The organism is Yinghuangia soli (assembly GCF_021502675.1).
In the GTDB taxonomy this organism is placed as follows: Bacteria; Actinomycetota; Actinomycetes; order Streptomycetales; family Streptomycetaceae; genus Yinghuangia; species Yinghuangia soli.
Genome location: NZ_JAKFHA010000006.1, coordinates 184,466 through 226,519 on the forward strand (window position 1 = coordinate 184,466; position 42,054 = coordinate 226,519).

General features: G+C 71.7%; 40 protein-coding genes. 20 read left to right on the forward strand and 20 right to left on the reverse strand.

The window, feature by feature from the left end:
* Nucleotides 1–171: 171 nt before the first annotated feature.
* Nucleotides 172–1,215 carry a cupin domain-containing protein gene (locus LZ495_RS13875; protein ID WP_235052459.1) on the forward strand — a complete coding sequence of 348 codons (1,044 nt, stop codon included), beginning with the start codon at nt 172–174 and terminating at the stop codon, nt 1,213–1,215.
* 172 nt (nt 1,216–1,387) lie between these two features.
* Here the strand turns inward: LZ495_RS13875 and LZ495_RS13880 are convergent, their stop codons facing one another.
* Nucleotides 1,388–1,873 (reverse strand): flavin reductase family protein, encoded by a 486-nt coding sequence (locus LZ495_RS13880; RefSeq protein ID WP_235052460.1) that lies wholly within the window; start codon nt 1,871–1,873, stop codon nt 1,388–1,390.
* A 236-nt stretch (nt 1,874–2,109) separates the two neighbouring features.
* On the opposite strand from LZ495_RS13880, the gene LZ495_RS13885 reads away from it, so the two are divergent.
* From LZ495_RS13885 to LZ495_RS13905, 5 genes are all read left to right on the forward strand, one after another.
* A complete protein-coding gene (locus LZ495_RS13885; RefSeq protein ID WP_235052461.1) occupies nt 2,110–2,691 on the forward strand; it encodes a TerD family protein in 582 nt (193 codons plus the stop codon).
* Nucleotides 2,692–3,029: 338 nt separating this feature from the next.
* Nucleotides 3,030–5,549 carry an FGLLP motif-containing membrane protein gene (locus LZ495_RS13890; protein WP_235052462.1) on the forward strand — a complete coding sequence of 840 codons (2,520 nt, stop codon included), beginning with the start codon at nt 3,030–3,032 and terminating at the stop codon, nt 5,547–5,549.
* Between the two features lie 150 nt (nt 5,550–5,699).
* Complete coding sequence (locus LZ495_RS13895; protein WP_235052463.1) at nt 5,700–6,254, forward strand: hypothetical protein; 555 nt, start codon at nt 5,700–5,702, stop codon at nt 6,252–6,254.
* 7 nt (nt 6,255–6,261) lie between these two features.
* The gene (locus LZ495_RS13900; RefSeq protein ID WP_235052464.1) at nt 6,262–6,744 is read left to right on the forward strand and encodes a hypothetical protein; all 483 of its coding nucleotides are present in this window, start codon (nt 6,262–6,264) and stop codon (nt 6,742–6,744) included.
* A gap of 227 nt (nt 6,745–6,971) precedes the next feature.
* The gene (locus tag LZ495_RS13905) at nt 6,972–7,319 is read left to right on the forward strand and encodes a hypothetical protein (protein WP_235052465.1); all 348 of its coding nucleotides are present in this window, start codon (nt 6,972–6,974) and stop codon (nt 7,317–7,319) included.
* Between the two features lie 58 nt (nt 7,320–7,377).
* On the opposite strand, the gene pcaD is transcribed toward LZ495_RS13905, so the two are convergent.
* Complete coding sequence (gene pcaD, locus LZ495_RS13910) at nt 7,378–8,148, reverse strand: 3-oxoadipate enol-lactonase (protein ID WP_235052466.1); 771 nt, start codon at nt 8,146–8,148, stop codon at nt 7,378–7,380.
* A gap of 147 nt (nt 8,149–8,295) precedes the next feature.
* Here pcaD and LZ495_RS13915 point away from each other — a divergent pair, with 147 nt between their 5' ends.
* Nucleotides 8,296–8,799: an SRPBCC family protein gene (locus LZ495_RS13915; RefSeq protein WP_235052467.1), complete on the forward strand. Its 504-nt coding sequence runs from the start codon at nt 8,296–8,298 to the stop codon at nt 8,797–8,799.
* A gap of 97 nt (nt 8,800–8,896) precedes the next feature.
* Nucleotides 8,897–9,412, forward strand: a complete 516-nt coding sequence (locus LZ495_RS13920; protein ID WP_235052468.1) for a YidB family protein — start codon at nt 8,897–8,899, stop codon at nt 9,410–9,412.
* 107 nt (nt 9,413–9,519) lie between these two features.
* Here the strand turns inward: LZ495_RS13920 and LZ495_RS13925 are convergent, their stop codons facing one another.
* Nucleotides 9,520–10,866: a cytochrome P450 gene (locus LZ495_RS13925; RefSeq protein WP_235052469.1), complete on the reverse strand. Its 1,347-nt coding sequence runs from the start codon at nt 10,864–10,866 to the stop codon at nt 9,520–9,522.
* 505 nt (nt 10,867–11,371) lie between these two features.
* Nucleotides 11,372–12,133, reverse strand: a complete 762-nt coding sequence (locus LZ495_RS13930) for an SDR family NAD(P)-dependent oxidoreductase (RefSeq protein WP_235052470.1) — start codon at nt 12,131–12,133, stop codon at nt 11,372–11,374.
* Between the two features lie 213 nt (nt 12,134–12,346).
* Here LZ495_RS13930 and LZ495_RS13935 point away from each other — a divergent pair, with 213 nt between their 5' ends.
* Nucleotides 12,347–12,880, forward strand: a complete 534-nt coding sequence (locus LZ495_RS13935) for a MarR family winged helix-turn-helix transcriptional regulator (protein ID WP_235052471.1) — start codon at nt 12,347–12,349, stop codon at nt 12,878–12,880.
* A 76-nt stretch (nt 12,881–12,956) separates the two neighbouring features.
* Here the strand turns inward: LZ495_RS13935 and LZ495_RS13940 are convergent, their stop codons facing one another.
* On the reverse strand, nt 12,957–13,274 hold the full coding sequence (locus LZ495_RS13940) for an HPr family phosphocarrier protein (RefSeq protein ID WP_235052472.1): 318 nt from the start codon (nt 13,272–13,274) through the stop codon (nt 12,957–12,959).
* On the reverse strand, nt 13,258–13,650 hold the full coding sequence (dhaM, locus tag LZ495_RS13945) for a dihydroxyacetone kinase phosphoryl donor subunit DhaM (protein ID WP_235052473.1): 393 nt from the start codon (nt 13,648–13,650) through the stop codon (nt 13,258–13,260). Before dhaM ends, LZ495_RS13940 begins: the two co-directional genes overlap by 17 nt.
* 79 nt (nt 13,651–13,729) lie before the next feature.
* Here dhaM and dhaK point away from each other — a divergent pair, with 79 nt between their 5' ends.
* From dhaK to LZ495_RS13960, 3 genes are all read left to right on the forward strand, one after another.
* Entirely contained in the window at nt 13,730–14,722 is a 993-nt protein-coding gene (gene dhaK / locus LZ495_RS13950; RefSeq protein WP_235052474.1) for a dihydroxyacetone kinase subunit DhaK, read from the forward strand.
* Nucleotides 14,723–14,787: 65 nt separating this feature from the next.
* Nucleotides 14,788–15,396 (forward strand): dihydroxyacetone kinase subunit DhaL, encoded by a 609-nt coding sequence (dhaL, locus tag LZ495_RS13955; protein ID WP_235052621.1) that lies wholly within the window; start codon nt 14,788–14,790, stop codon nt 15,394–15,396.
* Complete coding sequence (locus tag LZ495_RS13960) at nt 15,393–17,258, forward strand: putative PEP-binding protein (RefSeq protein ID WP_235052475.1); 1,866 nt, start codon at nt 15,393–15,395, stop codon at nt 17,256–17,258. The genes dhaL and LZ495_RS13960 overlap by 4 nt, the downstream gene beginning before the upstream one ends.
* A gap of 33 nt (nt 17,259–17,291) precedes the next feature.
* On the opposite strand, the gene LZ495_RS13965 is transcribed toward LZ495_RS13960, so the two are convergent.
* Nucleotides 17,292–18,335 carry a zinc-binding dehydrogenase gene (locus tag LZ495_RS13965; RefSeq protein WP_235052476.1) on the reverse strand — a complete coding sequence of 348 codons (1,044 nt, stop codon included), beginning with the start codon at nt 18,333–18,335 and terminating at the stop codon, nt 17,292–17,294.
* Nucleotides 18,336–18,517: 182 nt separating this feature from the next.
* Here LZ495_RS13965 and LZ495_RS13970 point away from each other — a divergent pair, with 182 nt between their 5' ends.
* The gene (locus LZ495_RS13970) at nt 18,518–19,252 is read left to right on the forward strand and encodes an acyltransferase (protein WP_235052477.1); all 735 of its coding nucleotides are present in this window, start codon (nt 18,518–18,520) and stop codon (nt 19,250–19,252) included.
* A 157-nt stretch (nt 19,253–19,409) separates the two neighbouring features.
* On the opposite strand, the gene surE is transcribed toward LZ495_RS13970, so the two are convergent.
* From surE to LZ495_RS13995, 5 genes are all read right to left on the reverse strand, one after another.
* On the reverse strand, nt 19,410–20,360 hold the full coding sequence (surE, locus tag LZ495_RS13975) for a 5'/3'-nucleotidase SurE (protein ID WP_235052478.1): 951 nt from the start codon (nt 20,358–20,360) through the stop codon (nt 19,410–19,412).
* 332 nt (nt 20,361–20,692) lie between these two features.
* Nucleotides 20,693–21,793, reverse strand: coding sequence for an ADP-ribosylglycohydrolase family protein (locus tag LZ495_RS13980; RefSeq protein WP_235052479.1), 1,101 nt, complete (start codon nt 21,791–21,793; stop codon nt 20,693–20,695).
* 205 nt (nt 21,794–21,998) lie between these two features.
* On the reverse strand, nt 21,999–24,581 hold the full coding sequence (locus tag LZ495_RS13985; RefSeq protein WP_235052480.1) for a bifunctional FO biosynthesis protein CofGH: 2,583 nt from the start codon (nt 24,579–24,581) through the stop codon (nt 21,999–22,001).
* A gap of 223 nt (nt 24,582–24,804) precedes the next feature.
* On the reverse strand, nt 24,805–26,553 hold the full coding sequence (locus LZ495_RS13990) for an N-acyl-D-amino-acid deacylase family protein (RefSeq protein ID WP_235052481.1): 1,749 nt from the start codon (nt 26,551–26,553) through the stop codon (nt 24,805–24,807).
* 228 nt (nt 26,554–26,781) lie between these two features.
* Nucleotides 26,782–27,732 (reverse strand): TIGR03619 family F420-dependent LLM class oxidoreductase, encoded by a 951-nt coding sequence (locus LZ495_RS13995; protein ID WP_235052482.1) that lies wholly within the window; start codon nt 27,730–27,732, stop codon nt 26,782–26,784.
* 107 nt (nt 27,733–27,839) lie between these two features.
* On the opposite strand from LZ495_RS13995, the gene LZ495_RS14000 reads away from it, so the two are divergent.
* Nucleotides 27,840–28,673 carry an enoyl-CoA hydratase/isomerase family protein gene (locus tag LZ495_RS14000; protein WP_235052483.1) on the forward strand — a complete coding sequence of 278 codons (834 nt, stop codon included), beginning with the start codon at nt 27,840–27,842 and terminating at the stop codon, nt 28,671–28,673.
* A gap of 102 nt (nt 28,674–28,775) precedes the next feature.
* On the opposite strand, the gene LZ495_RS14005 is transcribed toward LZ495_RS14000, so the two are convergent.
* Nucleotides 28,776–29,987 (reverse strand): hypothetical protein, encoded by a 1,212-nt coding sequence (locus LZ495_RS14005; protein WP_235052484.1) that lies wholly within the window; start codon nt 29,985–29,987, stop codon nt 28,776–28,778.
* Nucleotides 29,984–30,553: a DUF4365 domain-containing protein gene (locus LZ495_RS14010; RefSeq protein ID WP_235052485.1), complete on the reverse strand. Its 570-nt coding sequence runs from the start codon at nt 30,551–30,553 to the stop codon at nt 29,984–29,986. Before LZ495_RS14010 ends, LZ495_RS14005 begins: the two co-directional genes overlap by 4 nt.
* A 221-nt stretch (nt 30,554–30,774) precedes the next feature.
* Here LZ495_RS14010 and LZ495_RS14015 point away from each other — a divergent pair, with 221 nt between their 5' ends.
* On the forward strand, nt 30,775–31,599 hold the full coding sequence (locus LZ495_RS14015; RefSeq protein ID WP_235052486.1) for a hypothetical protein: 825 nt from the start codon (nt 30,775–30,777) through the stop codon (nt 31,597–31,599).
* A gap of 11 nt (nt 31,600–31,610) precedes the next feature.
* On the opposite strand, the gene LZ495_RS14020 is transcribed toward LZ495_RS14015, so the two are convergent.
* The 6 genes from LZ495_RS14020 to LZ495_RS14045 all read right to left on the reverse strand — a co-directional run bounded on the left by LZ495_RS14020 (nt 31,611) and on the right by LZ495_RS14045 (nt 37,462).
* The gene (locus LZ495_RS14020; protein WP_235052487.1) at nt 31,611–32,102 is read right to left on the reverse strand and encodes a hypothetical protein; all 492 of its coding nucleotides are present in this window, start codon (nt 32,100–32,102) and stop codon (nt 31,611–31,613) included.
* A 95-nt stretch (nt 32,103–32,197) separates the two neighbouring features.
* A complete protein-coding gene (locus tag LZ495_RS14025; RefSeq protein WP_235052488.1) occupies nt 32,198–33,322 on the reverse strand; it encodes a DUF6973 domain-containing protein in 1,125 nt (374 codons plus the stop codon).
* 2 nt (nt 33,323–33,324) lie between these two features.
* The gene (locus LZ495_RS14030; protein ID WP_235052489.1) at nt 33,325–33,630 is read right to left on the reverse strand and encodes a hypothetical protein; all 306 of its coding nucleotides are present in this window, start codon (nt 33,628–33,630) and stop codon (nt 33,325–33,327) included.
* A gap of 147 nt (nt 33,631–33,777) precedes the next feature.
* Entirely contained in the window at nt 33,778–34,779 is a 1,002-nt protein-coding gene (locus tag LZ495_RS14035) for a D-alanyl-D-alanine carboxypeptidase family protein (protein WP_235052490.1), read from the reverse strand.
* A gap of 174 nt (nt 34,780–34,953) precedes the next feature.
* Entirely contained in the window at nt 34,954–35,487 is a 534-nt protein-coding gene (locus LZ495_RS14040; RefSeq protein WP_235052491.1) for an excalibur calcium-binding domain-containing protein, read from the reverse strand.
* Between the two features lie 346 nt (nt 35,488–35,833).
* Nucleotides 35,834–37,462 (reverse strand): FadD3 family acyl-CoA ligase, encoded by a 1,629-nt coding sequence (locus tag LZ495_RS14045; protein WP_235052492.1) that lies wholly within the window; start codon nt 37,460–37,462, stop codon nt 35,834–35,836.
* A 161-nt stretch (nt 37,463–37,623) separates the two neighbouring features.
* Between LZ495_RS14045 and LZ495_RS14050 the strand changes: the two genes are divergently transcribed.
* From LZ495_RS14050 to LZ495_RS14070, 5 genes are all read left to right on the forward strand, one after another.
* Nucleotides 37,624–38,400 carry an enoyl-CoA hydratase/isomerase family protein gene (locus LZ495_RS14050; protein WP_235052493.1) on the forward strand — a complete coding sequence of 259 codons (777 nt, stop codon included), beginning with the start codon at nt 37,624–37,626 and terminating at the stop codon, nt 38,398–38,400.
* Nucleotides 38,401–38,526: 126 nt separating this feature from the next.
* The gene (locus LZ495_RS14055; RefSeq protein ID WP_235052494.1) at nt 38,527–38,742 is read left to right on the forward strand and encodes a type II toxin-antitoxin system VapB family antitoxin; all 216 of its coding nucleotides are present in this window, start codon (nt 38,527–38,529) and stop codon (nt 38,740–38,742) included.
* A gap of 288 nt (nt 38,743–39,030) precedes the next feature.
* Nucleotides 39,031–39,270 carry a lactococcin 972 family bacteriocin gene (locus LZ495_RS44825; RefSeq protein WP_235052495.1) on the forward strand — a complete coding sequence of 80 codons (240 nt, stop codon included), beginning with the start codon at nt 39,031–39,033 and terminating at the stop codon, nt 39,268–39,270.
* Nucleotides 39,271–39,329: 59 nt separating this feature from the next.
* Entirely contained in the window at nt 39,330–39,932 is a 603-nt protein-coding gene (locus tag LZ495_RS45455; protein WP_235052496.1) for a DUF6518 family protein, read from the forward strand.
* Between the two features lie 72 nt (nt 39,933–40,004).
* Nucleotides 40,005–41,906, forward strand: a complete 1,902-nt coding sequence (locus tag LZ495_RS14070) for an FtsX-like permease family protein (protein WP_235052497.1) — start codon at nt 40,005–40,007, stop codon at nt 41,904–41,906.
* Nucleotides 41,907–42,054 lie beyond the last annotated feature (148 nt).

Sequence of the window (42,054 nt, forward strand, 5' to 3'; positions counted from 1 at the left end):
GGGGGGGGGGGGGGGGGGGGGGGCGCGGGGCGGGGGGGGGGGGGGGCCCCCCCCCCCCCGGGCCCCCCCCCCGCGGCGCGCGCACGCAGCGTGATGCGCGTCGTACCGATGTGCGGGCTTTGGTGGCAGCATCGGACGGGCAGGCGAGCACCGTGCCCGGAAGGGGAGGCCATGACGGCCACAGATCTGACGTCCACTCAAAAAGCCTCGGCCCCTGATCTGTTCGATCCGACCGTGGCCGCGCCGCCGGTGGTCGACGTGGCCGAGTACGGCTTCGAGGGGCGGCTGGACGCGCTCGCCGAGGACTGGTCCGCGGACGCCCGCTACTGGGAGTACACCAAGGCCGCCAACCCGATCGGGTCCGGCTTCACCACGCCCGTCCCGGCCGTGCAGTTCCCCGCCGCACTGCACGCCGGCGGCGAGACGCGCGTGGTCCCGCTCGACCTCGCCGGACCGATGCGCATCGAGGGCGGCCCGGCGACCAGCCCGGCGCTGCTGGCGAACTTCGTCCGCATCAACCGCGGCGACCGCCTCGCCCTGCGGACCAACGCCACCTCGCAGCTGTACTACGTGATGTACGGACGCGGCACCTCGGTCGTCGACGGCCGCGTCGCCCGCTGGGAGAAGGGCGACTTCCTCGTCCTGCCCGCGGTCGGCGAGGCGGTCCACCACGCGGACGCGGACACCGTCATGTACTGGGTGCACGACGAACCCCTGCTGCGCTACCTCGGCGTGGCCCCGACCGGCCCGCGCTTCAAGCCGACCAAATTCGCCCGCGAGCGCGCGGTCGCCGAACTCGACGCGATCGCCAACGCCCCCGGCGCGAACAGCAAGAACCGCGTCAGCGTGCTGCTCAACAACGCCGAGCAGGACCAGACCCTGACCGTCACGCACGTGCTGTGGGCGATGTTCGGGCTGCTCCCGGTCGGCCAGATCCAACGCCCGCACCGGCACCAGTCCGTCGCGCTCGACCTGATTCTCGACTGCAAGCCCGGCTGCTACTCGCTGCTCGGCGACCGCCTCGACGAACGCGGCGAGATCGCCGACCCGGTACGCGTGGACTGGGAACCGGGCGGCGCGTTCGTCACCCCGCCCGGCAAATGGCATGCCCACCACAACGAATCAGGCGCCCCCGCACACCTGATCCCGATCCAGGACGCAGGCCTGCAGACGTACCTGCGCAGCCTCGACATCCGCTTCACGGACCGCAAGTAGCGAGACGCAGACGCCGCAACGCCACAGGCCCGCTGCGACCCCGGTACGAGGATCGCGGCGGGCCTGTGGCGTACTCGGCGGCTCCCGCGGGAACAGGGGTGCCCGCGGTCTGCCGCCGTCGCCCCGCGGACCGACCGTCCCTCGGCCGCGGGTGGCTCTTGTGCGGGTGCGGTCAGCCGGCGAGGCCGGCGTACGCGCCCTTGTAGAACAGCAGCGGTTCGGCGTCGCGCGGCAGTTCGAGCGCGGACACCTTGCCGATGACGATCTCGTGGTCACCGCCGGGCAGCACGTGCTCGACGTCCGCCTCGATCCAGGTGATGCTGCCGCCGAGAAGCGGAGCGCCGTTCGCGCCCTTCTCCCAGGCCACGTCGGCGAACTTGTCGCCGCCGCTGCGGCCCATCGCGCGGCATACGTCCTGCTGGTCCGCGGCGAGGATGTTCACCGCGAACTTGTGCGCGGCCCGGATCCGCGGCCACGTGGTCGAGGACAGCGCGGGCGCGAAGGAGATGTAGGCCGGTTCGAGCGACAGCGACGTGAACGACTGGCAGGCCATGCCGACCGGCTCGCCGTCGTGCACCGCGGTGATCACCGTGACACCGGTGGCGAAATGCCCCATGACCTGGCGCATGCGCGCGGGGTCGATCGTGACGCTGGACATGGCGGCCCCAGTATCGGCAGAACGACTATGACTAATAGTCGTATGACTTTTCGTTGCGTCTATGACACGGCATTTCCGAGGACCCGTCAAGAGTTCGCACGGAACGTGGCGGGCGACACTCCGGAGCGGGAACCTCCGGACCCCTCGCGACGTCCTGCTGATGGCAGTACCTTCGGTGCGGAAACCGGAGAAATCCGAACCAGAACCAGAACCTGAACCCTCGGAGGGATTCCCCCATGGCTGTGAGCCTCAGCAAGGGTGGCAACGTCTCGCTCACCAAGGAGGCTGCGGGCGGCACGCTGACCGCCGTCGTCGTCGGCCTGGGCTGGGACCTGCGCACCACCACCGGCGAGGACTTCGACCTGGACGCCAGCGCCATCGTCGTCGACGCCGGCGGCCGCGTCGCGTCCGACCAGCACTTCGTCTTCTTCAACAACGCCTCCACCCCGGACGGCACCGTCGTGCACACCGGCGACAACAAGACCGGTGAGGGCGAGGGCGACGACGAGCAGATCAAGGTCAACCTGGCCGGCCTGCCCGCCGAGATCGACAAGATCGTCTTCCCGGTGTCGGTGTACGACGCCGAGAACCGCCGCCAGTCGTTCGGCCAGGTCCGCAACGCGTTCATCCGCATCGTGAACCAGGCCGACAACACCGAGCTGGCCCGCTACGACCTCTCGGAGGACGCCTCCACCGAGACGGCGATGCTGTTCGGCGAGATCTACCGCAACGGCGCCGAGTGGAAGTTCCGCGCGCTGGGCCAGGGCTACGCGTCCGGCCTCGCGGGCATCGCGAAGGACTACGGCGTCAACGTCTGACGCTCCTCGGCAGCACTTCTGCTGCCCATCCGCACAGCGGGCATCGCTCCCGCTGCTTCGGACCACCCGGACCCGGCAGCCGCCTCCGCGGCCGCCGGGTCCGGCGTTTCCGGGCTCCGCGGCCATCCGGCGGGGCGGTCCGGCGGACGGCAATCGAGGGATTTCCCCTCCCCCGGCACCCTCGCGGCCGACACACTGGGTTGCGAAGTGCACAGGGGCCGGGGGAAGAACGCTGCCTTGCCGCCGGCGTCCAGTCGAAACAGCGGTCGCACCGGAGGCGTTGTCGCATGCCATTAACGAGAGTCCGAGCACAACGAGCGGATCGATGGCGGAAAGCGATGCTGGTCGCCGCGGCCGCACTGGTCCTGTTCGTCTTCTGGGCCCCGGCCGCGTCCGCGGCGCCGAAGCGCACGATCATCCTGGTCGTCGACACGTCCGACTCGATGAACAGCGACAACCGGCTGGAGCAGGCCCAGTCCGCGCTGCGCAGCACCATCGGCTCGCTGGCCGGCAGCGACGTCGTGGGGCTGCACGAGTTCAGCGGCGACTGCAGTGACGGCGGCGAGCTGACCGTCCAGCCGGGCACCGGCAACCGCGCCGAACTGCGCGGCCAGGTCGACCGCCTCCAGACCAGCGGCGGCACCCCGACCCCCGCGGCGATCCGGAAGGCCGCGGAAGGGTTCCCGAAGGACTCGTCGCAGAAGGTCCTCATCCTCGTCTCGGACGGCGCGAGCACGTGCGGCGACCCGTGCCCCGAGGTCACCAAAGTGCAGGAAGAACTGGGCATCAAGTTCGTCGCGCACACCGTCGGCTTCGACACGCAGGGCGTGGCCAACACCCAGCTGAGCTGCATCGCCGACGTCACCGGCGGCAAGTACTTCGCGGCCACCGACGAGGAGGGCATCACCTCCAGCCTCGCCGAGGCGCTCAAGCCGATCGTGGGCGAGGACGTCTCGACCATCCTCAACTCCCTGCCGACGCCCAGCGACGTGCCGCTGGACGCGGAGAGCGTCGGCAAGACCGCACTCCTCGCGGGCGCGCTCGTGCTGCTGATCGGCTTCCCCGCCGAACTCTTCAACCGCACGCTGGAGGCGAACCAGAAGCGCATCTCGCGCTGGTGGCGGCGGCGCGGCACAGGCGGCATGCCCGGCGCGACCGGCGGTGCCGCACCGGCCGCCGCGGGCGGGCCGTTCCCGCCGGGCGGCGCGGGCATGCAAGGCGGCCCGAGCGGTGCCGGATCCGGGCCGTACGCGCAGCACGGCGGAGATGCGGGCGGCCCCATGGCCCAGCACTCCGGCTCCGGTTCGTACGCACAGCACTCCGGCGGGGGCTTCGGTCCCGGCGGCAGCGCCGGAATGCAGGGCGACCCGAGCGGCGGCGGCGCGTTCGGCCCCGGCGGCAGCGCGGGCATGCAGGGCGACCCGAGCGGTGCCGGATCCGGGCCGTACGCGCAGCACTCCGGCAGCGGCTACGGCCCGGGCGGCAGCGCAGGCATGCAGGGCGACCCGAGCGGCGCCGGCAGCGGCGCGTACGGGAGCGCCGGCATGCAGGGCGACCCCTCCGCCGCGGGCGGCTTCGACGCCTCCGGCAACTACCGGCAGCAGGCCGGCGGTTCCGGGCCCTACCCGGCAGCCGCCGTACCGGGTGCCGGTGCGGTCCGCTCGCTGTGGGCGTCCCCGTGGATCCTGCCGATCTTCGTGCTGCTCAGCGCACTGGCCTCGACCTTCGTCGACCCGGACTCCGGCTTCGACGCGAAGTCCGGCATCCTGCTGCTCGGCTTCCTGATCGCGGCCCCGGTGATCCTCTTCGCGTACGCATGGCCGAACGAGCAGGTCGCCAAGCGCGCGTCGAACATCCCCGCAAAGCTCAAGACGGTCCCGGCGGCCCTCGCCCTCGCGGTCTTCTGCACAATGCTCTCGCGCTTCTCGGACTTCGTGCCCGGCTACGTCTTCGGCCTGGTGCTCGGCTACGTCGCGCTGCGCGAGCGGCGGCTCAGCCGCGCCGCCGAGGGCAAGGGCGTCCTCTTCGGTGCGCTGACCGCCCTCGTGGTCGCGGCCGGCGCCTGGGTGGGGCTGGAGTTCGTGCACGAGGACGCCACCGCGGTCGACGCCAACGTCGGCCTGGTCATCGCCGACACGATCCTGGGCACGACCTTCATCCTGGGCGTCGAGACGGTCATCTTCGGCCTGGTCCCGCTGCGCTTCATGGACGGCAACAAGCTGCGGAAGTGGAACACCTGGATCTGGCTGGCCACTTATGCCCTCGCCGTCCTGCTGTTCGTCCACGTGCTGGTGCTCAACTCCGGCCAGGGCGGCTCCGATTCCGAGACCTCGCTGACCGCCGCGCTGATCCTGTTCGCGGGCTTCGGCCTCGCCGCCGCGCTGTTCTGGGCCTGGTTCAAGTACATCCCGGACCCGGCGCTGCACCCGCACCTCGCGATGATCGGCATGCCGCAGCCGCGTACCGCGCCGCGCACGCCTCGCGCACCTCGCGCGGTTCAGAACCAGCAGGGCGGCTGGGGCGGTACCTACGCCCCGACCGCTCCGCCGGCACCGCCCGCGACGGGCACGTACGCGCCTGCCGCACCGCCGCAGCCGTCGGCCACGGGCATGTACGCACCGCCGCCCCAGCCCCCGACGGGCGCGTACGCCCCGCCCGCCCCGCCCACTCCGCCGCCGCCCGCGGCCCCGACCGGCTACTACGGCACCCCCGGCCCGGGCGCGATGCCCCCAACGCCCGTCCACCAGCCGCAGGCCCCGGAGTCCCGGCCCTACGCGCCGCCGACCCCGCCGACCCCGCCCCCGCCCTCCGCTCCCCCGCCGCAGGCGGCACCCGCGGACCGGCCGCAGGACCAATAGGACGGCCAGGGACCGCCCAAGACGTGCTGAGCGCGGGCGGCTCAGCCGCCCCGCACGCCTCCCGGACGGCCCGGGAACCAGTGACGATCGGCCAACATCCGTATACGGAAAGGGGAAAGCGGGCAAAGGAGTCCTCGGAGAGGAATCGCTGTGTCCATAGTTCTGATCGTCATCGTGGGCGTGGCCGTGCTTGCGGCGGCGGGCGGGCTGGTGGTCGGCCGCCCGGTGCTCCGCAGTCGGCGGCTGCGGCATCGTTTCGGGCCGGAATACGACCGTGCACTCGGGCAGTTCGGTAGCCGCCGGGAAGCCGAACGCAATCTCGCAGAGCGCCAGCGCAGGTACCGCGACCTTGACATCCGCGACCTTCCCGCGGAGACCAAGACGAAATACGAAGCGGCGTGGAGCGCGCTGCAGGAGCGCTTCGTGGAATCGCCCGCGGACGCGTTGGCTCAGGCCGACGCGCTCATCACCCGAGTGATGCACGAGCGCGGGTACCCGACCGGGGCCCGGGAGAAGCGCATGGAGATCTTGTCCGTCGCACACGGGCGTTCCCTGGACCGCTACCGGCAGGCCCAGGAGATCGACCGGCTGCGCGAGGCGGGCAAGGCCTCCACCGAGGATCTGCGCCAGGCGCTGCTGTACCACCGCACGCTGTTCGCCGAACTGCTCGGCCGCACACCCGACGCGTTGTCGCAGGGGAAGTGAGGACGCCATGACCCAATCGACGAACAAGTCCGCCGAGGAAGCCCCGGTCGTCGAGCGCGACGAGCGCGACCGGGCCGCCCGCCAGGCGCGGGTGACCGAGAAGACCGGGTCCGCACTCAAGCCGCCCCCGCCGGGTTCGATCCCGGCGCCGCCCGGTCCGGTGAGCACCGGACGGCCCGCCCGGCAGCCCGCACACGCGGCTCCGAGCACGGGCGCGGAAGTACTTCCACCCCTGCTGGGCAAGTCGGTTGCCGACGGCTACCGCAAACGCATGCGCGAGACACTGGCCAACTTCGTGGACGATCCGGGTGACGCGGTCGCCGGTGCCGACGCACTGTTCGGCGAGGCGATCACCGCCCTGAACCAGGCTCTGCTGCGCCGCCAGGAGGAGATGGCCCGGCAACGCCAGGGCAGTTCGGGCGACACCGAGCAGTTGCGGCAGGCGCTGCTGCGCTACCGGGCGGCGATCGAGGCCGTGGTGACGCTGTAGGACGCACCTGAAGCACGAGCAAGTCGCGGGCCCGGTCGGCACATCGGCCGGGCCCGTACTCATGCCCGCCGGCTACCTGCCCGGCAGGCCCGTACGTACCTGAGTAGTTCCACTCATGTCGCGGCGCAGCCCTTCGCGAAGACTGGTGGCATCGGAAGAAGCACCGGATCCGCACGGACGGGAGACGCACCATGTACGGACCGTACGCACCTCAGGGGCAGGCACACATGGCCCCGCCCATGTGGATACCCCCGACTCCGGCACCGCGCCGCGACCGCCCGGTGTTCATCGCGCTGGCCGCGGTGCTGTGGTCGGTGACCGCGATCGCGCTGGGCATCGTCCTGCTCACGCTGGCGTGGATCGGCGTGTGGATCTGGGCGGACGGGCAGAACGTGATGCCGCTGGTCGCCGTCACCGGCGGCGCGCTGGCCGGCGCGGGCCTGCTGCTGACCGCGGTGTACCACGCGCCCGGGTTCCGCAAGCTGGCACCGAGCGTGCGACTCACGATCCTCGGTGCGGTCGCCGCTGCGACGCCGCTCTACTTCGTGGTGCGCATCATGACGTACTCCGGCTGACCGGCACCCGCCGAGCTCGCGGCCCGCACCCGCGCCGCACGCGCCGCGTGCGGGCCGGTCACTTCAGGAACTCGGCCAGAAGACCGCCAACTTCGTCGGCCTTCTCGACGACCACCAGATGCGCGGCGTCCTCGACCACCGCGAGCCGGGCGCCCGGGATGCCGGCCGCGACCTCCTCGGACAGCGCCAGGGGCGTCGACGGGTCCCGGTCGGCGCCGACCACCAGCGTCGGCGCGGTGACCGCGGCCAGGCTCGCCCGCACGTCGTAGGTCGCGATCGCGTCGCAGCAGGCCGCATAGCCCTCGGCGGAGCCGGTCCGGAGCATCTCCAGGGTGGCCGCCGCGACCTCCGGCTCGCGCTCCGCGTACTCCGGGGTGAACCAGCGGCCCAGCACGGCCTCGGCGACCGCGTCCAGGCCGGACGCCCGGACCTGTGCGGCGCGCTCGTGCCAGGCGGCGGTCTCGCCGAGCTTCGCGCCGCTGCACAGCACGGCCAGCCGGTCGAGGCGCTCGGGGGCGTCGAGGGCCAGCGTGAGGCCGATGGCACCGCCGAGCGAGATGCCGGCGTACGAGAACCGCTCGATTCCGTACCCGTCGGCCAGCGCCAGCACGTCCCCTGCCAGGTCGGTCAGCGTCGGCGCGCCGGGCGGCAGCTCGGAGCCCGCATGGCCGCGGGCCGCGAAGCGCAGCACCCGGTGCCGCACGGCCAGCGCCGGGACGAGGGCGTCCCACACGCGGCCGTCCGCGCCCAGCGGGGAGCCGAGGACGAGGACGGGAGCGTCCTCCGGTCCGTCGAAGCGGTGGTCCAGGCGGGCGGGGCGGGTGGTCATGCGGCAGCCTTCCGGAGGGTTCCTGCGGCCGGTCCGGAGATCGGGCGGCCCACTGTGCATCATCGCGGGTGCGGTCGGGTTCATTGAGAGTCTGACGGGTCGTCAATAACCTGGGCCGTCCGTCCCCTCATACGCCCGGAGGATCCGGTGAAGTACTCGCTGCGCCCCGAACCGATCGAGTTCGTGCAGACCGCGCCGAAGCGCCGCGCCTGGTCGGCCGACCTGGCCGCGTCCCCGAAGCAGGTCTTCGCCGCGCTGACCGACGATCCGGACACCTGGAAGCACTGGTTCCCCAACTTCAAGGGCGGCGGCTGGCTCTCCGAGGCGCCCGAGGGCGGCCACGGGGTGGGCGCCCGGCGCGAGGTGCGGCTGGTCAAGCCGGTGGTGTTCCACGAGACGGTGATGGCGTACGAGGAGCCGACCCGCTGGGCGTACCGCATCGACGGGCTCACCGTGCCGATGTGCCACGCGCTCATCGAGGAGTGGCTGATCGAGCCGCGCGGCACCGGGTCCCGGGTCACCTGGACGTTCGCCGCCGACCCGATGCCGATGATCGCCTTCACGCTGCGGTTCATGCCGTGGGCGATGAGCTCGACGTTCCGGCGCGCGATGAAGAACCTCGACCGGCGGCTGGCCCCGATCTCCGCCTGACCGCGCACTCCCTGCGGCCGCGGGGCATCCAAAGGGCGAAATGATCATATTTGCCCGAAGATGAGACAAACTGTGGCCAACATAGGGAGTCATCGTCATGGGAGCCGCGAACCTGGGGGGTCTCGGGAACCTGGGCAGCCTCGGCGGCCTGCTGGGCGGCCTGCTCGGCGGGTCCGGCGGCGGGCAGAACCCGCTGCTGAAGGTCGTCCTCGGGATGCTGCAGGGCGGCGGGTCCTCGGGCGGCACCGGGGGCGCCGGCGGGCTCGGCGGCCTGCTGGAGCAGCTGCAGGCGGGCGGCCTCGGCAGCCAGGCCAAGTCGTGGGTCGACAACGGCCGCAACCAGCCGGTCAGCGGGCAGGAGATCACCACGGCGCTGGGCGAGCAGGAGCTCGACCGGCTGGCCGGAGAGGCGGGCATGACGCGCGAGGAGACCGCGGCCGGCATCGCCGCCGCGCTGCCGCAGGTCGTCAACGCGGTCACACCGGACGGCGAGGTGCCCCCGGAGAACGATCTGGACCAGGCCCTCGGCCAGTTCCTCAGCGAGACGGGCGGTGCGCCAGCGGCCGGCGCGCCGAACCCGGACGGCGGTGGGAGCACCGGCGAGACCGGCTGAGCCGCCGGACCCCGGGCCGGAGAAGACGGCCGGGACGGCTCGTACGCAGTGCATGCCCGCGGGGCCGCTGCCGACCGGAGAGTCGGCGGCGGCCCCGCGCGCTGCGCTCAGGCGCCGGTGCCGGTGCCCGTCCGGGGCGGGCTCGGCGTGAAGGTGCAGTCCATGTGCTTGATGCCGTTGATGAAGCTGGAACGCAGCCGCTGGGGCTCGCCGGACATCCGGATGTCCGGGAGCCGGCCCAGCAGTTCGCGGAACATGATGGTGATCTCGCGTCGGGCCAGATGCGCACCGAGGCAGAAGTGCGGACCCGGACCGCCGTATCCGACATGCGGGTTGGGGTCGCGCGTGATGTCGAAGCGCTCGGGGTCCGCGAAGACCGCGGCATCGCGGTTGGCGGACCAGTAGTACATCAGCAGCTTGTCGCCCGCGGAGATCTCGCGGCCGCCCAGCTGCGTGTCCCGGGTCGCGGTACGCCGCATCCACACCACGGGCGACGCGCAGCGCACGATCTCCTCGACCGCGGTGGGCGCGTAGCGCTCGAAATCGCTGAGCCACAGGTCGCGTTGGTCGGGATTCTCGGTCAGCAGCCGGAGTCCGTGCGAGACCGCGTTGCGGGTGGTCTCGTTCCCGGCGACGACCAGCAGGATGAAGAACGACGCGATTTCCTCGGCGGTCAGGCGCTCGCCGTCGATATTGGCGTTCACCAGGGCGGAGATGACGTCGTCCGCCGGATTGCCGATCCGGTGCGCGGCCAATTCGGTGAGCAGTGCGGCCAGTTCGCCGCCTGCGGTGAGGAGCACGGTGATGTGGTCGGCGTCCTCCGGGACGTATTCCGGGTCCGCGACGCCGATGATGGTGTTGCTGCGGTCCAGGATGAAGCCGTAGTCCTTCTCCGGGACGCCCATCATGTCGCAGATGACCTTGAGCGGCAGGCGCGAGGCGACCTCGGTGACGAAATCGCAGGAGCCCAGCCCCGCCACCTCGTCCACGATGCGCGCCGCGGCGAGCTCGACGTCCTGCTCGAACTTCTTGATCATGCGCGGCGTGAAGGTGCGCGAGACGATCCGCCGCAGCCGGTGGTGGCGCGGGTCGTCCATCTCGATCATCGAGCCGAAGAACTCGGCGAACTCGGTCGGGAAGTCCGGGATGTGGGTGGCGCCCTGGCCCGAGCAGAAGTCCTCGGGCCGGCGGCTGACCTCCAGCAGGTCGGCGTGCCGGGTCACCGCCCAGTAGCCCGCGCCGGCCGGCAGCGGGCTGGCCGGCTCGGGGTAGTAGGGCAGCGGCCACTCGGTGCGCAGCCGGGCGAAGCCGGTCTCACGCTCCGCGAACGGGCCCGCCCAGAACTCCATGTCGGACAGGTCGACCCAGTCCGGCGCCGCCTTGTGCGGCGACTCGTGGTGCGGTGCGTGCGGCGCGGCCGGCGATGCCGGCCCGACGCCCTCGGAGCCCGTCATGCGCGCTACCCCCCGGTAGGGATCGGGATTTGCGCTCAGACAACCACGAACACCCGGGACAGGTACAGGGCTTGTACACCTATCGCGGTACGCACACGCCGAGGACGCCCCGTACGCACCCCGCGCCCGGCCCCGCAACGGCGGCGGATGCGCGGTCAGCCGGGGCAGCGCGTGGGGGCCGGCACGCCAAGCGCGCTGCGGCGGGGGCGCTTGGGCGGGGTGCACCAAGTGCGCTACGGCGCGGGCGACGAGGCGGGGCGCGCCACGCGCACCGGCGCTGAGACTGCGGGTGTCCCCATGGTCCCGGGGCAGGGCGGGTGCCCCAAGTGTGCTGGGGACGGGGACGCTGATGCGGGGGCGGCGTGCCCCAAGGTGCGCTGCGGGCGCTGAGGCCGTGGGTGCCCCAGCGGCGCGGGTACGGGGGCGGGCGGCGGTCGGGGGCGGCGGGGGTTGCGCTGATGTGTGGGGGGCGGCGGCGGGCTGTCGGGGTCCCCCGTCCTTCGCGCTACGTGGTCGGGGAGCCGCCGTTGATCTGCCAGGTCTGGCCGGTGATCCACTCCGCCTCGCGCGAGGCGAGGAAGACGCAGGCGGCGCCGATGTCCTCCGGGGTGCCGAGGCGGCCCACCGGGATGGCCTTGGCCAGGTTCACGGTCGCGGATGCCTGGCGGCCGCTGGCGGCGGGGTCGATGAGGCCGACGGCCAGCGAGTTCGCGGTGATGCCGTCGCGGGCGTGCTCGATCGCGAGGTGCCGGGTGAAGGCGATCGCGCCGCCCTTGGCCGCGCCGTACAGCGAGACGCCGATGTTCATGCCCTGGGTGCCGGCCCCGGAGGCGATCGTGACGATCCGCCCGAAGCGCCGCGCGCACATGCCGTCCAGCACCGCGCGGGTGGCATTCATGACGCCGAAGAGGTTGATGTCCGCGAAGCGCTGCCAGTCGGCGGGGTCGGCGTCCCGGAAGCGGGTCGGCCGGAAGCCCTCCGCGCCGCCGTTCCCGGCGTTGTTCACCAGGATGTCGACCGGCGCGACGCTGCGTTCGAAGGTGCGCACCGCGGCGGCCACCGCGGCGGTGTCGGTGACGTCGAAGGGCAGCGCGTGCGCGGCGCCCCCGGCCGCGCGGATCGCCGCGGCGGCTTTCTCGGCCCGCTCGGCGACGATGTCGTTCACCGCGACGACGGCGCCCTGGCGTGCCAGCAGCGTCGCGATCCCGGCTCCGACGCCCTGTCCGGCGCCGGTCACCAAGGCGGTCCTGCCCTCCAGTTCGAACATGCGAACCTCCCGTTCCGGCCCGGAGCAAATCACCGCCTTCGCACAGAGTCAATGGTGGAGTCAATCAAGTGATTGGCGGCTGTCCGGATCCCGCGGCGTGACGGGACGCGGGTCTTCGGCCGTAGACTTCGCGCACCGGACGGCCCCGTACGGTGATCCCGAACGACCGCCCCGCCCGCCCCCGGCCGCGGTGGTCCCGACCAGGACGCGGAAGTGAGCGTTCCCTTGCAGCCGGACGACCCGAAATCGGCGGACACCGTGGCCGCGCAGCGCCAGGTGCAGAGCGCCGTCGAGCGCCTGCTGCGGCTCCAGCAGAGCCGCCGCGTGCACGGCGAGCTGATGAACGCCGCACGCGCCCAGGTGTCCCAGCCCGCCGTGGTGCTGCTGTCCCGGCTGCAGGCCGACGGCGGCCTGACCATCGGCGAACTGGCCCGCCGCACCCACATGGACATGTCCCTGGTGAGCCGCGAGCTGCGCAAGCTGGAGGCGGAAGCCCTGGTGACCCGCACCACGGACGCCAACGACGGGCGCGTGACGCGGGTCGGCCTCACCCCCAAGGGCCGCGGCATAGTGCGGCGCCTCCGCAACGTCCGCGACCGGCACATCTTCGAAGTGCTGTCGTCATGGTCGCCCGAGGAGCTCGTGGCCCTCGGCGGCCTCATGAGCCGCTTCGTGGACGACCTGCAGTCGGTGCGCTACCAGGACGCCGAGACCGACCCCGGCAGCGGCGGCCCGAGCGCCGGCTGACCGTCCGCGGGCACCCCGCCCGCCGGCACTCCGCCCGCCGGCACCACGTTCGGCCTGCCCCGTAGGCCGGTGCTCCTCAGCCCGCGGCGCGCAGCAGACCGCCCAGGGCCCGGACCGCCGCCTCGGCCTCCGCGCCGCGACCGCGCAGCGTCACCGGCGTACCGGCCCGGGCACCCAGGCCCATGACCTCCAGGACGCTCGACGCGCGGGCGACGCGCCCGGCGGCGACCAGTTCCACATCCGCCGCGTACCCGGCCGCGGCACGCGCCAGCGCGCCCGCCGGACGGGCGTGCAGGTCCGCGGCGAGGACCACGTCCTCGGCATAGCGCCCGGCCTCCGCGGCGCCGCCCGCCGGATCCGCCTGGCCGGCCGGGTCCTCAGAACTTCCGTACATCGCGTGCCTCCTCGGCGGCCCGGGCCACCGCCTCGAGATCGGCCCCGGACGCCGCGGTGACCGCCGCCGCGACCGCGCCTTCCACGAACGGGGCGTCCACCAGCCGGATCCCGGCCTGCGGCTGCTCGGCGAGCAGCGCCCGCACGGTCAGCACCGCGCTGCCCAGATCCGGCAGCACCACCACCCCGGCACCCTGCTCGGCGGCCGCGATCGCCTCGGCCACCAGGCGCTCCGAGGTGCCGAGCCCGCCGTCCGCCCGGCCGGCCGCGACCGCCACGGGCACGTCGTCCCCGCCGATCTGCGCGATCATCTCGCGCAGCCCGCCGGCCAACGCGCCGCTGTGCGAAACCAGGACGAGTCCCACGAGATTGCCCACGATCGGGCATGCTACGAGAACAGCCGCGATGCGTCACTCGCGGCGCCACGCAGGCAGGCAGCCGGCCGAGGAGAAGGTGATGAAGAAGTTCCTGGACGACGCGGACACCGCGGTGGCCGATGCGCTGGCCGGACTGGCCTTCGCGCGGCCCGATCTGAAGGTCGATCAGGAACTCCGCATCGTGACCCGCGCGGGCGCCGTCCGCCCCGGGAAGGTCGGGCTGGTGTCGGGCGGCGGGTCCGGCCACGAGCCGCTGCACAGCGGGTACGTCGGCACCGGGATGCTCGATGCGGCGTGCGCCGGCGAGATCTTCTCCTCCCCCACCCCGGACCGCATCCTGGCCGCCACCAAGGCCGTCTCGGCCGGTGCGGGCGTGGTGCACATCGTGAAGAACTACACGGGCGACAACCTCAACTTCGACATGGCCGCTGAACTCGCGCGCGACGAGGGCCTGGAGGTCGAGAAGGTCCTCGTCGACGACGACGTCGCGGTGCGGGACTCCACGTGGACGGCGGGCCGGCGCGGCACGGGTGCCACGGTGATCGTGGAGAAGGCGGCCGGCGCGCGGGCCGAGGAGGGCGGCGACCTCAAGGCGGTGGCCGACATCGGCCGCCGGGTGAACGCCGCGTCCCGCTCTTTCGCGGTCGCGCTCGGCGCCTGCACCACGCCGGCCGCGGGGCGGCCCGGCTTCGAACTGGCCGAGGACGAGATCGAGATCGGGGTGGGCATCCACGGCGAGCCGGGCCGGGCCCGCGGCCCGATGCGGCCCGCGCGCGCCCTGGTCGCGGACATGCTCGATGCCGTCCTGGAGGAGCTGCCCGCCTCGGACGACCCGGTCATCGCCCTGGTCAGCGGCCTGGGTGCGACGCCGCTCCTCGAGCTGTACGTGGTTTACCGGCACGTGGCCGAGGAACTGGACCGCAGGGGTGTCCGCATCGCCCGCAACCTGGTCGGCAACTACGTGACCAGCCTCGACATGGCCGGAGCGTCGATCACCCTGTGCCGCGCGGACGCCGAGCTGCTGCGGCTGTGGGACGCCCCGGTCGACACCCCGGCCCTGCGCTGGGGCTGACAAAGCCGACCGCCGGAGACAGGAGCACCGTGCGAGATCTGGACACCGCGGCAGCACTGTCGTGGATGCGCGCCGCGGCGGCGGCCATCGCCGCGCACGAGGCGGAACTGAGCGCGCTGGACGCGGCGATCGGGGACGGCGACCACGGTGCCAACCTCCGCCGCGGCTTCTCCGCGGTCGCGGTGACCGCCGAGCAGCTGGTCGCGGACGGCGTCCAGCCGGGCCCGTTCCTGGTCGAGGTCGGCGGCACCCTCATCTCCAGCGTGGGCGGCGCGGCCGGACCGCTGTACGGCACCGCGCTGCGGTCCGCGGGCAAGGCGCTCAGCGGCCCGGCCGCGGACACCGCGGCGGTCGGCGCGGCCTTGCGGGCCGGGCTCGACGCGCTGTGCCGGCTGGGCGGCGCCCAGGTCGGCGACAAGACGATGGTGGACGCGTTCGCCCCCGCGGTCGGCGCCTTCCAGTCCGCCGCCGACCAGGACCTCGCGACCGCCGCGCTGCGGGCGGCCGCCGCCGCGGAGGAGGGCATGCGGGCCACCACACCGCTGCGCGCCCGCAAGGGCCGGGCCAGCTATTTGGGCGAACGCAGCATCGGCCACCAGGACCCCGGCGCGACGTCGACTGCCCTGATGTTCCGCGCCTTGGCCGAGTCCCTGACCCCGAGCCCCGCGGAATGACGGACGACGCACCGGCGGATACGGCCGGTTCGGCCGCCGTGCTGCACGGAATCGCCGCAGCGGGAGGCGTGGCGGTCGGCCGCGTACTGAGCGTGGACGATGGGGATGCAGTGCTTGCGCAGGCACCCCCCGGTACTCCTGGCCAGGCCGCGGACGCGGCACGGGGCGCAGCACCTGGGGCAGCGCCGACCCCGACGCACGACTCGGCCCCCGTGGTGCCCGGGCCGGTTGCCGACCCGGTGGCCCGCGCAACGCCTGACCCGACGCCCGATGCCGGGCACGATGCGAACGGCCCGCGGCCCACCGGCAGTTCCGGCACAGGGGTCGACGCCGCGCTGGCTGCCGTGGCCTCGGAGCTGACTGCGCTCGCCGACGCTCTCCGCAGCCAAGGGCGCAGCGAGCAGGCCGATATCGTCGAAGTCGGTGCGCTGATCGCGGAGGATCCCGCACTGGCAGGGCTGGCCGCGGAACTGGCCGCGTCCGGACTGACCGCGGCCGAAGCCGTCGCGGCCGCCGCGAACCGGCATGCCGATGCGCTCGCCGCGCTGGGCGACCCCTTGTTCGCGGACCGGGCCGCCGACATCCGGCAGATCGGCCGCCGGGCCGCCGGTTGGCTGCACGGCCTCCCCTCCCCCGCGGCGCGGGACGGCGCGGTGCTGGTCGGCACCGAGCTCGCCGCCGCGGACATCCTCGCCCCGGGCGGCGGTCCGGTCGCCGCGGTGTCCGAGCGCGGTGGTCCGACCGGTCATCTGGCCGTGGTGGCACGGGCGTTGGGCATCCCGCTGGTGCTCGGTGCCGATGTCGGCGCGCTCCGCGGGGCCGGCACGCAGCGGGTTCTCGTGGACGGCGACCGCGGCCTCGTGGTGCTGGATCCGGTGGTCCGGGACGTGGTGCCGGACTTCTCGGTGTCCCGGGACCAGGCGGGCAGCGCCCAGGACGCCGAAGTACGGCCGGTGGCGACCCGCGACGGGCACCGGGTGTGCGTGTACGCCAACGTGGGCGGGCACCGCGAGGCGGTCGCGGCCCGCACGCTCGGCGCGGAAGGCGTCGGACTCCTGCGTACCGAACTGCCTTTCCTCGCCGCGGACCACTGGCCGGACGCCGAGGAGCACGCCGCCGCCTTGGCCCCCTTGCTCCGCGACGGCCCCGACGGCCCGGTCACGGTGCGCACCCTGGACTTCGCGGCCGACAAGCGCCCGCCGTTCCTGACTCGCGCCCCCTACGGCCCCGGCGCCCCCATCGGTCCCGGCGGGCCCGACGATCCCGGCGATCCCGGCGATCCCGGCGACGCGAGGTCGGACACCCTCCTGCGCACCCAGTTCCACGGCATCCTCACCGCCGCCGCCACCGCGTCCCGCCCGGTGCGGATCATGGTCCCGATGGTCGCGGACGCCGCCGACTTCGCCCGCTGCCGCCGCGTCCTCACCGGGGTCTGCCACCGCCTCGGCGTACCCGCCCCGCAGTTCGGCGCGATGGTCGAACTCCCGGGTGCCGTCGCGGACGCCGACGCGCTGGCGGCCGCCGCGGACTTCCTGTCCCTCGGCACCAACGACCTCACCGCGGCCCTGCTCGGCCTGGCCCGGGACGATCCGCGGCTGACCCCGGACCGGGCCGCCGAACCCGCGGTGCTGCACGCGGTACGCCGCGTCGCGGAGTGCGCGCACGCCCGCGGCCTGCCGGTCTCGGTGTGCGGCGACGCGGCCGCGGATCCGCGCGTACTCCCCCTACTGGTCGGGCTCGGCATCGACGCGTTGTCGGTCGCCCCGCCCGCATTGGAGCGGGTCCGCGAGCAGGTGCGCGCTCTCGACCGGGTGCGCTGCGCCGAGCTGGTCCGCGAGCGGCTGGCCGCGCCCCGGGCGTGAACCCGGGTGCGGCCCGGCCACCCGCAAGGCGGGTCAGCGCGACGGGTCGAACAGCACCTTGAGGCAGCCCTCGGTGCGGTCCGCGAACACCTCGTAACCGCGGGCCGCCTCGGACAGCCCGAGCCGGTGTGTGAAGACGTCGACCGGGGTGAGCCGGCCGTACCGGATCAGCGGGATGAGCTCGGCCCAGGTGGCCGCGACCGGCGCGGTGGTGAAGCGCACCGTGACGTTGCGGATGAGCAGCAGCGGCGCGGCGATCGGGAAGGCGAAGTTGGCGTTGACGCCGACCACGGAGACGGTGTGCGAGGTGCGCACCGCGTTGAGTGCGGCGGTCAGTGTGGCGTCGTGGCCGACCGCCTCGATGACCGCGTCGGCGCCGAGTCCGCCGGTGGCGGCCAGCACCTGCTGGGCGATGTCGCCCTGCGACGCGTCGATGGGCTCGGCACCGAGCGCCTCGGCCATCGCGAGGCGCTCCGGCACCCGGTCGGCGGCCAGCACGCGGCCCGCGCCGAGCACCTGGGCGGACTGCAGCGCGTACAGGCCGACCGGCCCGAGGCCGATGACCAGCACCGTGGCGCCGGGGCGGATGTCGGCGCGGGTGGCCGCGGTCCAGCCGGTGGGCAGCGCGTCGGTGAGCAGGACCGCGTTGTCCACCGAGATGTCCTCGGGGATGGGCAGCAGGGCCATGTCGGCGACCGGGATCTCGACCGCCTCGGCGTGCCCGCCGGGCAGGTCGGCGCCGCTGCCCAGCACCCGGAGGCCGCCGCCGGTGCAGTCGATGCCGTTGCCCGCGGCGCAGCCCGCGCACTTGCCGCAGCCGAAGACCGGCGAGACCAGGACCCGGTCGCCGGCCTTGACGCGCGACACCTCGCGGCCGGTCTCCAGGACGGTGCCGACCACTTCGTGCCCGGGGCGCAGCCCGCTGACCGCGAAGTCGCCCTCGTAGAAGTGCAGGTCGGAGCCGCACAGCGCGCTCGCGGTGACCTGCACGATGGCGCCGCCGGGGCCGCTGAGCACCGGATCGTCGACCTTCTCGACGGTGACGTCGCGGGTTCCGTTGATGACCACGGCGCGCATCGGCTGCTCCAGACACGTCAGTAACACTGTTACAGGGATCGGGGTGAATCTAACCCAACGTCAGCGTCGGCGGCAGGGTCGCGGATTGCGAACGCCCGGCCCGCAGGACCGGTGCCGGTACCGGCGTGAGTTTCGTCCCACCGGCCGCCGCGCGGCGAGACGATCTCGCTAGCGTGGGCGCCATGTCGATCGCTCGAGCCCTGCGCGCCCGCGGCCGCCGAGCCGCCTCGCGGGCGCTGCACCGCGGCTGGGAGGCGGTGCGGAAAGCCGGTGCGGTGACCGCCGAACAACCCGGCCTGCTGCATTTCGGCGCACTCGGCCCGGGCGCCAAATTCGCGTTCCCGACCGGCACGATCTTCGGCGAGCGGTGGATCCGGATCGGTGCCGAGACCGGCATCGGCGACCACGTGAGCCTGTCCGCGGGACTGGCCCCCGGACACGACCTGGGCACGCGCCCGATCGTCACCATCGGCGAGCGCTGCACGATAGGCCGCGGCAGCCACATCGTCGGCCACCACTCGATCGTGATCGGCGACGACGTGTGGACCGGCCCGTACGTCTACATCACCGACCAGAACCACAGCTACGCCGACCCCGACCAGCCGATCGGCCGGCAGTGGCCGGTGAACGACACGGTCGAGATCGGCGACGGCAGCTGGCTCGGTGCCGGGGCGATCATCCTGCCGGGCGCCCGCCTCGGCCGGAACGTCGTGGTGGCGGCCGGCTCGGTGGTCCGCGGCGTGGTCCCCGACCACAGCGTGGTGGCCGGCGTACCGGCGAAGGTCGTGCGCCGGTACGACCCGGCCACCGGGTGGGACCCGCCGCTGCGCAACATCCCGGTGGGCATCCCCGAGGGGGTCACCCACGAGCAGCTCGTGGCGCTGATCGAGCAGGCGGAGAGCCGCACTTCGGACTGATCCGGGGCCGCGGACGACCCGGTGCGATGCGTCCTGCGCGATCGGCAGCCCTGCGGGCCGCGGCGCGGACCGGGGCCGGCTACCGGGGGCGGCAGAGGTGCGATGCCGCCCCCGGCATCTCCAGCACCGGTCCCCGGCACCGGTGGTCAGTCCCCCGTCAGGCGGTCAGACCGTTCAGCCGCAGGCGCAGCGCCAGCGTGTCGAGGATCGACACGATCTGGCCCAGCTGCCAGCCCGGCGCGGTCCAGTCGCCGTCCAGCAGCGACATCGAGACGCTGCCGTTCGCGATCGCGGTGGTGTCCGCGTTGCCGACCGGCTCTTCCTGGTCCGGGTTGACGCCCAGGTCGATGCGGTAGCAGGTGGCGCACTGGTCGGGCGCCGGCAGGTACTTCGCGATCACGGCCTCGGCGCGGCCGACGTTGGTCATCTCGACCTTGCCGGTGGGCGCGACGGGGTAGTTGACGTTGATCGTCGCGTGGTTGTTCATGATCGCACCGGACTTCGGCGCGGTCGCGATCAGCTTCTCGACCAGCTTGGCGGTGAAGCCCACCGCCTTGGCGACCTGCGGGAACGGGTTGGTCGGGTTGCGCACGTCGTATTCGGCGCTGACCGCGATCGACGGGACGCCGCGCTCGGCCGCGGTGATCGCCGCGCCCACGGTGCCCGAGTGGGTCGTCGTGGTGCCCATGTTCTGGCCCGCGTTGATGCCGGAGATGACGAGGTCCGGCTTCTTGTCGGTGAACACGTTCAGGATGCCGAACGCCACCGAGTCGGCCGGGGTGCCCTCGACGGACCAGATGTCCGGGGCGGTCTGCGCGGCCTTGAAGACCTGGCCGGGCTTGGCGGTGAAACCGGTGCCCTTGCCGGACTGGTCGGTCAGCGGGGCGACGATGACGGCGTTGTGGCCCGCGGCCTTCAGCGCGCCCTGCAGGGCCCGGATGAAGGGGAACTGGTAGCCGTCGTCGTTGCTGAGCAGGATGTTGAGGCGCTTGGGCGGCGCGGGGGCCGCCTCGGCCGCGTTCGCGGCCGGAGCGGTGAGGCCGAACAGCGTTGCGCCGACCGCGATTGCGGCCATGAGTCTTACGGGCTTGATGCCGAACCGTGCCATCTCTCGGGCCTCCGTCGTACGAAGAGGTAAGTTGCCGAAGAATTGCGGCGGCACCCGGTGGACGGTACGGGCAGCGCGGATTAGCGCGATCTATTTCCCCCATGGGGTGGCACGCAGTAGCCCTGCACCGGACACGTGTCACCCATCGGTGAGCGAAAATAAGGTCAAGCCGCGGACATTTCAATAGCGGAATGCCTGCTGTCCGCAACCGGTTCCGGGGCGCCGGCAGGCGTCGGCGGCCGGCCCGGATCCGGCGCAGCACCGCAGGTCGGCGGCCCATGACGGCTTGTCGCCGGGTCGACAAAACCGCCCGGTCGGCGTTCGACCGGGGTTCAGGCGGCCGGGTAGCGCTTCGCCCAGTGCGTCTCGGGGGCGTCCGGCGCGTGCAGCGCCGCGGACTGCGTCATCTCCATCGAGAAGTCGTCGGCGAGTTGCAGCAGCGTTCCCCGGCCTTCGAGTTCGGCCACCAGGTCGGCGGGCAGCGCGGTCTCGCCGTGCATCGCACCGAGCAGGTTCCCGCAGATCGACCCGGTCGAGTCGCTGTCCCCGGAGTGGTTGACCGCGAGCAGCAGTCCGCTGCGCACATCCGGGGCGACCAGCGCGCAGTACAGGCCGATGGCCAGCGCCTCTTCAGCGGTCCAGCCCTGGCCCAGTTCCTCCACGCGGCCGGAGTCCGGAAGCCCGGAACGCACCATGCGCAGCGCGGACTCCACGGCCGCCACGGTCTCTTCGTGGCCCTCGTGCGCCTTGGCCAGTTCCAGCGCCTCGCGTACCCCCGCCTCGACGGTGGCGCCCTGCATCAGCGCGTGCACGAGCACCGCGAAAACCCCCGCGGACAGGTAGCCGGTGGGGTGCCCGTGGGTCAGCACCGCGCATTCGACCGCGAGTTGGAAGACCAGGTCGGGGCTCCAGCCGACCAGCAGGCCGAACGGCGCGGAGCGCATCACCGCGCCGCAGCCCTTCGAGTCCGGGTTCTTGGGCGTGTCCAGCGTGCCCATGACCTCGTCGTCGAGGCCGCGCAGGCAGGCATGCCCGGGCGCCCGCGAGCTGTACAGCCACTCCTCGCGCACGAGCCAGCCCTCGTCGCGGCGTTCGTCCGGGCCCCAGTCGCTCTGCGTGGCCTTCCAGCGCAGGTACGCGCGGTGCACGTCGGTCGGCGGGTGCCAGGAGCCCTCGTCGCGGCGCACGTGCGCGCGTATCAGGCCTTCCACGGTGAACAGCGTCATCTGGGTGTCGTCGGTGATCGCGCCGCGCCGGTGGTACGCCGTGACGTACCCCTCCACGCCGCCCGCACCGTGCTGCACCCGGATCTCGTCGAGGGACAGGAACTCGATCCCCGCGCCCAGCGCGTCGCCGATCGCGCCACCGAGCAGGCAGCCGCGGACCCGGCTGCGGAAGTCCTGCTGCCGCTCCCTGGACCACAGTGCGGCCATGGGTTCCGTCCCTCCCCGTCTCCGGGGGCCCGAGCGGCCGGCTCCCCTCCGGCCCTGCCCCGCGCCCCGTTCGAGTACGTCACGCCTCGTGGCGGCAGCGTACCCACACTCGGGCACCGCCTGTCGCTTTATTGACGATCCGTCAGATTCGCGTTCCGGTTACGGCCGGGGCACCAGGCCCCGGCCGCCGCGCCGGCCCAGGGCCTCAGCCCAGGATCGGCAGCATGATCTTCTCGACCTCGTCGTCGTGCCGCCGCGCGACCTCCTGGCGCTCCGCGCTCACCTCGCCGTAGGTGGTGGTCCGCTGCCGGGCCCGGCGGCCCAACGACGCGGCCATCGACTCCAGTTCGGCGATCGACTTGCGCGAGCCGTTGTCCGCGCCCGCCATCCGGGAGATGGTCTCCTCCATGAGCGTGCCGCCCATGTCGTTGGCGCCGCCCTGCAGCATGAGGTTGGTGCCCTCGACGCCGAGCTTGACCCAGCTGGTCTGGATGTTGGAGATCTTGCCGTGCAGCAGGATGCGCGCCATCGCGTGCACTGCGCGGTTGTCGCGCAGCGTCGGGCCCGGGCGGGCGATACCGGCCAGGTACACAGGCGCGTTGGTGTGCACGAACGGCAGCGTCACGAACTCCGTGAACCCGCCCGTCTGGTCCTGGATGCGGCCGAGCAGGCGCAGGTGCGCGAGCCAGTGCGCGGGGGTGTCCACGTGGCCGTACATCATCGTGGACGAGGAGCGGATGCCCAGCTCGTGCGCGGTGCTCACCACCTCGACCCAGGTGGCCGCGGGCAGCTTGCCCTTGGTGAGGATCCAGCGCACGTCGTCGTCGAGGATCTCGGCCGCGGTGCCCGGGATGGTGTCCAGGCCCGCTTCCTTGGCGGCCTGCAGCCAGTCGCGGATGGACATGCCGGTGCGGGTCGCGCCGTTGACGACCTCCATCGGCGAGAAGGCGTGCACGTGCATCTCCGGCACGCGCTTCTTCACCTCGCGCGCGATGTCGAAGTACGCGGTGCCAGGCAGGTCGGGGTGGATGCCGCCCTGCATGCAGACCTCGGTGGCGCCGACCGCCCAGGCCTGCTCGGCGCGTTCGCCGACCTGCTCCAGGGAGAGCGTGTACGCGTCGGCGTCGGTGCGGCGCTGCGCGAACGCGCAGAACCGGCAGCCGGTGTAGCAGACGTTGGTGAAGTTGATGTTGCGGTTGACGATGTAGGTGATCTCGTCGCCGGACGCTTCCTTGCGCAAGTCGTCCGCGATGCGCGCGAGTTCGTCGAGCGCCGGGCCGTCCGCGTGGAACAGCGCGAGGGCCTGGTCGTCGGTGAGCAGGGTCGGGTCGGCGGCGGCCTGCCCGAGCGCCGCCTTCACGTCGGCGTCCAGGCGCACCGGGGCGGCCGAGCCGTCCCGGCCGTAGGTGGCCTGCCCGCGCAGCTCCTCCCAGTCGCCGTAGACCTCGTCGAAGTCGTCGCGGCGGTCCGAGGTGCGGCCGGTGGTGTCGATGGTGACGTGCAGGTCGGTACGCCCCGACGCGGCCGCGAAAAGGTCCTCCGGCTCCTGCCAGGGCAGCCCCTCGGGGTTGCGGCCCTCGACCGCCATGCCGTCCTCGTCGGACAGCGCGCGGGTGTGCGGGATGACGCGCGGGTCGATCCACGGCTCGCCGCGCTTGATGAACTCCGGGTAGATGGTCAGGCGTTCACGCAGCGCGAAGCCGGACTCGGCGGTGCGCTCCGCGAGTTCATCGATGTGCGGCCAGGGGCGCTCGGGGTTGACGTGGTCCGGGGTGAGCGGCGAGACGCCGCCCCAGTCGTCGATGCCCGCGCGGATCATCAGCGCGAACTCCTCGCCCACCAGGTTCGGCGGGGCCTGCACGCGCATCTTGGGGCCGAGCACGATGCGGGTGACCGCGATGGCCGCGGCGAGCTCTTCGAGGTCCGCGTCGGCGGCGGAGCGCATCGCGGTGTCCGGCTTGGCGCGGAAGTTCTGCACGATGACTTCCTGGATGCCGCCGTACTGCCGGGCGATGCGGCGCAGCGCGAAGACCGATTCGGCGCGCTCCTCCATGGTCTCGCCGATGCCGATCAGGATGCCGGTGGTGAACGGCACGTTGGACCGGCCGGCGTCCTCCAGGACGCGCAGGCGGACCGCGGGCTCCTTGTCCGGGGAGCCGTGGTGCGGGCCGCCGGGCTCGGACCACAGGCGGGTCGCGGTGGTCTCCAGCATCATGCCCATGGACGGGCTGACCGGCTTGAGGCGCTGCAGGTCGGTCCAGGAGAGCACGCCGGGGTTGAGGTGCGGCAGCAGGCCGGTCTCCTCGAGCACCCGGATGGCCATGGCGCGGACGTACGAGAGGGTGTCGTCGTACCCGTGCGCGTCGAGCCACTCGCGGGCCTCGGGCCAGCGGTCCTCCGGGCGGTCGCCGAGCGTGAAGAGCGCTTCCTTGCAGCCCATCGCGGCGCCGTCGCGGGCGATCTTGAGGACCTCGTCGGGGCTGAGGAACATCGAGTGCCCCTCGCGCTTCAGCTTGCCCGGGACGGTCACGAACGTGCAGTAGTGGCACTTGTCCCGGCAGAGCCTGGTGAGCGGGATGAACACCTTGCGGGAGTAAGTGATCACACCCGGACGGCCGACCGCGTCCAGACCGGCGTCGCGCACCCGGGCCGCGGAGGCGCAGAGGTCCTCCAGGTCGGCACCCTTGGCGTGCAGCAGGACCTCGGCTTCGGAGACGTCCAGCATGACTCCGTCACGGGCCCGGCGCAGCGCGCGGCGCATCGCGCTCTCGGTCGGAGTCTGGGTCATGCGACACCCCTCGCTGTCGTGCTCTTCTTCCGGTGCGTCCAGGAGATTTGGTCCCGAACGGACCAACTGTAGGCGCGCCCTCGCGCCGGTATGTCGACTGGTGTCGCACATCACGCCGCGGCTCCGGAGACACTTCCGCAACACGCCCGGAACACGCCGAGGGCCCGGTCGCACAGTGCGACCGGGCCCTCGGAAATGCGTCTGCTCAGGGGGTCCTGACGGGTCAGCCGCCGAAGGTCAGCGAAGCCGGCTCGACGGTGTACGTGTCGCGGCCGGACCGCAGGACCTTGCCCGCCGTCGCGCCGACCGTCTGGCCGTCGCGGATGGTCTCCACGCCGTTGACGCGGACCGAGACGATGCCCTCGGACTCGGCGGTCAGGCGCGGGCTGTCGCCCGGCAGGTCGTGCATCAGGCGCGCCGGGCCGGAGTTGACCGTCTCCGGGTCGAACAGCACCAGGTCGGCGTGGTTGCCCTCGGCGATGGTGCCGCGGTCCTTGAGGCCGAACAGCTTGGCCGGGTCCTGGGTGAGCATCTGCACCGCGCGCTCGAGCGAGACGAGCTTGCGGCCGCGCAGCGTGTCGCCCAGGAAGCGGGTGGTGTAGGTGGCACCGCACATGCGGTCCAGGTGCGCACCGGCGTCCGAACCGCCCAGGATGACGTGCTCGTTCGTCCAGGTCTCCTGGCGGAGGTCCCACGAGGCCTGGTCGTTGTCGGTCGGCATCGGCCACAGCACCGTGCGCAGGTCGTCGTTCGCGCAGATCTCGACCAGCGTCTCGAAGTCGTCCTGGCCGCGCTCGGCGGCGATGTCCGCGACCTGGCGGCCGGACAGGCCCTCGTTGGCCTCGGAGTAGACGTCGCCGATGACGTAGCGGCCGAAGTCCGACAGGCGGCGGAAGACGCCGGCCTCCGGGCTGGTGGCCGCGGCGACGAGGCGCTCCTGCAGGCCCTTGTCGCGCAGCGCGGCGATGCGCTCCGGGACCGGCAGCGACAGGGTCGGGCCCCACTCGCCGGGCATGAGGTTCAGCGCGCAGTAGGTCAGCAGCGACATGTTCATCGGCACCAGCACCGGGAGGGTGAGGATGACGATCTTGCCGCCCGCCTCGGCGGCCTTCTCGGAGGCGTAGATCTGGCGCGGCACGCGGGTCGGCGCGGCGGAGTCGACGGTGAGGACGTTCCAGTTCATCGGGCGTCCGGCGGTGACCGTCATCTGGGTGAGGAGGTCGATCTCCTCGTCGGTGAACTCGTCGTTGCAGCCCGCGACGATGACCTCGAGCTGGGTGCCCTCGTGGCGGCCGACCTCGGCGCACAGCGCGAGGACCTCTTCCGGGGTCGCGTGGCGCGACGGGACGGGCGCGCCGTCGCCGTCGGTGTGGCTGGCGCGGCCGGTGGAGAAGCCGAGCGCACCGGCCTCCATGGCCTTCTTCAGCTCGGCGACCATGCCCGCGATCTGCTCGGGCGAGGCCTCCTTGCCGACCGAGTCCGGGCCCATGACGTAGCGGCGGATCGCGCAGTGGCCGGCCATGAAGGCGGCGTTGACGCCGATGCTGCCGTCGAGCTTGTCCAGGTACTCGGAGAAGGTCTCCCAGGACCAGTCGATGCCGTTCTCGAGGGCCGGGAGGGCCATGCCCTCGACCTTGGCCATCATGCGGCGGGTGTAGTCGGCGTCCTCGGCCTTGAGCGGGGCGAGGGTGAAGCCGCAGTTGCCGCCCACGATGGTGGTGACGCCGTGGTTGGCGGAGGGGGTCGCGTAGGCGTCCCAGTGCAGCTGCGCGTCGTAGTGCGTGTGCGGGTCGACGAAACCGGGCGCGAGCACCAGGCCGGTCGCGTCCTCGGTGGATGCGGCTTCCTCGGTGATGCTGCCGGCCGGGCCCACGGCGACGATGCGGCCGTCCCGGATGCCCACGTCACCCCGGAATGAGGGCGATCCCGTTCCGTCGACGACGGTGGCTCCGGTGATGAGGTGGTCGAGCATGACCCGGACTCCCTACTGCTGAGATGCCTGCGATGCCTGGCGGTGCTGGTGTTTCCCACGGTGACGGGGGCATCGAACCGCGATTTCCTGATGGTACGTCAGATTCCGCGGATGGCGAGGGGCCCGGGGTCGTGAGTTGAAACTCACCTTAGGCATGCCTAACTCGATTCAGGGCCGTTCCCGGGCCCCACTCGCCACGTGTCGACCGGCGCCCCGCCGGTCCTTCGGCTACTTGTTCAGCAGCGGCGCGACCTGCGTCGAGAACGCCTCGATCTGGTCGAGCAGCTCCTGCAGCGTGCGGTTGCGGAAGCGGATCTGGATCTGGTTGGCGCCCTGCTCGCCGTACCAGCGCAGCGACTCGGCGATCTTCTCCGGGCTGCCGGACAGCGTGTGGTCGCCGACCTCCCAGTCCGGGGTGCCGACGTAGAGCATCTCGGTGATCGCGCCGATGTCCATGCGCTCGTCGCCGCGGCCGCACTCCTCGCGCAGGCGGCGCAGCTCGGCGACCTGGTCCGGGTAGGTCGCCCGGGGGCTGCCCTGCGGGAGCCAGCCGTCCGCGAGCCGCGCGACGCGCTTGAGGGCGGGGCCGGCCGAGCCGCCGATCCAGATCGGCGGGCGCGGGCCCTGCACCGGGCGGGGGCGCTGGCCCATGTCCTCGACCTTGAAGCGCTTGCCCTCGTACGTCACGAACTCCTCGCGCAGCGCGAGGTCGAGCAGCTCCAGCGACTCGTTGAGCGCCGGACCGCGGTCCTTGAAGTCCAGGCCGAGCATCTCGAACTCGGCCTCGACGTGGCCGGCCCCGGCGCCGATGATCGCGCGGCCCTTGGAGATCACGTCCAGCGTCGCGAACGCCTTCGCGGTCATCAGCGGGTGGCGGTAAGCCAGGATCGCCACGTGGCTGACCAGGCGCACGTTGGTGGTGATGCCGGCCAGCCAGCCGAGCGTGGTCATGGTGTCCCACCACTCGGTGCCCATCATCGGGGCGTGGCTGCGCGGGATGGCGGTGTGGTCGCAGACCGCGATGTAGGCGAAGCCGCCGCGGTCGCAGGCCTGGGCGATGGCGGCCAGGTCGTCGGGGCCGGCGTTCTCCTCCCACGCCTCGGCGTAGATCTTGCTCTGCGACTGGATCGGCAGCTGCATGCCGTAGTGCAGGACGCCGGGGGGCAGGATCGCGGCCATCGGGGACTCCCTTGTCTCACCTTGTGTCATCTGAAGACCGGTCACATACTCCGATCTAACGCACCGTCAGACAAGACCGATCGGGCGCCGACCGAGGGGACAGGCACGTGATCAACACCACCGATCCGAGCATCGAGGCAGGCCAGGAGCGCATGAGCCTGCACGTCGCGGACGGCATAGGCACTGTCACGCTCTGCCGCCCCGAGAAGCTGAACGGGTGGAGCTGGGAGTCCAGCCGGCAGCTCGGCATCATGGCCGACCGCATCCGCTTCGACCCGGAAATCCGCGTCGTCCTCCTGCGCGCCGAGGGCCGCGCCTTCTGCGCCGGCATCGACGTCACCGCCCCCGGCGGCAACATCACCGGCCGCTCCGGCGCCGAGCGCACCCGCAACTACTACGAGGGCCTCCGCTGGGTCCACGAGCGCTTCCGCGCCTTCGCCCGGCTCCCCCAGCCCATCGTCGCCTCCGTCCAGGGCTACGCCCTCGGCTTCGGTTTCGAACTCGCCCTGCTCGCCGACATCCGCATCGCCGCCGACGACGCCGTCTTCGCCCTCCCCGAAGCCCAGCTCGGCGTCGCCGTCGACGCCGGCGGCGACATGCGCATCGCCCGCGAGGCCGGCGCCGGCTGGGCCAAATACCTCGCCCTCACCGGCCGCCGCATCGACGCCCCCACCGCCGAGCGCCTCAACCTCGTCCAACTCGTCGTCCCCCGCGACGACCTCGACAAGACCGCACTCTCGGTCGCCACCGACATAGCCGCCAACGCCCCCCTCGCCGTCCAGGGCATCAAGCGCAGCATCGACTCCTACGCCGACGCCGCCCTCGACACCGCCCTCGCCCAGACCGCCATGACCGCCGCAGTAACCCTCGCCTCCGAAGACATCACCGAGGGCTACACCGCCAAGGCCCAAAAGCGCCAGGCCACCTTCGAGGGCAAGTAGCTCCCACACGAGCCAAACGACGAAGAGCCCCGCGGCCGCCCGGTCGGGCGGCCGTGGGGCTGGCAAGCCCGACTGGGCGCGGAAGCTCCTCGCTTCCGCGTCTCATTCGACGCTCGAGTCCGAGTCCACAGCCGCCGACTCACCTTGCTGTGCCGCCGACAAATAGCGCAGGAAACTGGGGTCGACCTGTACGTCGCCTGTGAGCCGCCAAGCCCGGCGCTCAAACGCCAGGTCACCGCTCACGGTCAAGGGAACCTTCAGGCTGTACGCCTCGATCGCCCACTGGTGGTCCTGCCCGGCCAAGGTCACGTGCACGCTGCGCGTACGGCCGCCGATTTCGGCCATGAGCGTCACGGTGGCCACCTCTTCGCCGGGTGCGCCGGGCACCGAATCCTCGCGAGCGAGCGCCTTGACTACGCCCACCACCGTTTCCCGACGGGGTGGTTCCTCTTGCCTTACCAAACGCTCACGCACGCGCGGCAGTCCGGCTTTGGTATCGCGGTCCAGCAGGATCGGCGCGAGTCCGACACTTGGCTTGGGCTCGGCCACTGCCCAGTCGAAGGACAGATCCATCGACCGCAGCGAGTCAGGCTGGACCATGTCCTCGACGGCTTCGACCATCGCCGCGCTGAGCCCCTGGTCCGCCGCTTCGGCGAGCATCGCCTCGTCCCATGCGGAGGCCAGCCGCTTCGTCGTCTCCAGCCCGTGGGCCAAGGTCTCCATCACGCGGCGAGGGAAAGCCGGCTGCCCGGATTCCGCAGCGATCGGGACCGGCTCGCCCAGGCGGGTCACAACGGTGAAGACGAAGCTGCCGCGCTTTGTGTGGCCGAGACGTACGCCGTCCTCCAGAAAGTCCGACACCGCAGCCGGACGTCGGCCCCGATGAGAATGTCCGGGGGCAGCCGCGCTGGTCGCCGCAGCTTTCAGCAGCTTGAGCAGGGCTTGCAGGGTGCTCTCTGCCTGCTGGAAGGGGATCGTGCCGTCCGTCATCGGCTGGTCCAGGCGAACGTGGAACAGGTCCGCGCGAGTCGCGGCAATGCGCTCCAGCAGCTCCGCTGCGTCCCAGTCGTGGATGTGCCCCAGCGCAGTCAGTGTGTCCGTGAATCTCTGGCGGTAGTCCACATACTCGGTCGCCAGGGGCAACATGATCCGTTCGACATGCCGACCTTCGGCTTCCGGTGAGCGCCAGATCTCCTTGATTCGTTCCTGGCGCGTCTCCAGTTCCCAGTCGTGCGCCGCCAGAAACTGCGCGACGGCGGGGGGCGTCAGCGATGCGGCCGCGTCGCGGAAGCCGGCTCGACTCGCTGCAGTCACCTGGCCCCTCCCTCGTCATCGCCGATGGCCCTCATGATGCCGAGCAGCTGGTCACGTTCAAAGAGGTTGCCCCGCGGCAAATGGACTGTCCGAGTATCGCCTAGTTCATCGGACGTCGCGATTTCCGACGCTGCCTGCCAATACATCCGGCTCTTCGTCATCAGCCGGTCATCGTCCACGGACAGCCAAGGCTCCGGAGCCTCCGGGATGACCAGGACACCCAAGTAGGCCGGGACGTAGCGCGGACCATTGGTGAGCTTGCGGAAGGGCTTGGCCTTCATCCGCCATGCCATGTGGTCGGCCTTGAGGTAGTTGCGCTGCGTCGTGCACTTCATCTGCAACTCGAACTGCGGCGCGATCCAACGGTCGTAGCGAGCCGACGAAACGATGGTCACGTCGACGCCGTCGTAGTCCGTCTCGTGGGTCTTGATCGAGCACCCCGCCTCGTAAACGATCATGCGCAGGAACGCGAGACTGAAGTGCTCCTCGCGGGCGGTGATCGGCAACTGCCCGTCGACCAAGTCGTCAGGACCGACGCCTTCACCCGCACCTGCGGCCGCGCTCACGATGCCCCCAACTCGCCTTGGACAACCACCCGCTTGGGCTACGCCCGGAACCTAGTAAGCCATGGCGATCACTCGTGGCGAATGCGTGCTTACGTAACGCGATCGAGATGCAGTGTTCGAAGCCAGCGGACTGGCGCGAGCGTGCGGAACGGACAGCAGGGCCTGTGCGCACCAGATCACCTGCAAAGAGCTGTGTGGGTGCGGGGTGCCAGGGTGTGGGGGTGCCGATACGTGATGACCAGTCTCTTGGGGCCGATGACGCGTGCTCGTGGGACTACCGCGACGAGGACGACCCTTACGAGGACGACGACTTCGAGCCGCCGGTGTCCTTCGCCGAGGATCTGGTCGCTTCGCTGCCGGGGTTCTGGGCGAACCACCTCAACTACTTTGCAGATCCGCGCGCGTGCCATCCGGAGTTCCATTGGCTGGGCCTCGACGTCGAGGACGCTGCGGAGAGCGCGCTGAGGGACGGCGATCGGTGGCCGGTGATACGGGTGCCCTTCGGCGGCGGGCACTCGGTCCAGGTGCACTGGGGCAACATGCCTGGCGAGGCCACGATGGACTGGCTGGTCGTCCATGCGGATTGGCACCAGTACGGCTTTCTGGCCACCCTCGACGGCCACAACGCCGGCCCCGGACTCGCCTGGCGCGAACTCCTGCACATCGCACGGACGCCGGACCTCGCCGCGGAGGGTCTGCACGACCCGCACGAGCGCCTTCTGCTGCTGATCCCGGCCCTCGGAGACAGCGAGGTGCCGGACGAGGCCGCCGGGATCGTGACCGAGGCGCTGCGGCACGTCGGCGTCCCCGAGGTGATCGCGCCGGCCATGGCCGAAGGACTGCTCGTCGGGGCCTGGCAGCCGACCACGTGGCGAGTGCCTGAGCCGTCTGCGGTTTCGGGTGGGACTGCGGAGGCGCCGCCGGCGATTCTCGTTTGCGATACGCGGCGGAGCGCCCGGAATGGAATTGCCCTGGCGCTCGGCGTCTCGCGGGAGCAACATCTGGCACTTGCCGCGGCGTTGGGGATGAGCGTTCCTGTGGGCTGAGCGTGTGCAGGTCAGCGGAAGGTGTCGATGGCGGCGCAGCCTTCGGTCACCAGGCCGGGTGGGACCGGGAGGCCTGGGCCTTCGTGGGCTTCGAGTGTGGCTGCGGCGCGTTCCGGGGTCGGGGGGCCGGTGAACTCGATGTGGACGTTGCGGGGCCAGGGTCGGTTGCCGCCCTCGAAGATGAGGGGGCCGGTCACCGTGAAGATGCGGACGACGCGGCCGTCGCGTACGAAGACGTAGGCGGGTGGCGGGTTTTCGGACGACGACGGGACGCGTGCCGCCTCGCCGAATCTGGCCACCAGCCATTCTTCGTCCGCGTAGAAATAGACCTCGTCCCACGCGAACTTCGCGGCGTCCGCGAGCCGCAGTGATCCGTCCTTGCAGAGGCCGGCGTAGGCGCGGTCGTGGAAGCCCCTGTCCGTGTCGCCCGTGATCTGGCGGTTCACGAATGTGCGGAAGTCTCCGTAGGCCGCGTACAGCACGAGTACGACGGCCAGCGGCACGCCGACCACCCATGCGACGGCTCGGATGGCTTCGCGTGCGAACCGTGCTCCCCGCCGCCGTCGCCGCTGCGGCGGTTCCGCGCCCGTCTCCGTACTCACGTGTTCGGCAGCCATATGTCCCGCGGCGGGTCGTAGGACTTCGTCACCGGTTCGCGATCAGGCAGGTACGTCTGCCCAGGTGCCACCTGGTCGCTGTACTGAAGGTTGCCGTTCCCGTCCATGACGACCGTGCGGCCGGAGCGCACCGCAGCCTCGACCTTGTCCGCCAGGTCGTCGTACGGCACGCCCTTGGACTCGATCGCGATGGAGCGGCCCACTTGGTTGTTGTAGAGGTCCATCGACTCCGCAGTCTGTATGCCCGGATTCTTGTCCGCGGTCAACTCGTGTGCCGTGGTGTACTTTTCGGCCCATTCATTGCCGAAGTACCGTGAGAGCATCACGTTCCAGTAAGTGTGCCGGAACGCATCGGCGTGGCCGTCGAGTTCACCCTGGTCCGGGAACCGGTTCCGGCATTCTTCCCAGGCCTTGTTGGCGATGATCTGGAAGACGATCTGGTCCTGGGTGCTCAGCTTGGTGAACATGTCCTGCTCGGTACCGGGCCGTTTGACGTCGGCACCCGGGAGGAGGTGCTCCTCGAAGAGGGTCCCCTCGTAGGCCTCGCTCTGGCGAGGATCGTCCGGGACCTGATAGCTCTCGGCGATCTCCGAGGGCGGGAGCTTCATCGCGTTCATGAAGGCGTTTTCGGCGGCCAGCGCGGCGATCTTGGCCTGGTTGAACACGGTGAAGAACTGCTCGACCTGCTCGGCCCGATAACGCAGTTCGGCCTCGCTCGCGGGTCCCTTGCCGGGCGGGATCGTCTCCATGACGGCCGCATCGAACGCAGCCTTCTGCACCGTCTGCCAGGGCGCCCCGAGCCGGGCCGCGATGTCGAGGCACTCGTACGCGCTGCGCTGTGCGCCCTCGATTCCTTGCGCGTAGTCGTTGAGCGTCTGGGTGAAGTGCCCCACCTGGGCCATGATGTCGTCGAGTCGGCGCTGTGCCGCGGTCAAGGACTCGCGGAAGCCAGCCGCGGAGGTTCCCTGCCATGCGGCGGTCGACTGCTGTACCGCAGTGAGGTGTTGCCCCGCGTAGCCGCTCTGCACGGCCTCCATGAAAGCCTTGTCCGCGAGGGCGCGCAGGCCGACCGGGTCCCCGGGGACGATTTCCTGGACGTCGGCCATGGTCACCCCAGCGCGTCTCGGATGATTTGCGACTGCACGCGCCGCTGTTCGTCGGCATACGCGTACGCCTCGGCGTTCGCGGCCAGGGTCCCGGCGATGCCGTCCATGCGGTTCGCCAGCGCGCGGAACACTTCGCTCAGCCGGTTCCGTTCCCGGTCCAGCGTCGTCTGCGCACGTGCGGTGCCGGTCTTGGCGGTGCCGGCGGTGGAGATGCCCACACCGGTCGTCCGGACGATGAGTGAGGCATCGTCGATCTTGGTCTTCCCTGCCTTCAACTCGTCGGGTGGAACGCTGAATCCGTCGGACATATGACCCCCGTCATCCGATCTGGAAATGCTGCTTTGGCTATCAACTCACCTTTGCCTCAGGCGTCTTGCTCCAAGAGTAGGACAGGCGGCAACCGGATGGACGGATCCCTGCACGCATCGCGGATCGGGGCGGGCGGCAGAGCCGGATCACCGGGTGGGCGCCGGGGCGTCCGCTGTGCCGATCGAGGTGATGAGGGCGCGCGCCGATTCCAGGGCCGGGGTGACGCCTTCGGCGGTGGTGCCCTCGGCGGGGCGCTGGTTGATGACTGCGGCGATGACGAGGCGGCGTACGCCCTCGATTTCGCGTTCGGCGGCGAAGACGAGGTTGGCGCCGGCCGGGGTGGTGAAGCCGGTCTTGCCGCCGATGACGCCGTCCTTGCCGAGGAGGGTGTTGCCGTTGGGGCGGGGCTCGGGAGTGCCGGGCTCCTTGATGGATGCCGTGGCGACGATCTGCCTGAACGCCGGGTCCTTCATCGCGGCGGCGAACAGTTTGGCCTGGTCGGCGGCGGTGCTCCTGGTGGTGGGGTCGAAGCCGCTCGGGTCCGTGTAAGTGGTGTCCTTCATGCCGAGTTCGCGCGCGATGCCGTTCATGCGCTCCACGAACTTCGCATCGCCGCCGTCGACCCAGCGGGCGATCTCGTGGGCGATGTTGTTCGCGGAGACGACCATGAGGGCTTCCAGCGCCCGGCGTTGGGTGAACTTCTCGCCGGCGGTCACCTTGGCCAGGCTCTCGAAGCGGGCCACGCGCGTGCCGTACGCCGCGGCCTCCTCGGCGGAGATCGTGTACGTCGGGCCGGAGGCGTCCGCGGCCAGCGGCTGCGCCTTGAGGAAGGCGTACGCGGTCATCACCTTGGTGACGCTGGCTATCGGGACCGGAGTGACCGGGCCGTTCGCCTCGCTGATGCCGAGGCCGTCGACGAGCAGAGCCGCCTGGCCGCCGGCCGGCCACTGCGGGGTGAGCTTGGGCGGTGCGGGCGTGGTCGGCGGAGCCGAGGTGCCCGCTCCGGCCGGCGTGACCGCAGCGGCACGCGGCGTCGAGGACGTCGAGCACCCCGCGGCGGCCCCCACCGCGAGCACCGCGGCGAGTGCGGCGGCAGCGGCGCGGGAGGAGCGGGTCAGGCGGCTCGTACGGCTCTGGCGACTGTGCATGGAATTCAAAGTGCCAGCCGCATGACCCCGCAATTGCTCGAAATGTCGGCGGTTTTGTCACAGCGTTGCCGGCCGGGCCCAAGGGCTCCGGCGCGCAGGGACGTTGGTCCTGAACCACTTCATATCTGGATGATCATGTTCGGGACCAAGCCCCGGCCTCATGCTGTGAAGGCGTCACTCCCCGACCGGCGGCAGCTCGCACGCGATCCCGTCGCCGTCCCGGTCGAGATGCCCGCCGTAGCCGGGTTGCCCCCTGAAGATCGGTGCCGCTCCGGCGGCGCGCACCTCGTCGCAGTTGCTGTACTTCGGCGAAGCCTGCGTAGGCACGGTGCTCGGCACGGACCGCCCCACCTCGCGCATCGTCGTCCCGGCGATCGCGCCGCCCAGGACGGTGTACGTGCCCTCGTAGTAGCGGTGGCTCCCGTCGGTCTGGGTGACGTCCATGGCCGCCCGGACGACTCCGCCGCCGATGCCGAGCACGGTCAGTTCGTAGTGCGCTTTGGTCGCGTGGTCGGCGACGAACTGCTCGTACGTGGCAGCAAAGGTCCGTCCGCCCAGCGCCCACGCCCTCGCGTAGTCGCGCGCGTTGACGGCATCGAAGTAGGCGTCGAGCACGCGCACCGGATCCGCCGCGGCGGCCGAGGACGTGGCCACAGGTGGTGGCGGGGTACTCGTCTCGGTGGCCGTGGCGGTCTCGGTCCGCGTCACCGTCGCGGTGACCTCGGATGGCGGCGGCGAACCCGAAGTCGATGCACCCTTTTCGCCTCCACAACCGGCGACGGCCCCGCCTGCCCCGGAGAGAAGGATCGCAAGTACCCAAACGGCTCGGTGGTGCATGTCCGTCACTCCCGGCACAACCGTCACCCGTGCCGCGCCTCGCCGGGAGGCGGGACGTCCGGGAACAGGCCAGGCCCGGGCGGGGGTTGCGGATTCGCGGCTTTCCGGGCGTCCGCTCTTTCCAGCGTGCGCCTCCGGCCGGTACGGGACAACCCGGGCCGCCGCCGCGACGAGCGCTGCTGCCGTCCCTCGAAGAGGGGACGGCAGCAGCGGCAAGTCACTTGGCCTGGGCGGCGAACTCCTCGGCGGCCTGGGCGCGGAGTTCGAACTTCATGACCTTGCCGGTCGGGTTGCGCGGGAACTCGGTGACGATCTCGACGTACCGTGGCACCTTGTAGTTCGCCATCTCCTTGCGGCAGAAGTCGATGATCTCGTCGGGAGTCACCGTCTCGCCCGCGCGCAGCAGCAGGTACGCCTTGCCGACCTCGCCCATGCGGGCGTCCGGGACGCCGATGACCGCGGCCTCGGACACCGCGGGGTGCCCGGCGAGGACCGACTCGATCTCGGCCGGGTAGGCGTTGAAGCCGCCCACGATGTACATGTCCTTGATGCGGTCGGTGATGCGCAGGTTGCCCTGCTCGTCGAGGATGCCGACGTCGCCGGTGTGCAGCCAGCCGTCCGCGTCGACCGCCTTGGCGGTCTCCTCCGGGTCCTCGAAGTAGCCCTTCATGATGTTGTAGCCGCGCACCCAGACCTCGCCCGCCTCGCCCGGTGCGGTGGGCTTGCCGGCCTCGTCCACGGTGATCAGCTCGACGCCGTCGATGGCGCGGCCCGAGGTGGCCGCGATGATCTCGGCGGGGTCGCCCTGGCGGCACATGCTGACCGTGCCGCAGGACTCGGTCAGGCCGTACGCGGTGAGGACGGTGTCGAAGCCGAGGTCGGTGCTCATCCGGGTGACGAGCGAAAGCGGCACGGAGGCCGCGCCGGTGACCGCGAGGCGCAGCGACGACAGGTCGTACTTGCCGCGCGTGCCGGAGTCGAGCAGGGACGTGTAGATGGTCGGCGCGCCCGGCAGGACGGTGACCTTCTCGGCCTGGATCTGCGCGAGTGTGGCGTCCACGTCGAAGACGGCCTGCGGGATCATCGTGGCGCCCTGGATCAGGCTCGCCAGGATGCCGGCCTTGTAGCCGAAGGTGTGGAAGAACGGGTTGACGATCAGGTAGCGGTCGCCCGCGGTGAGGCCGACGGTGCTCGACCAGGCCTCGAACACGCGCAGCGACTGGCCGTGCGTGGTCATGACGCCCTTGGGGCGGCCGGTCGTCCCCGAGGTGAAGATGATGTCGCCGTAGTCGTCGCCGTTCACCGACGCGGCGCGCTCGGCGGCCGCCTCGGCGGAGACGGACTCGCCGGCCGCCAGGAAGTCGGCCCAGGTCGTGCACGTGTCGGGTGCGCTGTCGGCGAGCACGACCGCGGTCTTCAGGTGCGGCAGCGCGGCGAACGGCTGCCCGGGGACGCCCTCGCCGGCCGAGGAGCGCAGCATCGCGACGTACGAGGCGCCCAGGAAGGTGCCGGAGACGAAGAGCAGCTTGGCGCGGGTCTTCTCCAGGACGTACTGCGCCTCGGCGCCCTTGTAGCGGGTGTTCATCGGGACGATGACGCCGCCCGCGGCCAGTGCGCCGAGCGCGGCGGTGATCCAGTCGCGCGAGTTCGGGGCCCAGACCGCGACCCGGTCGCCCTTCTCGACGCCGGCCGCGATGGCCGCGGCGGCCGCGGCGCGCACCCGGTCGCGCAGCTCGGCGAAGGTGACGCGCACGACGCCGTCCACGACGGCCTCGCGGTCACCGAAGCGCTCGGCCGCGCTGTCGACGAGAGCGGGAATGCTGCCCCACTCGAGATCACCCTGCATGATCGCTCCTGAGAGGTCCGACGGTGGCCGCCAGTGCCGTTGCTAGTCTGACCTGACGGTACGTCAGATCAGGGCGGCGAGGGAAGCAGCCGACCGGGAGACCGACACCACGCCGGGACGCGTCCCGGCCGGTTCGCGGGGCCGATACGGAGGATGGCAGCATGCGCAAGTTCGACACGCTGGGGTACGAACAGGCCGACGGCGTCGCCTGGGTCACCCTGAACCGGCCCGACCGGCACAACGCGTTCGACCTGGTGATGATCGAGGAGCTCCACACCCTGTGGCGTGAACTCCGGCACGACGACGACGTGCGTGTGATCGTCCTCACCGGGGCGGGCGACAAGGCTTTTTGTACCGGTATCGACCGTTCCGTCGACATTCCGCAGCCGAAGTCGCCGTACATGATGGACGACCCGATGCTGAAGATCGGGCCGAAGTTCTCCGACCTGTGGAAGCCGGTCATTGTCGCGGTCAACGGCATGGCCTGCGGCGGCGCGTTCTACCTGCTCGGCGAGTGCGAGTTCATCATCGCCGCCGAGGAGGCCACGTTCTTCGACCCGCACACCACGTACGGCATGGTCTCCGGCTTCGAGTCGATGCACCTCGCGCAGCGGATGCCGCTGGGCGAGGTCATGCGCCTGACCCTGCTGGGCAACGCCGAGCGCATGAGCGCGCAGCGCGCGTACGAGACCGGCCTGGTCTCCCAGGTCGTGCCCGCCGCCGACCTGCACGAGACCGCGAAGTGGGCGGCCGAGGTCATCGCGTCCTACCCGCCGCACGGCGTCGAGGGCTCGGTCCGCTCCATCTGGGCGGCCCGCGACATGACCCGCGCCCAGGCCCTGACGATGGCCCCGCACATGATCACCCTGGGCAACCTGGACTGGTCCGAGCAGGCGGGCCTGTTCCAGCAGCGCAGCAAGGAGTACCGCATCCGCTAGCGGTGAGGCGAAACCGGCAAGAGCGGGCGATCAACCGCCGATCGCCCGCTCTTGCCGTTCTGGCGTTGCTCGATGGACACGTTATGTAACGCCTCGACTGCAATCCGGAGGCAACGAAAGAGGCTCATGAGCAGGATCGAAGTCGAGGTCGACGACGCAGTTCTGGCCGAGGCCATGGCCCTGCTGGGCACCGAGACCCCGGACGGCACGGTGAACGAAGCACTGCGGACAGTCGCCGCCTACCAGCTCCGCCGCCACGCGATGGCGCAGCTCCGGCAGATGGCCGCCGACGGCGCCATCGACATGGAGCACCTGAGCGACAAACGGAATTACCGGAGCTGACCGCAACCTGCGCACGAGCGTCGGCGCGCCGCCTTGCGAGTGAAGATGCACCGGTTGGTTGGCTGTGGGTGCTATCCCCTATTCGTGACCAGTCGTCCGCGGCTACGTGCCGCTCTCGTTGCCTTTGCCGCGCTGCCGGCCTTCCTGTTCGTGGGGCCCGCTGCCTTTGCGGAGCCCTCGCCCGATGGCCAGGGGGCCCCTGGCTTTCTGGTCGGGCCGCATGGGGAGAGGCCCACGCAGTGGGGTGTCGTCGCTGTGCCTCTGGGCGACGGGAGGGGGCGCTCGGCGGTGGCTCCGCGGATTGTCGAGGATGTGGGCGGCGGGACCTGGAACCACGGGACTGCGTCGGCGGATTCGCTGAACAAGAGCTGCTACTCCAATTACGTCCATCCGAAGAAGGACCATTCCTCCACGGCGATCATGGCCAGCGGAAACGACAAGGGGTACGCGAAGCCCGGCGCGTGGTCCAAGGCCTCGGTGACGGCCGGTGCCGCCCACACGTGTTACGCGTACTGGGCGGTGTACTGAGCAGCGGTAGGATCGCGGCCCGCCTTTCGGGTTGCGACATAGGGGAATTCCGGCGCCTCGTGCTATCTCCACATTTTCGTTTTCCGGCCGTACTCGCGGCGGGGGCGGCGCTGGGAGTCGCCGCCCCGCTCGCCGCCAGGGTCGGCGGTACGCCAGGCCACGCGGCGCATCTCGTCCTGAGTGCCGGGTGGGCGTGGGCGGCTCTCGCGTTCTGCGCCGGCTTGCTCCACGAGTCGCGGATCAGGGCCGCCGGCACGGCGACCGCAGCCCTGTGCGTGGCGGTGATTTCGTATTACCTGACGAAATCCCAGTACGGCGACTTCGTCACCGTCGACATGTCCGATGCTTCAGGAGCGACCACCTATTTCTCGTACGGTGAGCTCTTTTCGAACATGCTGATGTGGCTCGGGCCGGCCTGCCTTTTCGGCCCCGTCCTGGGAATCGCCGGGCATGCGGCGCGCCGCGGAGGATTCCGTACCCTGCCCGCCCTGCTCCTGGTGCCCGCGGTGGCCGTCGTCGAGTCGTCGATGCGGCTGCGTACCGAGGCCTCGTTGCAGCCGCCGGTGGCGGCGGCGACCTGGACTGCCGTCGAGTGGACGGCGGTCGCCGTGATGGTCTGCCTGGCCGCGTGGGTCGCGACGGCCCGGCGGGTCCCGGGGTAGGGCTGGCCCTACACCCGGTCGGGGCGATCGCACCATGCCGTCGAAATACCCCCGGCCGGTTGACTCTTCGGCATGGGGAAACGACGGTACGCAGACCTGGCCGGCAGCTTCGCGACCTTGGTGTTCGGGGTCGCGATCGTGGCGATGATGCTGCTGGCACTGGCCTCGTCGGCGACCGCCGACGGCTGCGGTGACGACAGCGACGCGCTGGTCACGACGAACGCGCTGACCGGTACGGCAGTCGGCACCACCACCTTCGCGGCGGTCTTCGTGGTCGCGTCGACGTTCTCGTTCGCGGTGGCCCGGCGGCGCCGGGAGTTCGCGCTGCTGCGCAGCATCGGGGCGACGCCCCGCCAGGTGCGCCGGATCGTGATGCGCGAGGCGCTGGCCGTGTCGGTGCCGGCCGGGGTTCTCGGCTGCGTGCTCGGACGGGCGGCCGCGGGGCCGTTCGTGGACTGGCTCGGCAATGCCGGCCTCGCGCCGGAGTGGCTGACGCTGCGGGACGCGATGTGGCCGCTGTACACCGCCTTCGCGGTCGGGGTCGCGGTGGCCCTGGCGGGCGCGTCGGTGGCCGCCCGGCAGGCGTCCGGGGTACGGCCGGTCGAGGCGCTGCGGCAGGCGTCGCTGGACAGTGCAGGCGGGTCGCGGGTCCGGATCTGGATCGGTGCGCTGGTGCTGGCGGCGGCTTTCGGGTTCCTCCTGTGGACGGCGGTGGTCACGCCCGGGGAGGCGGTCCACCGCAAGCACCGCACTCTGGCGCCGATGCTGATCGTGCCCGGCGTCGCCCTGCTCGCACCGGTCCTGGTCGGGCCGCCGCTGCGGGCCCTGGGCCGACTGGTCGGCCGCCGCGAGCCCGTGGCACTCGAACTCGCCCGCTGCGGCGCAGCGTCCACGCCCCGGCGGACCGCCGCGACGGTGGCTCCGGTGCTGATGGCGGTGGCACTCGCGACAGGGCTCTTGGGCGGCACCGACAGCGCGGAGGACGCCGGGGCGCGCGATGCGGCCGACCGGCTGAACGCCGAACTGGTCGTCACCGCGCGGGACGGCGCCCTTGATCCACAAGCTGTGGACGACCTGCGCACGGTGCCCGGCACCGCCGTGGCCGCGCCGGTCCCGACGGACATCAAGCTCCTCGCCCCGGGCGACGTGTGGATCAATGCCAAGGCCTGGACGCTCGACCCCCGTGACCTGGCTCGCACCATGAACCTGCCGCTGGTCGGCGGGCAGCTCGAAGCCCTCGCCGACGACACCGTCGTGGTCACCGACGACTGGGCCCGGCCCGACGTCGGCGGCATGCTGGCGGTCCGGCTTCCCGACGGCGCACGGCACGAGCTGCGCATCACGGCAACCGTGAAAGAGGGCATGGGCGGCACTCCGCTGCTGCTGACGTCCCGTCATGCCCCGGCGGGCGGGAGGGCGTTCGCGGCTTTCGTCGACCTGCCGGAGGAGCCCGCCGCAGCCGCGGCGGCGGAGCAGGCGGTACGGGAGGCGGCCGCGCGGCACGGCGTGACCGTGCAGACCAAGAAGGAGTGGGCGCGCGGCGGCCAGGGCCCGGAGGTCGAGGAACGCCGGCGCAATGCGGTGTACGTCGTCCTGGGCATCGTCCTGCTGTACGCCGCCTTCGCCATCGCCAACACGGCGGCGGCCTCCGCGGCCGACCAGGCCCCGGCCTGGCGCGCGCTGCGGCTGGCCGGTGCCACGCGGGCGCAGGTGCTGCGTACGGCGGCGCTGGAGTCGGTGCTCATGGTGGCGCTGGGCCTGCTGCTGGCCGGAGTTGCCGCAGCCGCCACGCTCGGGCCGCTGTGGCTGGCGCTGCTACTGCTGGTCGGCCCGATCGGCCTGACGGTGCCGTGGGGTGCGATCGCGCTGATCGCGGCGGCCTGCGCGGCGGTCGCGGTGCCGGCGGGAGTGGCAGCGGCCTCGGTGACGCTGCGGCGCTCCGCGGGCGAGATGTCCGCCGCGACCCGGGGCTGACCCGGGGCTGACCCGGGGCTGACCCGGAGCGTGTCCTCCGGGACGCACAGACGTGCGGCCGGGCGTTGTCGGGACGCCTGGCCGCACACCTCCCCGGTGGGGGGGGGGGAGGGCACACCCCCAACGGGGAGGGTGGACCATGCCGCCC

Coding starts and splice junctions, on each gene's coding strand:
- LZ495_RS14030 (WP_235052489.1), bottom strand. CDS start 33,630: ATGTCCGACGGATTCAGCGTTCCACCCGACGAGTTGAAGGCAGGGAAG.
- LZ495_RS13960 (WP_235052475.1), top strand. CDS start 15,393: ATGACGGACGACGCACCGGCGGATACGGCCGGTTCGGCCGCCGTGCTG.
- LZ495_RS14055 (WP_235052494.1), top strand. CDS start 38,527: ATGAGCAGGATCGAAGTCGAGGTCGACGACGCAGTTCTGGCCGAGGCC.
- LZ495_RS13925 (WP_235052469.1), bottom strand. CDS start 10,866: ATGACGGGCTCCGAGGGCGTCGGGCCGGCATCGCCGGCCGCGCCGCAC.
- LZ495_RS13880 (WP_235052460.1), bottom strand. CDS start 1,873: ATGTCCAGCGTCACGATCGACCCCGCGCGCATGCGCCAGGTCATGGGG.
- LZ495_RS13930 (WP_235052470.1), bottom strand. CDS start 12,133: ATGTTCGAACTGGAGGGCAGGACCGCCTTGGTGACCGGCGCCGGACAG.
- LZ495_RS14025 (WP_235052488.1), bottom strand. CDS start 33,322: ATGGCCGACGTCCAGGAAATCGTCCCCGGGGACCCGGTCGGCCTGCGC.
- dhaL (WP_235052621.1), top strand. CDS start 14,788: ATGCGCGCCGCGGCGGCGGCCATCGCCGCGCACGAGGCGGAACTGAGC.
- LZ495_RS13965 (WP_235052476.1), bottom strand. CDS start 18,335: ATGCGCGCCGTGGTCATCAACGGAACCCGCGACGTCACCGTCGAGAAG.
- dhaK (WP_235052474.1), top strand. CDS start 13,730: ATGAAGAAGTTCCTGGACGACGCGGACACCGCGGTGGCCGATGCGCTG.
- LZ495_RS13985 (WP_235052480.1), bottom strand. CDS start 24,581: ATGACCCAGACTCCGACCGAGAGCGCGATGCGCCGCGCGCTGCGCCGG.
- pcaD (WP_235052466.1), bottom strand. CDS start 8,148: ATGACCACCCGCCCCGCCCGCCTGGACCACCGCTTCGACGGACCGGAG.
- LZ495_RS13995 (WP_235052482.1), bottom strand. CDS start 27,732: ATGGCCGCGATCCTGCCCCCCGGCGTCCTGCACTACGGCATGCAGCTG.
- LZ495_RS13885 (WP_235052461.1), top strand. CDS start 2,110: ATGGCTGTGAGCCTCAGCAAGGGTGGCAACGTCTCGCTCACCAAGGAG.
- LZ495_RS14070 (WP_235052497.1), top strand. CDS start 40,005: ATGGGGAAACGACGGTACGCAGACCTGGCCGGCAGCTTCGCGACCTTG.
- LZ495_RS13980 (WP_235052479.1), bottom strand. CDS start 21,793: ATGGCCGCACTGTGGTCCAGGGAGCGGCAGCAGGACTTCCGCAGCCGG.
- LZ495_RS13905 (WP_235052465.1), top strand. CDS start 6,972: ATGGCCCCGCCCATGTGGATACCCCCGACTCCGGCACCGCGCCGCGAC.
- LZ495_RS14035 (WP_235052490.1), bottom strand. CDS start 34,779: ATGCACAGTCGCCAGAGCCGTACGAGCCGCCTGACCCGCTCCTCCCGC.
- LZ495_RS13990 (WP_235052481.1), bottom strand. CDS start 26,553: ATGCTCGACCACCTCATCACCGGAGCCACCGTCGTCGACGGAACGGGA.
- LZ495_RS14050 (WP_235052493.1), top strand. CDS start 37,624: ATGCGCAAGTTCGACACGCTGGGGTACGAACAGGCCGACGGCGTCGCC.
- LZ495_RS13900 (WP_235052464.1), top strand. CDS start 6,262: ATGACCCAATCGACGAACAAGTCCGCCGAGGAAGCCCCGGTCGTCGAG.
- LZ495_RS13875 (WP_235052459.1), top strand. CDS start 172: ATGACGGCCACAGATCTGACGTCCACTCAAAAAGCCTCGGCCCCTGAT.
- LZ495_RS14045 (WP_235052492.1), bottom strand. CDS start 37,462: ATGCAGGGTGATCTCGAGTGGGGCAGCATTCCCGCTCTCGTCGACAGC.
- LZ495_RS13890 (WP_235052462.1), top strand. CDS start 3,030: ATGCTGGTCGCCGCGGCCGCACTGGTCCTGTTCGTCTTCTGGGCCCCG.
- LZ495_RS13920 (WP_235052468.1), top strand. CDS start 8,897: ATGGGAGCCGCGAACCTGGGGGGTCTCGGGAACCTGGGCAGCCTCGGC.
- LZ495_RS13970 (WP_235052477.1), top strand. CDS start 18,518: ATGTCGATCGCTCGAGCCCTGCGCGCCCGCGGCCGCCGAGCCGCCTCG.
- LZ495_RS13940 (WP_235052472.1), bottom strand. CDS start 13,274: ATGTACGGAAGTTCTGAGGACCCGGCCGGCCAGGCGGATCCGGCGGGC.
- surE (WP_235052478.1), bottom strand. CDS start 20,360: ATGGCACGGTTCGGCATCAAGCCCGTAAGACTCATGGCCGCAATCGCG.